The following is a 55,317-nucleotide window of genomic DNA, read 5'->3' as shown; positions in this document are numbered from 1 at the left end:
ATCGGGCCCGCATCGAGGCCGAGCGCGCGTGCGGCGAGGATCAGGTACGCGCCTTGCAGCGACGAATTGCGGAACGCGGTGGCCTCGATCAGCGCATCGTTGCCGGCGAACCAGCTGCGTGCGTCGGCGCGAGGGAACAGGCGCGGCAGGTGATCGAGGAACGCGAAATCCATCGCGACGATCACGGTGACGGGTGCGGCCATCGTCTTCGCGAGATTGCCTTTGGACAACGCGGGCTTCAGGCGCGCCTTCGCTTCGGGCGACTTGACGAACACGAAGCGCGCGGGGCTCGAGTTCGCCGACGTCGGGCCGAATTTCGTCAGGTCGATCAGCCGGTGCAGCAGCGCGTCGTCGACGGGTTTGTCCTGCCACGCGTTGTGCGTGCGCGCGGTGAGGAACAGTTGATCGAGGGCGGAATCGGAGAGCGTCGTCATGATGGGATCCGGAAAGAAAGCGGCCGGGTCGCGCCGGCAGGCATGGCGGAAGCAAGCGGCGCCTTGCGGCAGGGCGCCGCGACACGCCGCGATGATAGTGTGATGCGCGAACGCACAGTGCGGTGCGCGGCGGTTTCCTTGCATCGGCGAATGACAGAGCATGGCGGCGCGCGGCGCCGTTGGCTAGTATGCAGACATGCGCTGTTCGTCCCGCTCATCGCCCGTTTCCTCCCGACATGTCGACGTCCGATCTCTTCGCTGATACGCCCGCGCCAGACGTGGACTGGTACCCGGACTGGCTCGCGCAGCCCGACGCCGACCGCGCGCTGGCCGCGCTGATCGGCGAGGTCGCGTGGCGGCAGGACACGATCCGCACGCCGCGCGGACGCATTCCGTTGCCGAGGCTCACCGCGTGGCAGGGCGAGCCCGACGCCGTTTACGTGTATTCGGGGATCCGCAACGTGCCGGCGCCGTGGACGCCGGCCGTGCTCGACCTGAAGCACGCGGTCGAGGCGACGTGCGGCGCGCACTTCAACAGCGTGCTGCTCAATCGCTACCGCAACGGGCAGGACAGCCTGGGCTGGCACGCGGACAACGAGCCAGAGCTCGGCGATGCGCCGGTGATCGCGTCGGTGAGCCTCGGTGCGATGCGCGTGTTCGATCTTCGTCATCGCGCGACCGGCGTCACGCATGCATATCGCCTCGTGCATGGCAGCCTGCTGGTGATGCGCGGGCGCACGCAGGCCGAATGGCAGCATCGCGTGCCGAAGGCGCCGAGCGTGCAGGGCGAGCGCGTCAACCTGACATTCCGGCGCGTGATGCCCGCCGGTACGGGCCGGTAGCGGCAGGCTGTCACAGCGGTGCCCGGGTGGCCGGGCTATTCGCGCCCCGTTTTTGCGACCCACGAACGGCCGATGCAAGCAATCGGCCGCTCATGCGGCACGTTGCCGCATGAGCGTCGTGTCATGCGGCCTGAAGCGGCTCTGAGGCTCGTCCCATATGGGTTTCAGACATATTCGATCGACCGCCCGGTTCCGATAGATGAGTGAAACCTCTGATGGTGCGTCGCAACAATCATTGACTAGACTGTCGAATGGCTGAAACGCGTCGCATCCCGGCGCGATCTTTTCGACATGCCCCCGTGCGTTGCCGATGCAACGTGCAACGGGGCAGGAGCATAACGCGTGACCGTACTCGACCCTTCCTTCGAACCCTCGCTGCACGTCTTCGAACAAGACGGCGGATGGCAATGGGCGCTGACGGTGAAGCGGGCGACCGGCGTCGGTGTGAAAGTCGTCGCATTCAGCCGGGAAGGCTTTCGCGGCGAAGCCGAGGCGTACGCCGCCGGCCAGCTTGCCCGCGCCGAGTATGACGCCGCCGTGACGGCCTGACGCCGTCGCGTCGATCCCGCCCGAGGATCGCCTTCACCGCCCGCCTCCTGCCGTTTTTTTCCTGATCGGTTCCCGTATTCCTTCCACCGCGATACATACATCGCGCGATACCGCATGCGGTGCGCCGATGCACCGCCGCCCGCGATCGTCGTGCGCGCGTGGATCGGCGCGAACGGTGCCGTCACGCGCGTCGAATTCGCGTCGCTGGGCGATCCCGGCGCGGACGCGGCGCTGCGGCAACTGCTCACGGCCGGCGGCCCGCTGGCCGAGCCGCCGCCGCCCGACATGCTGCAGCCGTTGCGCGTGCGCCTGCGGCTCGCGCCGAATCCCGACGCGGCCGCCGCCGCACCGGCGTCGGCGGCGCGTGCGCCGTGACGCCCGGGCCGGCCGCCGTCGGCGGATATCGTAATAAGATATGAGGTTATTGCGTTGGCGGGACGACGATGCCTTTCTTCCTCAAAAGGACCTACCCATGCAACTGACCCAGTTAGGCGGCCATGTCGCCCAATCCGGCTTCGCCGAAAAGCAGAAACATGCGCAAGCGCTGATGTACGGCATGGCCGACATCAACGAGTATGTGTCCGGCGGCGTCTGCTACGACGCCGCGGCCTATGTCCGGTACCTGCTGCGCGGCGACGCGATGATCGCGCCCGATACGCTGCTCGACACGATCGGTCAGCACTGGAGGACGCGGTTCAACTTCGAGACCGGCGATCAGTGGGACGGGCGCGCCAGCATTCCGGCGGGAACCGCGGTCGGTTTCTCCCGCGGCGGCAATGTCTTTCATGCCGCGATCGCGGTCGGCGGCAGCCGGATCCGGGCCGTGAACGGCGGCCGTCTGGGCAGCGGCTGGATGTATGCGGTCGACCTTGCACGGGTGCTCGAGCAGGATGCGGCCGGCGGCTTTACGTTCGATCGCGCGAACCTCCGGGTCCACCTGTCGCGCCTGTAGGCGACGCGGCGTCGGATGCCGCGCCGTTTGTCGTCTTTCAGCCACCCGAGACGGGCAACGGCCGGGCGGCGGTCTTCCCGCCGTTCGGCGATTTCCGCATGGCGTCGCGCTGTCCATCGCTGCTATCCTCTCGACCGTGAATGACTCTGCATGGGGTCGCGGATGCGCATGCTGCGTCGCGGCGCAGCGCGCGGGTGCGAACCTGCGCGCGCGCTGGAGTAGCATGACTGAATATCCACGACGATCCATGGCCTGTTTCGTGACCGATTTCCTTCCGTCCATGTCCACATGGTCAAGACAACGATGAGCGACGCCCCCGATCCTGCCGCTGCCGGCGATGACGAATCGTCCGGCGGCGCTTCGTCCTATCTGGTGCCGGGGCTCGAGCGCGGACTGCGGATTCTCGCCGAATTCTCGGCGCGCGAGCCCGTGCTCGGCGCGCCCGAGCTGTCGAAGCGCATCGGCATTCCGCGCACGACCACGTTCCGCCTGCTGCAGACGCTCGAGGCGCTCGGGTTTCTCGAACGCGTGAACGGCGACCGCCATTTCCGGCTCGGCGTCGGCGTGCTGCGGCTCGGCTTCGAATACCTGAACTCGCTCGAGCTGACCGATCTCGGCGCGCCGGTGCTCGAACGGCTGCGCGATTCCACCGGCTTCTCGACGCACCTGCTGATCCGCGACCAGCGCGACGTCGTGTTCGTCGCGAAGGCGCAGAGCAATGCGTCGATGTTCGGTTCGGTGAAGGTGCACGTCGGTACGCGCCTGCCCGCGCATGCGACCGTGCACGGCCACGTGCTGATGGGCGACCTGACGCGCGACGCGCTGCGCCAGCTCTATCCGGAAAAGCGGCTCGAGCAGTTCACCGAGCGCACGCCGGGCACCGTCGACGAACTGTACGAACGCGTGCGGCAGTACGCGCGGCTCGGCTATGCGGTCAGCGAGGCGGCGTTCGAAAGCGGCATCTCGGCCGTGACCGCGCCCGTGCGCGATCATTCGGGTTCGATCGTCGCGGCGATCACCGCGACGGTGCCGCGTTCGGAGATCGGCGAGGCCGGCGAGAAGGAGCGGCTCGTCGAAGCCGTATGCGGTGCGGCGGTCGACCTGTCGCAGCGCCTGAACTATCGTCCGCTCGAAAGCGACCCGACGTTTGCGCACGCGCGCCACAAGGTCGCGATGTTCTGACTCGCGACGCGCCCGGCATCGCAAAAAGCAAGAGCGGCCCGCGGGCCGCTCTTGTCGTTTCAGGCGCCGAACGCGCGAAACCGCTCAGAACGAGTGGTGGATCCCGGTGAGCACGATCACCTGGTTCGCGGTGCTCGACACGCCGGCCGTGAAGAACGCGGCTTTCGCGCCGCCCGACCCGTGCTCGTACAACACGTTCGCATAGAGCTGCGTGCGCTTCGACAGCGCGTAGATGTCGCCGAGCTCGACCTGCGTCCAGCGGCGGCCGGCCAGCGTCGTGGTCGCCGCGCCGCCCGCGATCGTGTTGAACGCGCTGCTGCGGTAGTTCACGCCCGCGTCATAGCTCTGGAACGTATCCGAAAAGCCGTTCGACTGCATCTTCGTGCGCGTGTAGAGGCCGTGCACGAGGAAGTCGCCGAACTGGTACGACGCGCCCGCGCCGATGTTCTCGACCTTGTTCGCTATGTAGCCGTTCGCGGTGTTCTGCCCCTGGAATGACGCGATACCCGTCTGGCCGATCAGGATCGAGCGGTCGTGTTCGTTCGAGTAGACGGCCGACGCCTTGAACGGCCCGTTCGCATAGTTCAGCGCGACGCCGACCGACTTGCCGGTCGAGAAGTTCGTCGTGTTGCCGAGCGCCAGCGTCGCCGCGGCCGAGAAGCCCGCATAGGTCGGCGAGCGGTACTTCACAGAATTGTTGTACGGCACGTTGCCGGTCGCGGCGAGCCCGTCGATGTTGCCGGGGTGGAACGCGTACCAGCTCAGCGCCAGGTAGGCCGTGCTGAGCGGATCGAGATAGTCGAACGACAGCGGCGTCTGGCGGCCGAGCGTCAGCGTGCCGTAGCGGTCCGAACTCAGGCCGACGAACGCCGCGCGGTTCCAGATCGTGTTCGCGGTCGCGAACTGGCCGTTGTTCGTATAGAAGCCGTTTTCGAGCTGGAAGATCGCCGACAGGCCGTCGCCGAGGTCTTCCTTGCCTTTCAGGCCCCACCGATCGGGCTGCGTGTTGCCCTGGATCATCGCCCACTTCGCATGGCCGCCGACGTTGTTCACGTACGCGACGCCCGCATCCAGGCTGCCGTACAGCACCACGCTGCTCTGCGCCCACGCGCCCGACGCGGCGCCCATCCCGATGACTGCTGCTGCTACCGCATGCTTGACCATTTGATCTCCTGACTCTCCAACCTGATGAAAACGTGCCGTGGCGGCATACGCGGAGACGGCCGGCCGTCACGCGTGTTCCACCGCCGGATGGGCATTTCGTGTGTTCCATATAAGGAACGATGTGCCTCTGATGGAATGGAGTATAGGGGCGTCAAGCGCGTGATCAAAAATAAATTTTTCGGGACGGATGGGATCGAAAGCGCTGCGCCGCAGCGATGCGTGGAGCTTTCAAAAAGGGCATAACTCCCCGCCGCAAAACAAAAAATCACATTTGATAGGGTAGGCGGCGACGATCGCCGACCCAACGGTCAGTGTTTTCCCTAGGGCGTGCAGCTTTTTGTTTTACTCGTGGAAAGTCGCTCCTATAATCACCATCCATAAACTGATGTTCCTAATATGGAACAAACAAGAAGCAAACCGAGAGTCGATCAGAAGGAAGGGTGTGAGATGTCTGAACAATGGATTTGCGCCGGGCACGCCGGCGCGCTGTCGGAAGACACGCCGATCGAGTTCAAGCGGACCGACGGCGTCGAAATCGGGATCTATCGCGTCGGCGACGACGTGTATGCGCTCGAGAACGTGTGCCCGCATGCGTACGCGCTGCTGACGCAGGGGTTCGTCGACGAAGGCACGGTCGAATGCCCGCTGCACGAGGCCGTGTTCGACATCAGGACGGGCGAATGCCTGAAGGGTCCGGGCGGACGCGCGCTGAAGCAGTACGCGGTGCGCCTGGCCGGCGAGGAAATCCAGATCAAGGTGGAATGACATGAAAGAAGCGACCGTCAACTTCAATCCCTTCCTGAAGCCGTGGGTGGCGCCGCAGCCGAACAACGTCGCCGGCAAGGGGCAGATCGAGATCCCCGGTCAGGTCGAGAACCGGATCTGGCAGAACCGCAAGGCCGAGCCGACCCAGTACGAGAACGACCTCGGCGATGCGCTCGAACGCGTGTTCGAAGCCGGCGCGACCGAGCTGGACGACGTCGTCGCGGGCCTGAACCGCATCGGCTTCCGCGCACCGGACGGCACGCCGTGGACACCGGAGCGCTTCCGCGCCGAAATGGCCGCGCTCGCGGAATGACCGCGCCGAGCGCGCGATCCGCCGACCCGACGACAACCGCATCCGGAGCACACTGATGACGTCCCCCGCACAACACGCATCCCAACACGACCCGGTCCGTGACTATCTCGACCGCGGCATCAAGAACTACTGGTATCCCGTCGCGCCGAGCTGGCAGGTGTCGAACGCGCCCGTCGGCCTCACGCGCCTGTCCGAGCAGATCGTGCTGTGGCGCGATCACGAGGGCAAGGTTCACGCACTGGAAGATCGCTGCCCGCACCGCGGCGCGCGTCTGTCGCTCGGCTGGAACCTCGGCGGCAGCATTGCCTGCTGGTATCACGGCATCGAAGTCGACGGCGGCGGCACGGTCAATCGTGTGCCGGCCGTGTCGAACTGTCCGCTCGAAGGCATGAAGTGCGTGAAGTCCTATCCGGTCGAAGAGAAGGCCGGCGCGATCTTCCTGTGGTTCGGCGACGAAGCGCACGGCGAGCCGGCGCCGCTGAACCTGCCCGAGGAACTGGTCGCCGACGAGTACGGCCACTTCCTGTGCGTGTCGAACTGGAAGTGCAATTACCAGTACGCGATCGACAACGTGATGGACCCGATGCACGGCGCGTACCTGCATGCGACGTCGCACTCGATGGCCGAAGGCGACAAGCAGGCCGACATGCGCGTGCGCAAGACGGAAACTGGCCTGATGTTCGAGAAAATCGGCCAGCGCGACGTGAACTTCGACTGGGTCGAGCTCGGCGAAACCGGCTGCCTGTGGATGCGCCTCGCGATTCCGTACAAGCAGAAGTTCGGCCCGGGCGGCAACTTCGGGATCATCGGCTTCGCGACGCCGGTCGACGGCGACAACTGCCAGGTCTACTTCTGGCGCACGCGCAAGGTCAGCGGCTGGCAGCGCGACGTGTGGCGCTTCATGTACCGCAACCGCCTTGAAGGGCTGCACTGGGACGTGCTCGAGCAGGACCGCTACGTCCTCGAAAGCCTCGCGCCGCAGGCCCGCGATCACGAATACCTGTACCAGCACGACGTCGGCATCACGCGCGTGCGCCGGATGCTGCGCCAGCGTGCGCAGGAACACCTGTCCGCGCTCGACGCGCATCGCGCGGCGCAAGCCGCTTCGGAGCCCGCGAATGGCTGAGCTCGCACCGGTCGTGTCGCTCGCGCGGCGCCGCGTGCTCGTCACGGGCGGCGCGCGCGGCCTCGGCGCGGCGTTCGTGAAGGCGCTCGTCGCCGCGGGCGCGCAGGTCGCGTTCGGCGACGTGCTGGCCGACGAAGGCCGTGCGCTTGCCGCGCAACTGTCGGAAGCCGGCCACGTTGCGCATTTCTTCGCGCTCGACCTGGCCGACCCGGCGAGCGTCGACGCATTCGTCGCGCAGGGCGCGGCGGCGCTCGGCGGCATCGACGCGCTGATCAACAACGCGGCGATCACGAACTCGGGCGGCAAGCTGTCGACGGAGCTCGACGTCGCGACATGGGACGCCGTGATGAACGTGAACGTGCGCGGCGTGTGGCTCGTCAGCAATGCGGCGCTGCCGCACCTCGCGAAGTCGGGCCGCGGCGCGATCGTGAACCTCGCATCGGACACCGCGCTGTGGGGCGCGCCGAAGCTGCTCGCGTACGTCGCGAGCAAGGGCGCGGTGATCGCGATGACGCATGCGCAGGCGCGCGAATTCGGCGCGCACGGCGTGACGGTCAACGCGATCGCGCCGGGGCTGACCGAAGTCGAGGCGACCGCCTACGTGCCGGCCGAGCGTCACGCGTTCTACATGCAGGGCCGCGCGCTGACGCGCGCGCAGGTGCCCGACGACGTGACGGGCCCCGTGCTGTTCCTGCTGTCGGACGGCGCGCGCTTCGTGACGGGCCAACTGCTGCCGGTGAACGGCGGCTTCGTAATGAATTGATGTTTTCACTCTGAATGAAGGAGAGGACGATGGCGGACGCCGATCTCGAACGCAAGTCGTGGGACCAGCCGGAAGGCGCAAGCTTCAACGACTGGATGGAAGGGCGCGTGGCGCGCTATGCGACGCGGCGCTACGACTGGGACGCACTGAAGTTCCAGGCCGACTACGACCCGAAGTACCGCCGTGCGCAGATGCGCTATGTCGGCACCGGCGGCACGGGCGTCGCGAAGGACGTCAACACGGTGCCGGCCGGCAACTTCACGTTCTCGACGATGGTGATCCCGGCCGGCAACATCGGCCCGAGCCACATCCACATCGACGTGGAAGAAATCTTCTTCGTGCTGCGCGGCAAGATGAAGGTGATCTGCGAACGCGACGGCGAGACGTGGGAAGCGATCCTCGGCGAGCGCGACCTGATCTCGGTGCCGCCCGGCGTGTATCGCACGGAAATCAACATCGGCGAGGAAGACGCGCTGATGTGCGTGATGCTCGGTTCGCCGAAGCCCATCACGCCGACGTATCCGCCCGATTCGCCGCTCGCGAAGATCAAGCGTTGAGACGGAGCCGGTGAAGCAATGAGTGTCATCGACAAACGTGAACGCGACCGCACCGCGGCATTCGCAGCGCTGCTCGGGCAGTTTCCCGAGCAGCGCTGCGCGGCCGGCGCGGCGGGCACGATCGGCTATCGCGAGGCCGGCGCGCAGCATGCGGGCCGCGCGCTGCCCGTCGTGCTGCTGCACGGGATCGGCTCGGGTGCCGCATCGTGGGTGCGCCAGCTCGACACGCTCGGCGCATCGCGGCGCGTGCTCGCGTGGGATGCGCCCGGTTATGGCGCGTCGACGCCCGTGCACGGCGCGTCGCCGGCCGCCGCCGATTACGCGGCGTCGCTGAACGCGTGGCTCGAGGCACTCGGCATCGAACGCTGCGTGCTGGTCGGGCATTCGCTCGGCGCGATCGTCGCGGGCGGTCTCGCCCGCGTGATGCCCGCGCGGATCGCCGGCCTGCTGCTGGTGTCGCCTGCCGGTGGCTACGGCAGCGCCCCCGCCGAAACGCGCGAATCGCGCCGCGACGCGCGGCTCGCGATGCTCGCGGAACTCGGCCCGGCCGGGCTCGCCGAGCAGCGCAGCGGCAACATGCTGTCCGGTTTCGCGAGCGAGGATGCGCGTGCGTGGGTGCGCTGGAACATGGCGCGCATCGTGCCGGCCGGCTATGCGCAGGCCACGCATCTGCTCGCGAACGCCGATCTCGCGGCCGATCTCGCCGGTTTTCGCGGCCGCACGGCCGTGGCCGTCGGCGCGAACGACGCGATCACGCCGCCCGCCGCATGCGAGCGGATCGCCGCGGCCGCGCACGTCGGGCTGCAGGTGATTCCGCAAGCCGGTCATGCCGGGTACGTGGAAGCGCCGGCCGTTTATTCCGCACTGATCGACACGTTCTGCCGTCAGTGCGATACGCAGTGGGGGCTGGTATGAGCGAACCGCTGCAACAAGAACCCGAAAACGGGAAGGCCGAAGCCAGCTACGTGGTGCCGGGCCTCGAACGCGGGCTGCGGATTCTCGCCGAATTCTCGCCGCGCGAGCCCGTGCTCGGCGCGCCGGAGTTGTCGAAGCGGCTCGGCATTCCGCGCACGACGGTGTTCCGTCTGCTGCAGACGCTCGAATCGCTCGGCTTCCTCGAGCGTGCGGACAAGGATCGCAACTACAAGCTCGGCATCGCCGTGCTGCGGCTCGGCTTCGAATACCTGAGCTCGCTGGAGCTGACCGATCTCGGCCTGCCGGTGATCGAGAGCCTGCGGGACGCGACCGGCTTCACGACGCACATCGTGATCCGCGACGGCCGCGATGTCGTGTTCGTCGCGAAGGCGCAGAGCCAGTCGCCGGTGTTCAGCTCGATCCGCGTGAACGTCGGCACCCGCTTGCCCGCCTATGCGACGACTCACGGCCACGTGCTGATGGGCGACCTGTCGCTGAAGGAGCTGCGCTCGCTGTATCCGGAAGGCACGCTGAACCGGATGACGAGCGCGACGCCGGAGACGGTCGATGCGTTGTACGAAGTGATCCGCGAGGATGCGCTGCGCGGCTACGGCGTCAGCAATTCGTCGTTCGAGCGCGGCATCTCGGTGGTCACGGCGCCGGTGCGCAACGAGACGCAGAAGATCGTCGCGTGCATCACGGTGACGGTGCCGCGGCCGGAGATCGACGCGGCGCTGATCGCGGACGGGTTGATCGACAAGGTACAGCGCGCGGCGGCGGAACTGTCGCGGCGGCTCAATTACCGCTCGGATGACGAGCACACGTTTATGAAGGCATTAGGACTCCGATGATTCAGATCGATCTGACCGGGCAGGTTGCGGTGGTGACGGGCGGTTCGTCCGGCATCGGCCTCGCGACGGCCGAACGGTTCCTGCAGGCCGGTGCGTCGGTCGCGATTTGCGGCCGTGACAGCGACCGACTCGCACGCGCCGCGGCGATGCTCGGCGAAAAATATCCGGGCGCACAACTGCTCGCCGAGCGCTGCAACGTGCTCGACGAAGCCGACGTGGCTGCGTTCGCGCAAGCGGTGTCCGCACGCTTCGGCCGTGCCGACATGCTGGTGAACAACGCGGGCCAGGGCCGCGTGTCGACCTTCGCCGATACGACCGACGACGCGTGGCGCGAAGAGCTCGAACTGAAGTACTTCAGCATCATCCGCCCGACGCGCGCGTTCCTGCCGCTGCTGCGCGATGCGCAGGCACCGACGATCACCTGCGTGAACTCGCTGCTCGCGCTGCAGCCCGAGCCGCACATGGTCGCGACGTCGTCGGCGCGGGCGGGCGTGCTGAGCCTCGTGAAGTCGCTCGCGACCGAACTGGCGCCGCAGCGCATCCGCGTGAACTCGATCCTGATCGGCATCGTCGAGTCGGGCCAGTGGCGCCGCCGCTTCGAAGCGCAGGCGCAAGCCGGCGAAAGCTGGGAAGACTGGACGGGTGCGCTCGCGCGCAAGAAGAACATTCCGCTGAATCGCTTCGGCAAGCCCGACGAGGCCGCCTGGGCACTTTTTTATCTCGCAACGCATCTGTCGTCCTACACGGCGGGCAGCCATATCGACGTTTCTGGAGGCTTTGCACGCCATGTCTAAAAAAACCACGGTTGGCGAGCTGATTGCCGCCTTTCTCGAGCAGTGCGGCGTGAAAACCGCATTCGGTGTCATCTCGATCCACAACATGCCGATCCTCGACGCGATCAACTCGCGCGGCAACATCCGCTATGTCGGCGCGCGCGGCGAAGCGGGCGCGGTGAACATGGCCGACGGCCTGGCCCGCGTGTCGGGCGGCCTCGGCGTCGCATTCACGAGCACCGGCACGGCGGCGGGCAACGCGGCCGGCGCGATGGTCGAGGCGCTGACGGCCGGTACCGCGATGCTGCACATCACGGGGCAGATCGAGACGCCGTACCTCGACCAGGATCTCGCGTACATCCACGAGGCGCCCGATCAGCTGACGATGCTGGACGCGATCTCGAAGGCCGCGTTCCGCGTGCGCACGGTCGAGACCGTGCTGCCGACGATCCGCGAAGCCGTGCGCATCGCGCAGACCGCGCCGACGGGCCCCGTGTCGGTCGAGATTCCGATCGATATCCAGGCCGCCGAAATCGAATGGCCGGAAGACCTCGCGCCGGCGCACGTCGCGGTGAGCGAGCATGACGCCGCACGCGTTGCGAAGCTCGCCGATGCACTCGCGGCCAAGCGCCGCCCGCTGCTGTGGCTCGGCGGCGGCGCGCGCCACGCCCGCGACGAAGTCGAACGCCTCGTGAAGCTCGGTTTCGGCGTCGTGACGAGTGTGCAGGGCCGCGGCGTGCTGCCCGAGGATCATCCGGCGACGCTCGGCGCGTTCAACGTGCATGCGTCCGTCGAAGCGTTCTACAAGACCTGCGACGCACTCGTCGTGGTCGGCTCGCGCCTGCGCGGCAACGAGACGCTGAAGTACAAGCTCGCGCTGCCGCAGCCGCTGTTCCGCATCGATGCCGATGCGCTCGCGGACAACCGCGGCTACCGCAACGAGCTGTTCGTGCACGGCGATTCGAAGCGCGTGCTGGCCGAGCTGGCCGATCGCCTCGAAGGCCGCCTGTCGGTCGATCCGCAGTTCGCATCCGATCTCGCGGCGGCCCGCGAGCAGGCGGTCGCCGATGTGGCGAAGGGCCTCGGGCCGTACAAGCAGCTCGTCGATACGCTGCAAGGCGCGGTCGGCCGCGACTACAACTGGGTGCGCGACGTGACGATCTCGAACAGCACATGGGGAAACCGCCTGCTGAAGATCTTCGAACCGCGCGCCGGCGTGCATGCGCTCGGCGGCGGCATCGGCCAGGGCATTCAGATGGGCATCGGCGCGGCGCTGGCGGGCGCCGCCGCGAAGACGGTCTGCCTCGTCGGCGACGGCGGCCTGATGGTCAACGTCGGCGAGCTGGTGACGGCCGTGCAGGAGAACGCGAACGTGATGATCGTGTTGATGAACGACCAGTGCTACGGCGTGATTCGCAACATCCAGGATGCGCACTACGGCGGCCGCCGCTGCTTCGTGCAGTTGCACCAGCCAGATTTCGCGCAGTTCTGCGCGAGCTTCGGCCTCACGCACTACCGAATCACGTCGCTCGACCAGGCCGAAGCGATCGTGCGCGACGGGATGGCGAAGGAAGGGCCGGTGATGGTCGAAGTCGACATGCTGTCGGTCGGCTCGTTTGCGTCGCAGTTCGCGGGCCCGCCGGTGAAGAAGGAAGCGCCCACGGAGCGCCAGTATGCGTAACACGCACGCACCCGTCGACGTCGCGATGATCGGCTTCGGCGCGATCGGCGCGGCCGTGTACCACGCGGTCGAGCACGATGCGGCGCTGCGCATCGCGCACGTGATCGTGCCCGACCACCAGCGCGCCGCGGTGCAGGGCGTGCTGGGCGGCGCGGTGGAGGTCGTGTCGTCGGTCGACGCACTGGCCCGCCGCCCCGAGTTCGCGCTCGAATGCGCAGGCCACAGTGCGCTCGTCGATCACGTCGTGCCGCTCTTGAAGGCCGGCACCGACTGCGCGGTCGCATCGATCGGCGCGCTGTCCGATCTCGCGCTGCTCGACGTGCTGTCGCAGGCTGCCGACGAAGGCGACGCGACGCTGACGCTGCTGTCGGGCGCGATCGGCGGCATCGACGCGCTGGCATCCGCGAAGCAGGGCGGTCTCGACGAAGTGCTGTACGTCGGCCGCAAGCCGCCGCTCGGCTGGCTCGGCACGCCGGCCGAGGAACTGTGCGACCTGCGCACGATGGCCGAAGAGAAGGTGATCTTCGAAGGCACCGCGCGCGACGCCGCGCGGCTGTATCCGAAGAACGCGAACGTCGCGGCGACCGTCGCACTCGCGGGCCTCGGCCTCGATGCGACGCGCGTGCGCCTGATCGCCGATCCGGCCGTCGCGCGCAACGTGCACCGCTTCACCGCGCGCGGCGCATTCGGCGAGATGTCGCTGGAGATGAGCGGCAAGCCGCTGCCCGACAACCCGAAGACGTCCGCGCTGACGGCGTTCAGCGCGATTCGCGCGCTGCGCAACCGCGCGGCCCGCTGCGTGATCTGAGCGGCGCTTCGAGAGATTCGGACTATTGAACGTCTGCCCGCGCCACGGCGAGGGCGGGTGCGCAGAGACAGATTTGTGGGACTTGTGACATGACACCTTTCGATACGAGCCTGGTACCCGACGGCAACATCCTGATCGGCGGCGAGTGGCGGCGCGGCCGTGGCGCGCCTTACGCCAGCATCTATCCTGCCGACCAGTCGGTGAACATGGAAGTGTCGACGGCTAACGCGGAAGACGCGGCAGAAGCCGTCGAAGCCGCCGATGCCGCATGGCGCCGCGCCGACTGGGTCGGGCTGAAGCCACACCAGCGCGCGCAGGTGCTGTACCGCATCGCGGATCTGATCATGCAGCGCCACGAGGCGCTCGCGAACCTGCAGCGCCGCGACAACGGCAAGCCGATCGGCGAGACGCGCGTGCTGGTGGCCAGCGCCGCGAACACGTTCCGCTATTTCGCGGCCTGCCTCGAAACGCTCGACGAAGAACTGACGCCGTCGCGCGGCGACTACCTGACGATGAGCGTGTACGAGCCGATCGGCGTGATCGCCGCGATCACACCATGGAACTCGCCGATCGCATCCGACGCGCAGAAGCTCGCGCCGGCACTTGCCGGCGGCAACGCGGTGGTGCTCAAGCCGGCCGAAGTCACGCCGCTCGTGTCGCTCGCGCTCGCGCGCATCTGCGAGGAAGCCGGCGTGCCGAAGGGCGTGCTGAGCGTGCTGCCGGGCAAGGGCTCGGTGATCGGCGACGTGCTCGTGCGCCATCCGCTGGTGAAGAAGGTGTCGTTCACGGGCGGCACCGAAGTGGGCCGCGGCATCGCGCGCATCGCGGCCGAGAAGCTGATGCCCGTGTCGCTCGAACTCGGCGGCAAGTCGCCGACGATCGTGTGCGACGACGCCGATCTCGATCATGCGGTCAACGGCGTGCTGTACGGCATTTTCAGCTCGTCGGGCGAAGCGTGCATCGCGGGTTCGCGGCTGTTCGTGCAGCGCGCGGTGTACGACGAATTCATGAAGCGCCTGGTTGCGGGCGCCCGCAAGCTGCGCGTGGGCGACCCGACGCGGCCCGATACGCAGATGGGGCCGCTGATCACCGCGAAGCACCGCGAATCGGTGGAGCGCTACGTCGCGCTCGGCCTGGAAGAAGGCGGCCGCCTGCTGTGCGGCGGCGAGCGGCCGTCGGGCGACGGGCGCGAGCACGGCTTCTTCTACCAGCCGACGATACTCGAAGGCTTGCCGAACAGCGCGCGCATCTGCCAGGAGGAAATCTTCGGGCCTGTGCTCGTCGCGATGCCGTTCGACGACGAAGCGTCGCTGATCGCGCAGGCGAACGACAGCGTGTTCGGCCTTGCCGCCGGCATCTGGACGCGCGACTACAAGCGTGCGTGGCGCATCGCGCGCGCGCTCGAAACGGGCACCGTCTGGATCAATACGTACAAGCTGTTTTCGATCTCCACGCCGTTCTCCGGCTGGAAGGAGAGCGGGATGGGGCGCGAGAAGGGGCGCCTCGGCATCCGCGAGTACATGCAGCAGAAGAGCCTCTACTGGGGTTTGAACGACGCGCCGCTGCCGTGGGCGAACTGAGCGAAGGGGAATGACGCAATGAGCATTTTGGGAATCGAGCAGATCACGTACGGCGTCGACGATCTGGCGACCTGCCGGCGCTTTTTCGCCGACTGGGGGCTGAAGGAAGTCGCGCACGACGACACGCACGCGCGCTTCGAGACGATGAACGGCTGCACCGTGCTGGCCGTCAACGCCGACGATCCGGCGCTGCCGCCCGCGTTCGAAGCGGGCCCGACGCTGCGCGAAGTGACGTGGGGCGTCGCGACGCAGGGCGAACTCGACGTGCTGCGCACGAAGCTTGCCGGCCAACCGGGTTACTACGCGCAAGACGACGCGGTCGGCTGTATCGACCCGAACGGAATGGCGATCCGCGTCGAAGTCACGCGCAAGCGCGAACTCGACATCACCGGCTCGCCGTCGAACGTGTGGGGCCAGACGCTGCGCGTCGACCAGCCGAGCCCGATCTATGCACGCGCGGAGCCGGTCGAGGTCGGGCATGTCGTGTTCTTCACGAACTGCCTCGACGAACAGGTGAAGTTCTATCACGAACTGCTCGGCTTCGAGACGTCCGATCGCTACCCGGACCGCGGTGCGTTCATGCGCTGCGCGCCGCACGGCGGCCACCACGACCTGTTCCTGCTCGCATTGCCGAACGGAAAGCGTGGCCTGAACCACGTCGCGTTCACGGTGCGCGACATCCACGAAGTGTTCGGCGGCGGCATGCATATCGACCGCTGCGGCTGGGAAACGCAACTCGGCCCGGGCCGTCACCCGGTGTCGTCCGCGTACTTCTGGTACTTCCAGAATCCGGCCGGCGCGCTGATCGAGTACTACGCGGACGAGGACGTGCTGACGCCCGAATGGCAGCCGCGCGAATTCGAGCCGGGCCCGACCGTGTTCGCCGAATGGGCCGTCGACGGCGGCCTCGACGGCAACACGCGCCGGCAGAAAAACGCGAAGGCGCCGGAAGGCAAGTTCATGACGGAGCGCAAATCATGACCGAAGCGAATACGCCCGCGCAGCCCGCGCCCGGCACGGTCGTCGTGATCGGCGGCGGCCAGGCCGCCGGTTGGGTGCTGAAGACGTTGCGCGCGGAAGGTTACACGGGCCGCCTCGTGATGATCGCCGACGAGCCGCACCTGCCGTACGAGCGTCCGCCGTTGTCGAAGGCCGTGCTGGCCGGCGACGCCGATATCGAAACCGTACGCGTCGTGCGCCCGGACGAATTCGACGCGCTCGATATCGAAGCATGGCAGCCGGAACGCGCCACATCGATCGACCGCGCGCGCCGCGTGGTGACGACCGCCAGCGGCCGCGAGATCGAATACGACCGGCTCGTGATCGCGACCGGCGGCACGTCGCGCCGCCTGCCGGACGCAATCGTGAGGACGCCGAACCTGCACTACCTGCGCACGCTCGACGAAGCGGCCGCGCTCGGCGAGAAGCTGCGCGCGAGCCAACGCGTGCTCGTGATCGGCGGCGGCTGGATCGGCCTCGAAGTCGCGGCCACCGCGCGCAAGCTCGGCGTCGAGGCGGTCGTGGTCGAAGGCGCGCCGCGGCTGTGCGGGCGTTCGGTGCCGCAGATCGTGTCGGATTTCCTGCTCGACCTGCATCGCGCGAACGGCGTCGACGTGCGTGTCGGCGCGGCGCTCGCGTCGCTCGATGCGCAGCCTGGCGATGCATCGAAGGTGCGCGCGACGCTCGCCGACGGCACGACGATCGACGCCGATTTCGCGGTGGCCGGCATCGGCCTCGCGCTGAATGCGTCGCTCGCGAGCGATGCGGGGCTGGCCGTCGACGACGGCATCGTCGTCGACGAATTCGGCGCGACGAGCGACCCGGCGATCTTCGCGTGCGGCGACGTCGCGAATCATCACAACGGCTGGCTGAAGCGGCGCGTGCGGCTCGAATCGTGGGCCAACGCGCAGAACCAGGCGATCGCGGCCGCGAAGGCCGTGCTCGGCGTGCGCGCGCCGTACGCGGAGATTCCGTGGTTCTGGTCCGATCAGTACGACGTGAACCTGCAGATCCTCGGCGATCTGCCGGCCGATGCGCAGCTCGTCGTGCGCGGCGATCTCGCCGCGCGTCGCGCGACGCTGTTTTTCCTTGGCGACGGGCATGTGAGAGGTGTCATCGCCGTGAACAACGCACGTGAGCTGAAGCTCGCGCGCAAGTGGATGAACCAGGGCCGGGCAGTGGATACGGAAGCCCTGGCAGACACTACTAAAGCGCTTGCCTGACCGGCGAAAGACCAGGAGACACCCCGCATGAGCACTTTCGACAACGTCGTGGCCGGTCGCGCCACGATGGAAGCTGCCGCCTCCACGCCCGGCGCGATCATCGCGCGGCTCGAGCGGCTTCCCGGCAACGCGATGCAGATCCGCGCACGCGTGCTGATCGGCACCGCGACGTTCTTCGACGGCTTCGACGTGATCACGATCGCGGCGACGCTGCCGCTGCTGATTCACAAATGGGGGCTGTCGCCGACGCAGATCGGCATGCTGATTGCGTCCGGCGCAATCGGCCAGCTGATCGGCGCATTCCTGTTTCCCGCGCTGGCCGAGAAGCACGGCCGCGTGAAGGCGATTGCGTGGAGCTCGGCCGTGATCGGCATCACGAGCATCGCGTGCGGCTTCGCGCCGACCTTCGAGGTGTTCGTGCTACTGCGGATCCTGCAGGGGCTCGGGCTCGGCGGCGAGCTGCCGGTCGCCGCGACGTACATCAACGAGATCACGCGCGCGCATGGCCGCGGCCGTTTCGTGCTGCTGTACGAGATCGTGTTCCCGATCGGCCTGCTGGTGTCGATGGCGCTCGGTGCGTGGCTCGTGCCGCGGTTCGGCTGGGAAATCATGTACTTCGTCGGCGGGCTGCCGCTGATCCTGTCGCTCGTGCTCACGCGCCTCGTGCCGGAATCGCCGCGCTGGCTCGCGTCGCGCGGGCGGCTCGCGGAAGCCGGGCGCGCGGTCGGCGTGTTCGAAGCGTCGGTGCGCGGCGCGCTGCCGCCCGTCACGCACGTGGCCGCGTTCGACGAGATGGTGCGCCAGCATCCGAAGCGCAGGATGAGCGACCTGTTCAGCGCCGCGTATCGCAAGCGCACGCTCGCGGTGGCGACGTTGTGGGCGACCTGCGGGTTCATCCAGTACGGGCTGTCGACGTGGCTGCCGACGATCTACAAGAACTTCTATCACGCGCCGCTGCAACTCGCGCTGAACCTCGCGGTGATCGGTTCGGTGATGGGCGTGCTCGGGTCGCTGGCGTCGGCGCTGCTCGTCGACAAGCTCGGCCGCAAGCCGGTGATCGTGTGGTCGTTCGTGCTGTGCGCGCTATCGCTGGCGCTTGCGGGCATCTATCACGCATCGTCGGTGTATGTCGTCGCGGTCTTCTGCTCGCTGTCGCTCGGGTTGATGGCGTCGGGGTTCATTACCGCGTACGTCTATACGCCCGAACAGTATCCGACGAGCATCCGCGCGTCGGGCTGCGGGCTCGGCAGCGCGTGGCTGAAGATCGCGTCGTTCGTCGCGCCGATGGTCGTGCCGCACGCGATCATCGGCGGGAACCTTGCACCCGCGTTCTACCTGATCGGCATCGTGCCGCTGATCGCGGCGGTGACCGTGCACTTCGTCGGGATCGAGACGAAGGGGAAGGTGCTGGAGGCGCTCGAAGCGTAAGCGCGGCCGGCGGTAACGGACGATGTGTGAATGCCCGGACGATGTCCGGGCTTTTTTGTTTGAGGCGATCCAATTGCGTTGCGCGGCGTGCCTGGCCGATGCACTGCCGCCACTGCGAAAGAATGCCGCATTGCCGGTGTGCATCGGTGCACTAGAGTCGAACGGTAGCGAACGAAACGACACCGGGAGGGCAACGCGCGATGGCCAGGAAATTTCCGCTGCACCCCGTGCATCCGGAGAGGATCTGCTGGGGATGCGACAACTACTGCGCGGCGCACGCGATGCGTTGCGGCAACGGTTCCAGCCGCACGCAGCACCCGAGCGAACTGCTCGGCGACGACTGGTATCGATACGGCGACTGGGGCATCGAATGCGCGGATACCGAAAACGAACGCACGACCGAAGCCGGAGGGCAGTGACAGCGACAAGTTGCCTCACCGGCGAGCGTCCCGTTTCTTGATCTGCATCACGGTGGCGAAACGCGTGCCGAAACATCATGAAAAAGATGCATAAGAAACGCATCTTGAGGCGGGCGGGATGCCCGGCGGCAAGGAACCCGCGTTCCGCCGCCGTTCGCGCCGACCCGCGCCCCCATGATCGAGAAAGGAGAGCACCGTGTTTTGCTATCAATGCGAACAGACCGACCGGACCGGCGCGCGGCCCGGCTGCGCATCGGCGAAAGGCAACTGCGGCAAGGATGCAACGACGGCCGACCTGCAGGACCTGCTGGTCCATGCGGTGAAGGGCATTGCGCAATACGGCGCGGTCGCGCGCGCACTGGGCGCCCCCGATCGCGACGCCGACCGGTTCGTGCTGTACGCGATGTTCACGACGCTGACCAACGTGAACTTCCATGCGGCGCGCTTCGTCGCGTTGCTGCGTGACGCGGCGCAGACGCGCGACCGCGTGAAGGCCGCATGCGAAGCGAAGGCGCGGGCCATGGGAGCGGTCATCCCCGTGCTGCACGGGCCCGCGATGTGGCAGCCGGCGGGCGATCTCGCCGGCCTGCTGGAACAGGCCGCCGCCGTCGGCATCGACGCGGGGCTCGACAAGGTGGGCGCGGATATCGTCGGCCTGCGTGCGCTGGTCCTGTACGGGCTGAAGGGCGTATGCGCCTACGCGCATCATGCGCGGGTGCTCGGCTACGAGCGCGACGACATCTACGAGGGCGTCGAAGCGGCGCTCGCGTTTCTCGCGCGCGACCCCGACGACGTCGACGCGCTGCTCGCGCAGGCGCTCGAACTCGGCCGGCTGAACCTGACGGTGATGGAACTGCTCGACAGCGCGAATACCGGCCGTTTCGGCGCGCAGCAGCCGACCGCCGTGCGCGTGTCGCCGGTGGCGGGCAAGGCGATCCTCGTGTCGGGCCACGATCTCGGCGATCTGCACGCGCTGCTCGAACAGACGGCCGGCACGGGCATCCACGTGTACACGCACGGCGAAATGCTGCCGGCCCACGCGTACCCGGCGCTCAACGCATTTCCTCATCTCGTCGGCAACTATGGCGGTGCGTGGCAGGACCAGCAGAGCGACTTCGCGCATTTCCCCGGGCCGATCCTGATGACGTCCAACTGCATCATCGAGCCGATGCCGCAATATCGGCAGCGGATCTTCACGACGGGGCCGGTCGGCTGGCCGGGCGTGCGCCATCTCGAACATCACGATTTCTCGACGCTGATCCGCGCTGCGCAGGCGCTGCCCGGTTTCCCGGCCACGGCGCCGGAGCAGACGATCACGGTCGGGTTCGGCCGCCATGCGGTGCTCGGCGTCGCGGACAAGGTCATCGACGCGGTCAAGGCCGGACAGATCCGCCACTTCTTCCTGATCGGCGGCTGCGACGGCGCGGCGCCGGGCCGTAACTACTACACGGAGTTCGCGGAGCAGGCGCCCGACGATACGGTCGTGATGACGCTCGGCTGCAACAAGTACCGGTTCAACCGGCATGCGTTCGGCGATATCGGCGGCATTCCGCGCCTGCTCGACGTCGGGCAGTGCAACGACAGCTATTCGGCGATCCGGATCGCGACGGCGCTTGCCGATGCGTTCGATTGCGGCGTGAACGATTTGCCGCTGTCGCTCGTGATCTCGTGGTTCGAGCAGAAGGCGGCGGCCGTGCTGCTGACGCTGCTCGCGCTCGGCCTGCGCAACATCCGCCTCGGACCGACGCTGCCGGCGTTCGTCACGCCAGGCGTGCTCGCGGTGCTGGTCGAGCAATTCGGCATCCAGCCGATCGGCGACGCCGGCGCGGACCTTGCCGCTTCGCTGGCGCGCAAGGCCGCTTGAGCGGGATCGTTCGATGACCTATCGAATCGAGATCACGACGCGCGACAGCGAGCAGTTCGGCTTCGGATGCGACGCCGAACAGGATCTGCTCACCGCAGCGGCGGACGCCGGCATCACGCTGCCGTCGCAATGCCGGCGCGGAAGCTGCGGCGCGTGCCAGGCGACCGTCGTCGACGGCGCGTACGAGATGCAGGCCGACAGCGCAGGCGTGCTGCCGGCCGGCCAGCAGGGTGCGGTCCTGCTGTGCCGGACCACGCCGCGCGGCGATCTGCGGGTCGCCGCGCCGTACGACCGGACCAAGGTGCTGCTGCAGCCAGTGCCCGTGCGCACCGCCCGGATCGCGACGCTCGATACGATCGCGGCCGACACGATGCGCGTCGAGTTGCAAGTCGAACCCGACGACGCGTTCGGCTCGGCCGTCGAGTTCGAGCCCGGCCAGTTCGCCGAGCTGGAGGTGCCGGGCAGCGGCTTGCGCCGGCCGTATTCGCTCGCGAACACGAGCAATTGGGACGGCCGCCTCGAGTTCCTGATCCGGCTGCGGCCGGACGGCTGGTTCTCGACGTATCTGCGCGAGCGCGCACGGCCGGGCGATCCGCTGACCGTGCGCGTTCCGATGGGCGGCTTCGGGCTGTTCGCGGACAGCCTGCGGCCGCGCTGGTTCGTCGCGGGCGGCACGGGGCTCGCGCCGATCCTGTCGATGCTGCGGCGCATGGCCGAGTATCAGGAGATGGCCGATGCGCGGCTGTTCTTCGGCGTCAATCAGGAAACCGAACTGTTCATGCTCGACGAGCTTGCGCGATTGCAGGCCGACCTGCCGCAGTTGCAGGTCGATCTCTGCGTATGGCGGCCCGGCGGGGAGTGGGCCGGGTTGCGAGGCACGCCGGTCGACGCGTTGCGTGCGGCGCTTGCACAGGCCGGTGCGCTGCCGGATATCTACGTGTGCGGGCCGCCGCCGCTCGTGCAGGGTGTGCGGGACGTGGCCGTTGCGGCAGGCGTGCCGGATGCGCAGTTTGCGAGCGAGCGTTTTACCGGGTGATGCCCGAGGGTGGTGCCTGCGCGTTGCCGCGACGCGAGGGCGGTTTTGCCGAGCGTGCGTGACTTGCCGGATTCACGGGCCGAACGTACTCTTTGTCGACACCACGATCCACCAGCGGGTTATCGACCATGCAAGCCCATCCTCTGCGTCTGTCCCCCGGCGACGATCTGCGCGCGTCCATCGAGGAAGCGTTGCGTTCGCACGGTGCGCACGCGGCATTCGTGATCCAGGGCATCGGCAGCCTGAGCGTCGCGCAGTTGCGCTTTGCCGGCGCCGACCTGCCGACCGAACTGCGTGGCGACCTCGAAATCCTGACGCTGGCCGGTTCGGTATCGCCGGACGGCGCGCACCTGCACATGTCCGTTTCCGATGCGGGCGGCCGCGTGTCGGGCGGCCATGTGGCGAGCGGCTGCGTGGTGCGCACGACTGCCGAAATCCTGCTCGCGCTGCTTCCCGGGCATCGTTTCTCTCGCGAACCCGATGCGGATACCGGTTTCAACGAGCTGGTGATCTGTCGCGAGCCGGGCGGCAATGCCGGGTGAACGTCGCCGGAGCCGAATAAAAAAATGGCGCCGCGGGCATGCAGCCTGCGGCGCCATTGCGTGTCGCTGCGACGGGAAAGACCCGCCGCAGCCCGACAGCGTGCTTACATCTGCACGGTGTCGGCCACTTCCTTGAAGTCTTCGATCTGGTCGAAGTTCATGTACTTGTAGATCTTGTCGCCGTTGGCGCTGAGCACGCCCATGTCGGCCATGTACTCGTCCTTGGTCGGGATCTTGCCCAGGCGCGAGCAGATTGCCGCCAGTTCCGCCGAGCCGAGGTACACGTTCGTGTTCTTGCCCAGGCGGTTCGGGAAGTTGCGGGTCGACGTCGACATGACCGTCGCGCCTTCGCGCACCTGTGCCTGGTTACCCATGCACAGCGAGCAGCCCGGCATTTCGGTACGCGCACCGGCCGTGCCGAACACGCCGTAGTGACCTTCTTCCGTCAGTTGCTTCTGGTCCATCTTGGTCGGCGGGGCGACCCACAGCTTGACCGGGATGTCGCGCTTGCCTTCGAGCAGCTTCGACGCCGCACGGAAGTGGCCGATGTTGGTCATGCACGAGCCGATGAACACTTCGTCGATCTTCGCGCCGGCGACGTCGGACAGCGTCTTCACGTCGTCCGGGTCGTTCGGGCAGGCGACGATCGGCTCATGGATATCGGCGAGATCGATCTCGATGACGGCCGCGTAGTCGGCGTCGGCATCCGGCGACAGCAGTTGCGGGTCGGCCAGCCACTGCTCCATTGCCGCGATACGGCGCTGCAGGCTGCGCGGATCCTGGTAGCCCTGCGCGATCATCCACTTCAGCAGCGTGACGTTGCTGTTCAGGTATTCGATGATCGGTTCCTTGTTCAGGTGGACCGTGCAACCGGCGGCCGAACGCTCGGCGGACGCATCCGACAGTTCGAACGCTTGCTCGACCTTCAGGTCGGGCAGGCCTTCGATTTCGAGAATGCGGCCCGAGAAGATGTTCTTCTTGCCTTGCTTGGCGACCGTCAGCATGCCTTGCTTGATCGCGTACAGCGGAATCGCGTTGACGAGGTCGCGCAGCGTGACGCCCGGCTGCATCTTGCCCTTGAAGCGGACCAGCACCGATTCCGGCATGTCCAGCGGCATCGTGCCGGTGGCGGCCGCGAAGGCCACCAGACCCGAGCCTGCCGGGAAGCTGATGCCGATCGGGAAGCGCGTGTGCGAATCGCCGCCGGTGCCGACGGTGTCGGGCAGCAGCATGCGGTTCAGCCACGAGTGGATCACGCCGTCGCCCGGGCGCAGCGCGATACCGCCGCGCGTGCTGATGAAGTTCGGCAGCGTCTGGTGCGTCTTCACGTCGACCGGCTTCGGATAAGCGGCGGTGTGGCAGAACGACTGCATCACGAGATCGGCCGAGAAGCCGAGGCATGCGAGATCCTTCAGTTCGTCGCGGGTCATCGGGCCCGTGGTGTCCTGCGAGCCGACCGAGGTCATCTTCGGTTCGCAGTACGTGCCCGGGCGGACACCCTGACCTTCCGGCAAACCGCATGCACGGCCGACCATCTTCTGCGCGAGCGAGAAGCCCTTGCCGCTGTCGGCCGGCTGGTGCGGCAGGCGGAACAGCGTCGACGGCGCGAGGCCCAGCGCTTCGCGTGCCTTCGCGGTCAGGCCGCGGCCGATGATCAGCGGAATGCGGCCGCCGGCGCGCACTTCGTCGAACAGCACGTCGGACTTGACCTGGAATTCGGCGATCACTTCGCCGTTCTTCAGCGCCTTGCCGTCATACGGGCGCAGTTCGACCACGTCGCCCATTTCCATCTGCGACACGTCGAGTTCGATCGGCAGCGCGCCTGCATCTTCCATCGTGTTGTAGAAGATCGGGGCGATCTTGCCGCCGAGGCACACGCCGCCGAAGCGCTTGTTCGGAACGAACGGGATGTCTTCGCCGGTGAACCACAGCACCGAGTTGGTGGCCGACTTGCGCGAGGAGCCGGTGCCGACCACGTCGCCCACGTATGCGACCAGGTGACCCTTTTCCTTCAGCGACTCGATGAACTTGACCGGGCCGCGCTTGCCGTCTTCTTCCGGCGTGATGCCCGGGCGCGCGTTCTTCAGCATCGCCAGCGCGTGCATCGGGATGTCCGGGCGGGTGGTGGCGTCGGGCGCCGGCGACAGGTCGTCGGTGTTGGTTTCGCCCGTTACCTTGAAGACGGTGATGGTCAGGCTTTGCGGCACTTCCGGACGGCTGGTGAACCATTCGGCGTCGGCCCAGCTTTGCAGCACGGCCTTCGCGTGCGCGTTGCCCTTGTCGGCGAGTTCCTTCACGTCATGGAACTGGTCGAACATCAGCAGGGTTTTCTTCAGCGCGTCGGCGGCCACGGCCGCGACTGCGTCGTCGGACAGCAGTTCGATCAGCGGCTGGATGTTGTAGCCGCCCAGCATCGTGCCGAGCAGTTCGGTGGCGCGTTCGCGCGAGATCAGCGCGCAGGCGGTCTCGCCCTTGGCCACGGCGGCCAGGAAGCCGGCCTTCACGCGGGCGGCTTCGTCGACGCCGGCCGGCACGCGGTAGGTGATCAGTTCGAGCAGCGTCTGCTCTTCGCCTGCGGGCGGGTTCGTCAGCAGTTCCACCAGTTCGGCGGTTTGCTGAGCCGTCAGCGGCAGGGGAGGAATACCGAGCGCGGCGCGGGCGGCCACGTGAGCACGAAAGTTTTCAAGCATGGGGAGACCTGCTGATATGGCGTTTGAGGGGAAGGCCGTTCCGGCACTCCGGGGCTGTTCCAGGCACTGCTTTGAGCGGGATTCTAATCTCAATGAACTGTAACGTCAAATGTCTTATGTCTTATATAAGAGTTGACGGGCAAGATGCGGGGGAGCGTGGCGGCGCGGGGGAGACGGCGTTTCCGTGCGTGCTCCGGAGGGTGGGCTGGGAGCCTTTGCGGGCGAGGTATTTCGTGTGGTTCTTGCGGTAGTCGGCAGGAGGGGAGGCGATTTGCGGCGGGCTGCTCGGCTGCGGTTGGGGGCGTCCGCTGGCGGTAGATTGGCCCTGTCGGGGCTGGCTTTCGTGATGTGGAACAGAGGCGGGCCGTGCGAAGCCGCGCCGGACGACTACATGCCCCAGCCAGAGAAGCCCTTGCGCTCGATTCGGGTTTCAGGTGCGGCACATATCTGCACAAGCACGCAAGAAGCTGTACACGCCAACGCCACGATGACGCAGTAGCGGCACGTGTCCTAGCCCCGCTTTGCCCGATACGCGTCGAGATTCTTCCGTGCCTGCGCGCGGATCGCGCGTTGCACGAACGGCGTCCAGCCGAGCAGGGCGCCCTTCAGCCCAAGCGCCTGACGCGCCCAGCGCCACAGGTCGAAACTGTCGCGATGCTCGGCGATGAGCCCGTCGCGGAACCGGAAACGCGCGTCGATCCGGTTGACCACCGTGCGGCCGGTCGCGCCGAACCGGTAGTGCGCGACCCACTGCGCGCGCCCGGCCTGTTCGTCCGCGTCGACCTCGCCGAACGTCAACGAAAATTCCTGCGCACGCGCCACCAGCATGCGCCACATGTCGCGCGCGAGCTCGCCGCGCAGCTCGCCGAACGCGGGATCGCTGAAGACGATGTCGTCGGCATAGCAGGCGAGCATCGCGTCGATGTCGCGCTGCTGGAAGGCCGTGTAAAAACGCTGGATCAAATCGGTGTTGGGATGACTCATCTTTTGATTGACTGTTGTTGTAGATGAAGCGGCGTCTCGACGCGATGGCCCGATAGCGGGCTAGCTACTGTATCGGAAATCGAACAGGCGCTGCGCAACGTGAGCGACAGCACCGCGCGCGATGCCGGCTCCGATACGCCGCTGTGTCCGGTTCCGCCGTCGGTGCAAGGCGACGATCGCAGCGAGTACATGAGCTATGGGCCCGGCCACTACGCGTACGAGATTGTCGGCGACATGCCGGTTCATGTGGGCGGCACGTGCTACATCGGCAGGCTGGTCGACTGGTTCGGCGCTTACGGCAAGGATGGCCTGATGGCCCAGATGTCGGTGCGTCTTCCTCGCGACGACACGGGCCACGAGCAGACGTTCAGCGTGAACGGCGTCCGGAGCGTGACATCCGTCGCGACATCGATCGAGAAAATGACGGCAAACAGCGGGAATTGACTCGAACGAGCCCGGAACGTCACCGGATTCGCGTCAACGGTTCGCCATCGCGACGTCCCGATTGCCTCGCCCCGTTACCAGGCAACCCGACATGAACGCCTCGCTCTGGCTGCCGGCGGCCGCCTCGCCGAAGCCGCGGCCGAGCGCGTCGGCCTTCACCTGCGCGGCGCCCTGTTCGCATGCAAGCGGGCTGGCGTCGCGGCCCTGCGCATGCAGGATCGCGCGATCGGCAATGAGATACGCCAGCAGCGCGAAAACAGCGATATGTACGGCTCGTCTCATGGTTCGTCTCCTCGTCGCTCAAGCGTAACGCGGACACGTTCGACGAAGCACTTGGTGGTTCCCCCGGTAAACGTCTGCTGAATCGGTGGCGGGGCGGCGTGATCCCGTCACGTTTTTCGTGGTTTCGCGTGCAAAAGGAACGGGCTTTCAGGCTGGCGGCCGGAGACGAGGATAGGCACGCAGCGCGGCGATCGCGCGACGGATTTCGGCACGACAGACGCGTGATTCGCGCGAGTTTGACGAATGTCAGGGTACGGGCGGGAGGGGACGGTTGTGCCGCCGCTCAAAGCGATAGCATGAATGCATGATTTGACGGAACGCGATGACGGATGAATGCGTCGGTTCCGGCAAGCAGGCGCGTGTTGAACATCGCTGTCGAAATAGTGAGGAATCCAAATGCTTAACGTCTCTTCCGTGCTGATCAGTCTCGCTCCGATGTGGGCAATCCTGCTGGTTGCGTCTTCGGCGGCCGCCTATTTCGTGTTCTGGCGCAAGGTCATCAAATAAGCGCTGTGTGACGGGCAGTACACGTGCGGCGCGCAACGCGCACACGTACTGCGCCGCTCATTGGTCCGTCGCCGGTGCAAGCCTGTGGCCTGTCATGAGACTGTCGCCGCACGTCATCGCTGTCATTGCACCGCAGTCACCGGCACATTCGAAATCCGCACCAGCCGGCCCATCACGCTGCGGCGAAACACCGACATCAGTGCATGAAGCGGGTCGTGCCTCGGCGCGACGACCACGATCTCGTCGCATCCGGTCTCGGCTGCCACGGCCGCGATCGTATCGGCCACTGGCCCGACCTTCTTCACGACGCTGTACTTGACGCCGGCGTCCTGCAGAATCCGCTCCGCCATGGCCAGATCGTCGGACGCGAACTTTTCCTCGATCGAGCGCAGCCGCGACAGCGGATGATAGGCCTCGAGCCGCGTCGATTCGAGCGGCGCCTGAACGTTGATCAGCACGATCTCCGACGCGCACCGCTCGCGATACAGGAATGTCGCGTGGCGAACCGCCTGCAGCGAGCGGGGCGAGTGACCGACCGGAACCAGCAGCTTGAGCATGAACGATGTCCAGGGAACGAGATGCTTCCAGCGTAGCGCGCCGCCGGAACGAACCATCTAAAGAGATCGGGCGGTCGCGTAAAAATGTCGTTAACGCGCGCCGTCTCGTGTCGCGCCTATTAGAAATATAAGAAATTTTAGTTTATGCGCATAAACGATTTCATCGATCGGGCCGGCGCGGGCGGCCCGGCACGCGTCGCGCCGATTCAGTCGGATCCGCAATGAATCGCGACGGAAAATATCGAAGGTCGCCGAATCGGCGTCGCGTAGAGTAGAGCGTCGGCCGCGGCGCGGCCCCTCCCGGCCGGTTCGGGGGCGACCGCCGCCGCCACGCGGCCTGCCATTCCATTCCGATTTCAGGAGACTCGCATGCCGCACGGCGCCCCGCAGCTTCTCGCTCCCGCCTCCATCCCCGTCGACCCGATCGTGCGCCTGTCGGCCGGCGAGCTCGCGTCGGCGATCCGCGGCAAGGCGGTCTCGTGCGTCGAGACGATGCGCGCGTATCTCGACCACGTCGAGCGCGTGAACGGCGCGGTCAATGCGATCGTCGCGCTGCGTGAGCGCGATGCGCTGCTCGCCGAAGCCGCGGAAAAGGATGCCGCGCTGGCGCGTGGCGAGTACCAGGGCTGGATGCACGGGATGCCGCAGGCGCCGAAGGATCTGGCGATGACGAAGGGGCTGCGGACCACCTACGGCTCGCCGATCTTCCGCGAGAACGTGCCGCAGGCCGATTCCGTCGGCGTCGCGCGGATGCGCGCGGCCGGCGCGATCTTCATCGGCAAGACCAATACGCCGGAGTTCGGGCTCGGTTCGCACACGTTCAACGAGGTTTATGGTGCGACGCGCAATCCGTACGACCTGACGAAGAGTGCGGGCGGCAGCAGCGGCGGCACGGCGGCGGCGCTCGCGTCGCGGATGCTGCCGGTGGCGGACGGCAGCGATTTCGGCGGCTCGCTGCGCAATCCGGCCGCGTTCTGCAACATCTACGGCTTCCGCCCGTCGCAGGGGCGCGTACCGCGCTGGCCGGCCGTCGACGTGTTCGTGCAGCAGCTCGGCATCGAAGGGCCGATGGGCCGCACGGTCGGCGACGTTGCGCAGCTGCTCGCGATCCAGGCCGGCTACGACCGCAACGATCCGCTGTCGCGCGCGGAAGATCCGGCCGTGTTCGCGCAGCCGCTCGACGCGGACCTGCGCGGCAAGCGCATCGCGTGGGTCGGCGACTGGAACGGTTATCTCGCGACCGAGGCCGGCGTGCTCGCGCAGTGCGAACAGGGGCTGGCAACGCTGCGCGAGATCGGCTGCGACGTCGATGCCGCGCTGCCGGCATTCGCGCCCGAGCGGATCTGGCGCCTGTGGCTCGTGCATCGGCACCTGCTGTCCGGCGGCGGGCTGCTCGCGCACTATCGCGATCCGGCGCGCCGCGCGCTGCTGAAGCCCGAGGCGATCTACGAGGTAGAAGGGCTGCTCGCGATGCAGGGCGCGGCCGTGTTCGATGCGAGCGTCGAGCGCACCGCGTGGCACCAGGCCGTGCTGAGCTTCTTCGATCGCTACGACTTCATCGCGGCGCCGACCGCGCAGGTGTTTCCGTTCGATGTCGACCAGCGCTGGCCGAAGGAAATCGCGGGCCGCGCGATGGATACCTATCACCGCTGGATGGAAACGGTCGTGCCGTGGACGCTGGCCGGCTGCCCGGTGATCAACGTGCCGGTCGGCTTCAACGACGCGGGGCTGCCGATGGGGATGCAGCTGATCGGGCGCCCGCGCGCCGATCTCGCGGTGCTGCAGCTCGCGCGCGGCTACGAGCAGGCGGCCGACTGGGTCGGCCGGCGGCTGCCGGCGTGGATGGCTGCGTAACGTTTCCCGGCCGCGATACGTTTTGCGGTACCACCCGCAAAGCCCGAAACCCGCCGTCATTCATGCAACCGGAGAACGAATTCCGGCACAGGCGTGATTTCGCGCATCAACCGCGGACGAATCCACTCGACCGTGTCCGTCGGTCGCGGAATTGCAAGCGGCCGCACACCGTGATTTCGTTTCGATGTGTTTCAGTCGTTGCGGCGGCGCGCGACGCGCTTCGACAATATCGGCCTCAATCATTCCGGCACGAGGGAAACACATGAAGCACATTCGCGCGACGGGCAGGCATCTGGCCTCGGCAGGCATCGCATTCGGCATCCTGGTGAGCGGCGCCGCGCACGCGCAGCTCGACCTGCAGTCGCTCGGCGCGTCGCTGCTCGGCGGTGGCCAGCAGCAGGCTGCGCCCGCACAAGGCGGCCTCGCGCAGTTGCTGCAGGCCTACGTCGGTGCGAATCAGCAAGTGCTGTCCGGCCAGTCGTCGCTCGCGTCGGCGATGGGGCTGACCGGCGCGGCCGGGCAGGCGCAGCAGGCCGCGAGCCAGTTGACAGGCGGCGATGCGCTGACGCCGGCCGCGCTGTCGCAGATGGGCGGCGCGCAGCAGTCGGTGTCGCAGGCGCTCGGCCAGGCTTTCGCGAGCGGCGGCGCGTCGCACGGCCCGATCGACAAGCAGGCGTTCAGCAACGGCCTCGCGTCGCTCGGCCAGGGGCTCACGCAGTACTCGCAACTGCAGTCGGGGCTCGGCAATCTCGGTTCGACGAGCGCCGCGTCGCTGCTGCAGTCAGGCCTGAATCCGCAGAACATGCAGGCAGCGTCGTATATCGCGCAAAGCGCGCCGGGCCAGTTGCAGTCGCTCGCGGCGACGCTCAGCCAGGCCGTGCAGTTTGCGACGAGCCAGGGCATTTCGGTGCCGTCGGTCGCGTCGTCGGCGCTGAAGCTGCTGCCGTAACGTTGCGCGGGGCTGCGTGCGGTGCCGGCATCGCGCGCGATGACGGACAATCGCCCCGCACAACATGGGGATTTCGCGCGATGCTATCGTGGCGTGTCCTTTTTATCGGTGCAGGTTCATGACTGACTCGTTCGACCTCTCGCGCTATTTCTCCCGCATCGGCTACGACGGCCCGGCCGAGCCGACGCTCGACGTGCTGCGCCGGCTGCATCTGCTGCACCCGCAGGCGATTCCGTTCGAAAACCTCAATCCGCTGACCGGCGCGCGCGTCGCGCTCGACCTGCCCGCGATCGTCGACAAGGTGATCGGGCGCCGCCGCGGCGGCTACTGCTTCGAACTCAACAAGCTGTTCTACACCGCGCTCACGACGATCGGTTTTCGCGTGACGCCGCTGATCGCGCGCGTGCGCTGGATGCGGCCGCCCGAGATCGTCACCGCGCAGACGCACATGCTGCTGCGCATCGATCTCGACGATGCGGTCTGGCTCGCGGACATCGGCTTCGGCAGCGCGACGCTGACCGCGCCGCTGCGCTTCGTGCCGGGCGAGCGGCAACTGACGCCGCATGGCGCGTTTCGCGTGATCGACGCGCCGGTCGACGGCGAATTCGACATGCAGTTCGAGATCCCCGACGGCTGGCAGACCACTTACCGTTTCTCGCTGAAGCCGGCCGAGTGGATCGATTACGACGCCGCGAACTGGTTTACGTCGACGTATCCGGAATCGATCTTCGTGAACGACCTGATCGCGTGCCGCGTGCTGCCGGACGGCCGCGCGGCGCTACTCAACACCGCGCTGACGCTGCGCGACGCGGCGGGGGCCGGGCGCACCGTCACGTTCGACGACGCGGCCGCGTGGGGCGCATGCCTGCGCGACACGATCGGCATCGATACGGCAGGGTTCGATCTCGACGCGCTGTTTGCGCGGCTGGCGGCGCGCGCCGCAGCCGTATCGCCGCGGGAAGCCGGGCCGTCCACCCGGAAGGCGTGATATTTCATCCGGACGAATTGACGCCGTCTACCCGACTACCCGCAACCAGCACGAGTGACGCCGACATGACCGATACCGAACCCCGCGAAGACGCCCCCGACAGCACCGCCGCGCGCGTCGCGCTGTGGCGCGCGCTGCACGTCGAACTCGACGCGCCGCCGCACGTGCTCGCCGACGAAGTCGGGCTTCGACTGCTCGCGCCGGCGCCGGGCTGGCAGCAGCGCGGCGACATGGACCCGCAGTTCACGCGGCCGTTTCGTGCGTCGATCGTCGCGCGGGCGCGCTTCATCGAGGATCTCGTGGCCGAGCAGGCCGCGCTCGGTGTGAGCCAGTACGTGATTCTCGGCGCTGGCCTCGACAGTTTCGTGCAGCGCCGGCCCGAGATGGCGTCGCGCGTGACCGTCTTCGAAGTCGACCCGCCGGCGCCGCAGGCATGGAAGCAGCGCCGCCTGACCGAACTCGGCTTCGGCGTGCCCGACTGGCTGCGCTTCGTGCCGGTCGATTTCGAGGCGAAGCAGTCGTGGCGCGATGCGCTCGTCGGCGCGGGCTTCGATGCCGGCAAGCCGGCGGTCGTGGTGTCCACCGGCGTCAGCATGTACCTGACGCGCGAAGCGAACGCGGCCGCGCTGCGCGAAGTCGCGTCGCTCGCGCCGGGCTCGACGCTCGCGATGACGTTCCTGCTGCCGCTGGAGAACGCGGATTCGGACGTGCGCCCGGGGCTGGAAATGGCTGCAAAGGGTGCGCGCGCGAGCGGCACGCCGTTCATCAGCTTCTTCATGCCGGCTCAGATCCAGGCGCTCGCGCTGGAGGCCGGCTTCGCGACAGCCGCGCACGTATCGGCCGCGGAGCTGGCGCGCCGTTATTTCGCCGATCGCACGGACGGCCTGCGGCCGCCGAACAACGCGGAAGAGTTGCTGGTCGCGACGGTCTGATCCTGCCCGAACCGTTACGCGCGTTCGAGCACGGCCATCTCCCGCACGATCACGAGCAGCACCGCGAGGCTGGCGCCGCCCGACGCGCGCAGGTCCGCGAGCAGGTGCTCGTAGCGCGCGAGCGCGGCGTCGCGGCGCTCGCGCCACGCGCCGACGATCGTCTCCGGCGTGGTCGAATCCGCCGATTCGGCGAGCGCGCTCGTCGCGAGCGTGCGCTTCAGCCGCGCGACTTCCGCGAGCGCGGCCGCGCGCGCGAGCATGTCCCAGTGCGTCGGCGTCGGCAGCGTCGCCGCGCGTTCGCCGATCCATCCGTAATTGAGCAGCGTGCCGAGCGAGAAATAGACGCCCGCGACGAGTTCGAGGCTGCGGTTGCAGGTCGCGGCCACTTCGGCGATGTCGAGCAGCGCGGCCGAGATGTCGCCGCTCGCGACACGCACAGCGAGCGCGCTGTCGACGCCGGCTTCAACGAGCACGCGCTGCCGCTCGGACAGCGCTTCGAGTGCGTCGGCCGGCAGCAGCGACGGCAGTTGCGGCGCGAGCCGCTGCGCCGCGTCGCGGCAGCGCGCGATCAGCTCGGCAACGCCGCCGTCGGCCACCGCGCCGGACTGCAGATGACGCAGGAACCACAGCGCCGCGCGCTCCAGCAGCCGCGCGACGTCGACGAACATGCGCGCCTGCACGTCGTCGGCGACGCGGTTGTCGAGCGCGTCGATGTCGCGCCACACCGCATCGAGGTCGAACACGTCGCGCGCCATGATGCACGCACGCACGATGTCGCCGGGCTTCGCGTCGGTTTCCTCCATCAGCCGATGCACGAACGCGCAGCCGACGCGATTGACGAGCGCATTGGTCAGGTGTGTCGCGAGAATCTCGCGGCGCAGCGGATGGCGATGCATCGGCTCGCTGAAGCGTTGCTGCAGCGGCGTCGGGAAGTAGTCGACGAGCATCGCGGCGACGAGCGGGTCCTCGGGCACGTCGGATTCGAGCAGCGCGTCGTAGAGCCACATCTTGCTGTACGCGAGCAGCACCGCGCGCTCCGGCGACGTGAGGCCGAGCTTCGCGGCTTGCCGTTCGGCGACTTCGTCGTCGGTCGGCAGGAATTCGATCACGCGGTTCAGGCGGCCCGCGCGTTCGAGCCAGCGCATCAGGCGCGCCTCGGCGTCGAGCTGCTCGACGCCGTAGCGGCCCGCGATCGACAGCGCCTGCGTCTGGTAGTAGTTGTCGCGCAGCACGAGCAGCCCGACTTCGTCGGTCATCTCCGCGAGCAGCGCGTTGCGCTGCTTCCCGGTCATCTCGCCGTCGGAGACGACGAGCCCGAGCAGGATCTTGATGTTGACTTCGTGATCCGAACAATCGACGCCGGCCGAGTTGTCGATCGCATCGGTGTTGATGCGGCCGCCGCGCTGCGCGAACTCGATGCGGCCGAACTGCGTGCAGCCGAGGTTGCCGCCTTCGCCGACCACCTTGCAGCGCAGGTCCGCGCCGTTCACGCGCACCGCGTCGTTCGCGCGGTCGCCGACCTGCAGGTGGGTTTCGCGCGCGGCCTTCACGTAGGTGCCGATGCCGCCGTTGTACAGCAGATCGACCGGCGCCTGCAGGATCGCGCGGATCAGCTCGGTCGGCGGCAGCGCGTGCGCGTCGATGCCGAGCGCGGCCTGCACGGCCGGCGACAGCGGGATCGTCTTCGCGGTGCGCGGATAGACGCCGCCGCCCGCCGAAATCGCGGCCGGGTCGTAGTCGGCCCAGCTCGACCGTTCGAGCGCGAACATGCGCTGGCGCTCCGCGAAGCTGACCGCCGGATCGGGGTTCGGGTCGAGGAATACGTGCCGGTGATCGAACGCGGCGACGAGCCGGATATGCGGCGACAGCAGCATGCCGTTGCCGAACACGTCGCCCGACATGTCGCCGACGCCGACTACCGTGAAGTCGGTCGTCTGCGTATCGATGCCCATCTCGCGGAAGTGCCGCTTCACCGATTCCCACGCGCCGCGTGCGGTGATCGCCATCTTCTTGTGGTCGTAGCCGACCGAGCCGCCGGACGCGAACGCATCGTCGAGCCAGAAGCCGTATTCGTGCGAGATCGCGTTCGCGTAGTCGGAGAAGGTGGCCGTGCCCTTGTCGGCGGCGACGACCAGATACGGATCGTCGGGGTCGTGGCGCACGACGTCGGGCGGTGGCACGATCGCGTTGCCGACCAGGTTGTCGGTCAGGTCGAGCAGGCCGCGCAGGAACGTCTGGTAGCACGCGATGCCTTCGCGCATCCACGCTTCGCGATCGCTCTGCGGCGGCGGGTTCTTCACGACGAAGCCGCCTTTCGAGCCGACCGGCACGATCACGACGTTCTTCACCATCTGCGCCTTCATCAGCCCGAGCACCTCGGTACGGAAATCCTCGCGGCGATCCGACCAGCGCAGGCCACCGCGCGCGACGCGCCCGCCGCGCAGGTGCACGCCCTCGACGCGCGGCGAATACACCCAGATCTCGAACATCGGCTTCGGTTCGGGCAGGCCCGGCACTTTTGCCGGATTGAACTTGAACGACAGGTAGGGTTTCGATTCGCCGTTCGCGTCGAGCAGGAAGTAGTTGGTGCGCTCGGTCGCGTTGATCACGCCGAGGAACTGGCGCAGGATGCGGTCCTCGTCGAGGTTGGGCACCTGGTCGAGTGCACCTTCGATCGCCTTCAGCAGCCGTTCGGCCTGCACGTCGCGCGTGTCGCCGGTGAGCGGGTCGAAGCGCAGCAGGAACAGCTCGACGAACTGGCGCGCGATCGCCGGATTGCCGGTCAGCGCGCGTTCGATATACGCGTCGCTGAACGTCGAGCCGACCTGCCGCAGGTATTTCGCATACGCGCGCAGGATCGTCACTTCGCGCGCGCTCAGGTGCGCGCGCAGCACGAGGCGGTTGAAATCGTCGTTCTCGATCCGGCCGCTCCAGATCCGGTCGAACGCATCCTCGAACAGGCCTTTCACGCGCTCGATGTCGAACTCGGTATCGTCGGCGAGTTCGAGCCCGAAGTCGTGCACCCATGCGTGCGCGGCGTCCGGCGTCTGGATCCGGTACGGCCGCTCCTCGTCGACGCGCACGCCGAGATGCTCGAGCATCGGCAGGCTGCGCGACAGCGCGATCGGGTCGCCCGTGCGATAGACCTTGAAGCGGAACGCGCGCGGCCCGGCCTCGATCGGCCGGTACAGGTTCATCGCGAGCTGGCCCGAATCCTTCACGCGCTCGATCAGCTCGATGTCGCGCACGGCCGTGCGCGCCGGATAGTCGTCGCGATAGCCGGCCGGGAACGAGTCTGCATAGCGTTGCAGCAGGCGGTTGCCTTGCTCTTCGCCGAATGCGTCGAGCAGCGCGTCGGCGAGATCGTCCTGCCAGCGGCGCGCCACCTGCACGAGCCGCGTCTCGAGCTCGCGCGTATCGACGTCGGGCATCGTGCCCGGCTCCGCGTGCACGACGAAATGAATGCGCGCGATCGCCGATTCCGACAGCAGCGGCGTGAATTCGACGTTCACGCCGTTGTACGCGTCGACGAGCAGCTTCGCGATGCGCCGGCGCAGGTCGGTGTTGTACTTGTCGCGCGGCACGAACACGAGACACGACACGAAGCGGTCGAACCGGTCGCGGCGCACGAACAGGCGCGTGCGCTGATGTTCCTGCAGCCGCAGGATGCCGAGCGCGATGTCGTAGAGCTGGTCTTCGTCGGCCTGGAACAGCTCGTCGCGCGGATAGGTTTCGAGCACCGTCACGAGCGTCTTGCCGAGATGCCCCTTCGGCAGGAAGCCCGCGCGCCGCACGATGTTCGCGCATTTGCGGCGCACGATCGGGATCTCGGCGCTTGACACCATGTAAGCGGTCGACGTGTAGAGCCCGATGAAGCGGCGCTCGCCGGTGATCTTGCCGTCGGCGCCGACGAGCTTCACGCCCACGTAGTCGAGATAGCCGGGCCGGTGCACGGTCGCGCGCGAATTCGCCTTGGTCAGGAAGATCGGCCAGGAGCCGGTGATGATGTCGGCGGCGGCCTTCGGCAGCGGCGTCACGTCTGACGCGCCCGACGTGCGCAGCGATTCGCGCAGGATGCCGAGGCCCGTGCCCTCGATGCCGCGCAGGCCGAAGCCGGTGCCGTCCGACACCAGCGCGTAGTCGCGGTGGCCGAGGAACGTGAAGTGATCGGCGGCCATCCATTCGAGGAACGCGCGTGCCTCGATGTCTTCCGCGGTCGATTCGCGCGTCTTCATCTCCTTGATCGTCGCGCGCGCGATGTCGACGATCTTCGGCCAGTCCTCGACCGATGCGCGCACGTCGCCGAGCACGCGCGCGATGTCCTCGCGCAGCGTGTCGAGCAGCGCGGCGTCGCCGCAGCGATCGACTTCGAAATGGATGAACGACGCGAGTTGCGACTGGCCGTCGCCGGGTGTTGCGCCGCCCGCGTCGACGCGCTCGATGCCGCCGTTGGCGCCGCGCCAGAGGCGGAACACGGGATGCAGCGCCGAATGCAGCGCGAGCCCGAGGCGGTTGACGGCCATCGTCACCGAGTCGACGAGGAACGGCATGTCGTCGTTGACGATCTCGATCACCGTGTGGTCGGAATGCCAGCCGTGCTGTTCGAGGATCGGGTTGTATACGCGCAGCCGTTCGCTGCCGGGCACGTATTTCTGGGCGGTCTGCCAGTGCGCCATCGCGGCGCCGTACAGGTCGGCGATGCTGCGGTCCTGGAGATCGTCGGCGTCGACGAAATCGTAGTAATGATGCAGGAAAGGTTCGACGATCCGGAACGTGGCTTCGGGCAGGCGCTCGCGCGCGAATTCGACGACGTCGGAGAGCAGGTGTGCGACGACTTCCTCGTTCTTCGCTTCCATGGCGGTCTCCCGGGTGGCCATTGGCTGCTGCGTCTGTCCGGCATTATGCGCCGATTGCGTGACAAAGCGATGTGCGGGCGCACAACGGGAGGGGCGGGAGGAGGCCGCGGGCAGCGCCCGTTGCAGGGCGCTGCAGAGGCGGGTCAGGTCAGTTCCGGCGGCTTCAGGTCGGGATGCCTTGCGTACAGCGGATTCATGAAGTCGGCCAGCATCGTGGTCAGCACTTGCGACACGAATTCGCGGTAGGCGACGAATTCGGAATCCGGGCACGCTGCCTTCACTGCCAGAAGAGAGCGATCCAGATCGGCCCCCATTTGCAAGATCATGTCGTTCAGGGTGTTTGCGATTTGCTTGTCTGTGATCATGCGCTTTCCTTTTTAACATCCCGCCAACGCGTTGCAACTGTTGACGCAGTTCCAGAATTTGAATCCGAAGTTGCCGGTTGGCAAAGTCATTGCAGAACACTTCGCGCGGCACATCTCCCTCCATTGCGCGCAGGACGTGTTTCGGGGCTGCGGCGTCAAACCGGGAGCGGTGTCGATGGCCGAAGGAGCGACGAAAATAAAGTTCATCGATTCTCGTTTCGTCGGATAGATGACGGCGAGATCTTCCGAAAAGAGCAACGCTGTATCAAACTCGTGATTGAACTTGGTTGCACAGGCTGTCGTTGCCGGAGAGAGCGTCAGATGCGCCCCACCTTCCGAACCATCTGATTTTATCTTCCCGGTTAGTCTGCATTTGCCGATATCGATCGATGCATCCGCAAGGTTTTTGTCAATGCGAAGCTGGACAGGAATATCGGAGATTGTTGTCTGCCAGCTTCCCGGGCGGATGGCGCCTCGAGCCTTATTGTTGGATCGATAGGGTTTCGCGACGAAACTAGTGGTGTCGCCATTGGTGCTCAGCATGACGCCAATTGATCGACTGCTTGTCTCCTGAACTCCGATCGTAATGTTGGACGAAGTCGAAGTCCACGGGGCATAGTCAGTGCCGGTTGATCCGTCTCGCCGATCATAGATGACGTATCCGGAAATATTCTTTTTGTTTCCGTATACGACTAGAAAGCGGTCGGCGGAAATCTTGATGATTTTGTAAGCCGTTCCATTCTCGTTCGCCTCCCATGTCTCGTGAAGAGTGGCGGCGTGCTGATCCGACGTCGTGTCGGACGATGTGGAGACGGGACTGCCTACGCCGGGATTCGCGAAGGAAATCAACGAAAACAGCAGAGCGGCGGAGTAGCCTTTGAGCGTCCTGATTTTCATGGTGTTTACCTGAAGTGATGAGTTGAGTGTCGGCGTAGACATACTTGCCGGATTTCATCGCTGGCGGTGACACCGATGGACGGTGGTTGGCTGGCTATTATGCCGAATGCGGATATGCATATTTTGATTCGTTATGCGAATCTATTTTTTTGAAAAGGAACGAAATGATTGCTGGGTGTTGTCGTACTCACGAAAGCTAGTTGCAATGAGGCTGAATGTCAACGGCAATATATTGGGATAGCCGATTGACGTGAGGTTTTCGAGGCGGAGGCGAGGGGCGGTAGCGGAGCAACGGAGACAACGCGCTTCCGTGGTCCGGAGGCACGCTGGCCTTTTGTGGGGCGTTCGTCAGCGCTCGTCGCTCCACAGCTTCCCGGCCGTCGCCCAGTTCTCCTTCTTCACGTCGGTCAGGATGATGTCGACCGAGCCCGGCGCGCAGCCGAGCGTCTCGCATGTGACGCGCGTGATTGCTTCGACGAATTCGCGCTTCTGGTCGACGGTGCGGCCTTCGAACAGCTGGATATTGAAAGTCGGCATGACAGGTGCTCCGGTTGAGTTTGAACGATTCGACGGTATGAGGGGGGGCGGCGTCAGTCGCGATATGACGAATCGATCCGGTCGAGCCGGCGCAGCAGCGCCGGCCATTCCAGTTCGCCTTCGATCGCGCCGCCGTCGCGCAGTTGTTCGGCGGTGCGATCGGCGACGGCCGGGTCGGGCAGCACGAGCGGCCCGCCGCCTGCCTGTGCGCGGATCTGGATATCGCACGCCTTGATCAGCGTATCCATCAGCACATAGGCTTCGCCAACGGTGCGGCCGACCGTCAGCGTGCCGTGATTGCGCAGCAGCATCGCGGATTTCGCGCCGAGGCTTGAAGTAAGCCGCGCGCCTTCGGCCGGCGAGAACGCGAGCGCCTCGTAGTCGTGGTACGCGAGGTCGCCATGAAAGCGCAGTGCGTGCTGCGATGCGGGCAACAGCCCGTCGCGCTGGATCGACACGGCAATGCCGGCCGTATTGTGCAGATGCATCACGCACACCGCGTCGGCGCGCGCGGCATGCACGGCCGCATGCAGCGCGAAGCCCGTCACGTTGACCGCGTGTTCGCTGTCGCCGATCCGGTTGCCGGCCAGGTCGATCTTCACGAGGTTCGATGCGCGGACCTCGTCGAACGCGAGGCCGAACGGGTTGATCAGGAAATGGCCGGGCTCGCCGGGCACGGTCGCGGAAAGGTGCGTGTAGATCAGGTCGTCCCAGCCGTTCAGCGCGACGAGCCGATACGCGGCGGCGAGATCGACGCGCAGCCGGCGTTCGGCGTCCGAGATCGGGGCGCCGGGTTTCACGGCATCAGGACGGTGTGCGAATGACGACATCGTGTTCTCCGAGGGTGAAGCGGCGCGCGACGGCCACCGTGACCCACGACGCGAGCACGAACGGGGCCGTGAACGCGGGGATGCCCGCGCATGTCGCGAGCCACTGGATCAGTGCGGCGAGGGCGGCCGCCGCGAATGCCGCGCGCGGGCCGCGCGGCGCCAACGCGAGCGCGGCGAGCGCGCCGTTGAAGCCGAGCAGGCCGTCGGCGAACGACATGCCGTTCGCGCCGAGCGCGAGCAGCAGCGCGGCCGACACGATGGCGCCGCCGAGCGCGAACGCGGCCGCGCGGCGCGACGCGGCGGCGATGCCTGCGACGATCAGTGCGCCGGCCCACGCGCCTTGCGCGAAGGTGGTCTGCGCGATACCCGAGAGCAGCGCGTCGGCGATGGAAGACAACGTCAGTGTTGCGCCAGCCGTTGCGCCGCTCGCATGCGGCGGCGCAACAAACGACATCCACAGCGCGGTAACGGCGAGGCACGGGCTCGAATACGGACACTGGCGCCAGCGGGCCAGCGGCGCGCGCATCGCGCGTTGCACGAGCGCCGAGCCGATTGCGACCAGCGGCACCAGCGCGAGCGCGGCGAGCGGATGGGGCGCGAACAGCACGGCGATCAGCGCGGCGAGCGCGCCGTTGAAGCCGTGCCGCCCCAGTTCGACGTCGCGCCGCTCGGCGCCCGTCAGCACGGCGGTCATGCTCGCGGCGGCCGAGCCGACCAGCGCTGCGCACGCGAGCCGCACGTCGGTCAGCGCCAGCGCGGCGAGCAGCAGCGCGCCGGTGAATGCATTCGCCTGCAGCACGATCTGCCCGATGCCGCGCAGCAGGATGCGCAGGTCGATCGACGGCGAGGCGGAGCGGGCGGTAGGCATGGTGGCGGCGGGACAGGACGAGCCGCGAGCATAGGACACAATTCCATGCACCGGAATAGGGAATCCTGGATAGTCAGGATTTGTGGTTGATGCTCGGAATTGGGGCGTGCCAGCCGGCCTGCGTTAACGTTTTTGGGCGATTTGTCGGTTTCGGTAGCGAATTTGGGCAATCGCTAGCCTTTCCGCGCAAGTACGCGTTTGTTGACGTCTTCGTTCGGGAATTTGTGCGACGATCCCCCGTATTGAGTAAACCGGGAGGCGGAACGATGCGCGAAGTGCGTTGGGCGTCGCTCGAAGGCGACGGGGTCGAACATCTGACGTTCGACCGGAGCGGCGGCGGGATCGTCGTCGAAAGCGCGGTGGTCGGCCAGCGGTACGGTCGCGCATACGGGCTCGCGTATCGCGTCGAGTGCGATTCGCACTGGCGCGTGACGTATGCGGTGCTCAAGGTGATGGGCGGCGGCACGCTCGAACTGCGCGGCGACGGCGCAGGCCACTGGCACGACGGCGCGGGCCGAGCGCTGCACGAGCTCGACGGCTGCATCGACATCGACATCGCGGCGACGCCGTTCACGAATTCGCTGCCGATCGGCCGCCTCGGGCTCGCGCGCGGCGAGCGGCGGCCGATCGACGTCGCGTACATCTCGACGCCGGACCTGAAGGTCACGCCGGTCAAGCAGGCCTACGCGTGCATCGAGCCGGGCCGGCGCTACCGCTACGAAGGCATCTTCCGGAATTTCACGGCCGAGATGGACATCGACGACGACGGGCTCGTCGTCGACTACGAGACGCTGTTTAGGCGCCTGCCGGCGCCGGCGGGGCGCTGAACCGCGGCATTCGTGACCGCCGGCCGCTCCTGCGCGGACGCGAAGCGGTCGATCCGCGACGCGATCATGTCCGGGTGACGCAGCACGATCCAGTGCGTGCCGTCGATTTCCTCGCGCACGTGGTCGCCGAGCCAGCGATCGAGGTCGACCGACATCTCGGGCGTCACGTAGCGGTCGCGCACGGGCACCAGGATCTGCACCGGCGCCTGCGCATACCGTTCGCGCGGCTTGCGTGCCCGTGCGAGGAAGTTCGCACGGTAAAGCTGCAGGCCGTTCAGCGCGTTCTTCAGTTGCACGGGATCGCGCTCGGCGCGCACGCGTTCGGTGAGCTGCAGCCAGCGCGGCCACAGCGCCGCGCCGCCGAGCCGCCACACCAGCGACGGCACGAGCGGCAGGTGGAAGAACGCGATGTACCACGATTTCAGGCTCTGCTTGAGCCGCAGCTTCGCGCGGAACACGTGATCGAGGCACGGGCCCGAGATCGACGTATACGACGCGATTCGGCCGCGGAACGCGGGGTCGGTCACGGCCTCCCAGCACTGGATCGAGCCCCAGTCGTGGCCGACGAGATGGAAAGGCCGGCCGCCGCAGGTCGCGTCGGCCACCGCCTTCAGGTCGTCGGCGAGCCGCGCGAGCGTGTAGTCGGCACGGCGGCGCGGCGCATCGGACGCGCCGGCGCCGCGCACGTCGTACGCGATCACGCGGTAGCGCTTCGCAAGCCGTGCGCGGATCGGCGCCCACACGGCCGCCGAATCGGGGTAGCCGTGCACGAGGATCAGCGGCGGCGCGCGACGCGATCCGCTTACGTAGACGGCGAGTTTCACGTCGCCGGACTGGACGGTCAGCATCTCGTGCGCGCGCGCCATCGCGTCATGCCTGCGCAACCGGATGCAGCGGCACGCGGCGCGGGGCGGCCTGCGCCGCGTAGCGCGCGTTGGTCGCGTCGATGTTCTCGAGCAGCGTGTCGAGCCCCTGCAGGTACTGGTGGTTGTCGTGGTCCCACGGGTGGAAGCCCGGGCGGAAGTAGTCGAGCCATTCGCGCGCGATGCTCGGGAACACGCCGTGCTTCGGGCCGTACAGGTACTTCACGAGGCGCCACATGCCGCCGAACTTGCCGTGTTCGCGACGGTGCGCGCGCATCAGGCGCACGTGGAAGTCGAACACGATCGTCCAGAAGAACACGGTCGTCGTCAGCATCGTGCCCGTGCGCAGCAGGTAGCTGCCGAGGCCCGGCTTCATCACGGTGGTCCATACGTCGTACGACACAGCCTTGTGCTCGGTTTCCTCCATCGCATGCCACATCCACATCTGCTGGTAGCCTTCGACCGAGCCGTCGATGCGGTGCTCGTGTCCCGACAGCAGCTGGTTCGCGAGGATCGCCGTGTAGTGCTCGAGCGCGATCGTGATCGCGAGCTGCATCGAATGCGGCAGTACCTTCTTGAACCAGCCGAGGATCGTCCACAGGCGCTTGTCGAGCTTGTGCGCGGGCAGGCCCGACGCCTGCAGCAGGTCGTTGTATTCGATGTGCTCGCGCGTGTGCATCGCTTCCTGACCGATGAAGCCGAGCACCTGCTTCTTCAGCTCGGGATCCTCGATCCGGTCGCGGTAGTTGCGCACCGAATCCATGAAGAAGCGTTCGCCGGCCGGGAACAGCAGCGACAGCGCGTTCATGAAGTGCGTGACCGGTACGCCCTGCACGTGCCAATCCTTCGCGCGTTCGGGCGGCAGCGCGAAACGGATGTCGCGCCGCACGGGCATCATGTTCGGGGTCGTCATGATTGTTCTCCTCCCTGATTACCTGCGTTGTTGTAGGTTGCGTGCAGCGGTGCGGGCGCCGGCGTGCCGCGGGCGGCGTCGCGGCGGGCTCTCGCGGCCTCGCGGCGCGTCGCGAGCACGACGAGCGCCTGGTACGCGGACGGCAGGATGCGCGCCATCCAGTCGCCGGCCTTCGCATCGCGGCCGATCAGCACACGGCGCTTGTTGCGGCGCACGCCGGCGAGGATCGTGCGCGCGGCGTCGTCGGCGGTCGTGATGAAGAACTTCTCGAACGTGTCCCTGCCTTGCTGCTCGCTCGCGACCATGAAGCCGACCATGTTCTTCGACACGCGGCTGGCCTGCGCGATGTTCGTGCGGATGCCGCCCGGATGCACGCAGGTCGCCGACACGCCGCACTTCATCATGTCGAGCTCCTGGCGCAGCGATTCGGTGAAGCCGCGCACCGCGAACTTGGTTGCGTTGTAGCCGCTCATCCCAGGTTGCGCGAAGATCCCGAACAGGCTCGACGTGTTGATCACGTGGCCGTCGCCCGATGCCTTCAGGTGCGGCAGGAACGCTTTCGTGCCGTGCACGACGCCCCAGAAGTTGATGTTCACGATCCACTCGAGATCGCTGTAGTCCATCCCTTCGATCGTGCTCGACAGCGCGACGCCCGCGTTGTTGAAGATCAGGTTGACCTTGCCGTGTTCCTTCGCGGTGTCGTCGGCCCACGCGAACATCGCGTCGCGCTCGCCGACGTCGAGCACGCGCGTCGATACGCGCACGTTCGGCGCGATCGCGCGGACGATCCGTTCGGTTTCCGCGAGGCCGACGCCGTTCTTGTCGGCGAGCGACACATGGCAGCCGGCCTGCGCGAGCTGGATCGCGAGCGAGCGGCCCATGCCCGAGCCGGCACCCGTGATCGCGGCGACCTTGTTGGCGAAATCTCTCATGTCGTTGGTTCCTTGTCTGGCTCAGGCCGCTTCGGCGGATGCGGAAGCGGAAGCGGCGGGCGCGGCGACGGGCCGCGCGATCGTGTCGTGCGGTGCGCGATACGCGTGGTAATCGGCGATCGAGAAGTGCGCGGTTGCCTGGCGGAAGCGCCACGTGAAGCCCGGCCACAGCGTCGTGTTCTTGCCCGTGCGCGGATCGAGATACCAGCTCTTGCAGCCGCCCGTCGACCAGATCGCCTTCTTCAGCTTGCCCTGCAGGTCGCTGTTGAACTGCGCCTCGACGAGCGGGCGCACCTCGATCGCATCGGCGCGCTCGCGGCGCATCGCCTGCAGCGCGCCGAGGATGTATTCGATCTGCGACTCGATCATGAACACCATCGAGTTGTGGCCGAGGCCCGTGTTCGGGCCGACGATCATGAAGAAGTTCGGGTAGCCGGGCAGCGTCGAGCCGAGATACGCGTGCGCGCCGTCGCGCCATGCGTCGACGATGTCGAGGCCGCCGCGGCCGACGATCGCGCCGCGCGGATACGGATCGGCGACCTGGAAGCCGGTGCCGTAGATCAGGCAGTCGACTTCATGGCGGCGGCCGTCGGTCGTCACGACCGCGTCGGCTTCGATATGGTCGATGCCGGTCGTGATCACGTCGACGTTCTTGCGCGACAGCGCCGGGTAGTAGTCGTTCGAGATCAGCACGCGCTTGCAGCCGAGCGTGTAGTTCGGCGTGACGGTCTTGCGCAGCTCCGGATCGGGAATCTGCTTGCGGATATGGCGCAGCGCGAGCTTCTGCACGTTCTTCATCAGCGACGGATGGATCGCGAAGCCGAGCACGCGCGATTCGAGCATCCAGTAGATGCCGCTGCGCACCACTTTCTGCGTGAACGGCAGCGTGCGGAACAGCCATTTCTCGAACCCGGTCAGGTTGCGGTCGGGCTTCGGCATGATCCACGGCGGCGTGCGCTGGAACAGCGCGAGTTCCTTCACGCGCGGCGCGATCTGCGGCACGAACTGGATCGCGCTCGCGCCGGTGCCGATCACCGCGACGCGCTTGCCTTCGAGCGCGTAATCGTGATCCCACTGCTGCGAATGGAACGCGCGGCCCTTGAAATTCTCGACGCCGGGAATCGCCGGCAGCGCGGCGCGCGACAGGCCACCCATCCCCGACACCAGCACGCGCGCGGACAGCCGCTTGCCGTTCGCGAACGTGAGGCGCCAGCGCTGCGCGGCCTCGTCGTATTCGGCGCGCTGCAGCTCGTGGTTCAGGCGCAGGTGCGGGCCGATCCCGAAGCGCTGCACGCAGTCTTCCAGATACGCGCGGATTTCCGGCTGCGGCGCGAACATGCGCGTCCAGCGCGGGTTCGGCGCGAACGAGAACGAATAGACGTGCGATTGCACGTCGCATGCACACCCGGGGTAATGATTGTCGCGCCACGTGCCGCCGACCGACGCGGCCTTCTCGAGGACGACGAAGTCGGTCACGCCTGTTTGCCGCAGGCGGATCGCCATCCCGAGACCGGCGAAGCCGGTGCCGATGATGGCGATGTCGATGGATTCGTCCAGGCCGTCGTGGCCGGGCGGACCGAAAGGCAACGTGCGAGCATTCATCCGGGTGTCTCCGATTTGGCTCATTTTTTAATGTTACATTGGTTGATGTAACGATAGAGGGTGAGCCCGGAAATCGCAAGAGGCTAGAAGCCGCGCTCTAAGGGCCGGAAACCAGGCGGGAAAAGGCTGAGCGGGGTTTGGAACAGCGCACTTTCCGCAATGCGGGATACGCGGAAAGGCTCGTCGACACGGGCGGAGCGGGGCGGAGACGAGACCGCCGGCGTGCGGCGGTCTGTTTGAAACGGAATCAGGGGCGGATCGATCCGGCGGCCGTCTCATGGAAAACCCCGGCCACGATCGTGACCTGCGCGAGCGCGTAGAGGCCCCAGATCAGGTAATCGATGCCCGGAAAACCGCCGAGGAACCGGCCGACGCCGATCAGCGTATCGGAGCCGACGAAGATCAGGCTGCCGACGGCCACCAGCGCGCCATGCGTGCGGGCGGCGAGCGCGAAGCTCGCCATCGCGCACAGCACGAGCATGTAGACGGCGACCGGCGCCAGCAGCTCGCCGAGGTGCGGCAGGAAGGCGAGGTAGAACGCCGGCGCGGCGATCCACAGCCCGACCAGCGCGACGATGCGCCAGCCGTGCGGCCGCGCGCGCCAGCGCATGAAGATCGCGCAATAGCACAGATGCGTGAGCAGGAACGCGCCGAGGCCGAGGACGAACGACAGCGGCCAATCGGGCAGCGCGAGCAGCACGTCGCCGAGCACGGCCGTCGCGAGCGCCGCGCACAGCCACGCGCGTTCGCGCGGCGCGCCGCAGGTGCTGCCCGCCGCGAGCAGCAGGATGCCCATCGCGGCTTTTGCGGCCGCCTGGCCGGGATAGGGCGCGGCGGCGAGCGACAACCCGTACAGCAGCGCGGCGGCGATGGCGAGCGGCCAGAGCCGGCGGTAGGTGGCGGGAAGCGTGGCGATCAAGGCGGGTGTCTCCGGTTTGTTGTTGTCTGCGGTGGACGGCGCGCCGTCGAGGGCGCGGCTGCGGCCATTATCCGGAAGAAAGGACGGGCGAAAACCGGCGAATCCTTCTAGGACGCAGTCGGGATGGCACGTGCAGGTGTGTGCCCGCCGCCGCCGCGATCCGGTGCTGCCGGGTGACGATGCGCGGGCGTTGCCGCCGGATTTTTTCAACGCGTTGCCCCTGCTGAACCGGGGCAACGGCTCCAGTTCGGCTTGCTATGATCGCCGCGGTATTGCCGTTGTCGTTGTCCCGCACGGCCGCGCGACTGGATGCGCAAGCCGTGCGTGCCCGATGAATCCACGCCGTGCCCGGCCCGCGCGCCCATGCAACGCGAGGCCGAGCCGGCCCCCACGAAAACAGGTTCGACCATGACCGAACTTCTCCACGGCGACGGTGCGATCCGTCGCACGACGCCGTACGGCTCCTCGATCGAAAACACCTATGCGGGCGTGCTGTCGTTCATGCGCCGCAACTATTCGCGCGTGCTCGACGGCGTCGACGTCGCGATTTCCGGCGTGCCGCTCGACCTCGCGACGACCTATCGCTCGGGCGCGCGGCTCGGGCCGGCCGCGATCCGCGCGGCGAGCGTGCAGCTCGCGGAGCTCAATCCGTATCCGTGGGGCTTCGATCCGTTCGACGATCTCGCGGCCGTCGACTACGGCGACTGCTGGTTCGATGCGCACAACCCGCTGTCGATCAAGCCCGCGATCGTCGAGCATGCGCGCACGATCCTGCGCTCGGGCGCGAAGATGCTGACGCTCGGCGGCGACCACTACATCACGTATCCGCTGCTGGTCGCGCACGCGGAGCGCTACGGCAAGCCGCTGTCGCTGATCCATTTCGACGCGCACTGCGATACGTGGGCCGACGACGATCCGGACAGCCTCAATCACGGCACGATGTTCTACAAGGCCGTGAAGGAAGGGCTGATCGATCCCGCGACGTCGGTGCAGGTCGGCATCCGCACGTGGAACGACGATTTTCTCGGGATCGAGCGGCTCGATGCCGCGTGGGTGCACGATCATGGTTCGCGCGCGACGGTCGAGCGGATCGTCGACATTGTCGGCGCGCGGCCCGCGTACCTGACGTTCGATATCGACTGCCTCGATCCGGCGTTCGCGCCCGGCACGGGCACGCCGGTCGCGGGCGGGCTGTCGTCCGCGCAGGCGCTGGCGATCGTGCGTGGGCTCGGGGCGGTGAATCTGGTTGGGGCGGATGTTGTCGAGGTGGCGCCTGCTTACGATCATGCGGATATCACGGCGATCGCGGCCGCGCACGTTGCGTGCGATTTGCTGTGTCTGTGGCGGCAGAAGAAGGTGGCGGGCGCGTTGAAGTAGGGCGGCGCGCACGAACACGCAATGCGAAAGGCCGACGGGCAGGGTGCCCGCCGGCTTTTTTCATGCGCTACGCGTGACTTCGCCGGATCGATGGCCGTGTGCTGATTGCCCGCCGTGGGGCACGCAAAAAAGGCGCTTCGCGGATTTCCGTGGATGGCGCTTTCCGACCTGACGCGGCCATCGACGTTCCTGTTCGATGCAGCATGACATTTGCACAGCCGCGACTCATCACGCTATTTCTTCTTCGACACAATCGCCGCCAACTTTGTCCAATGCATTCAGCAGCCCTGTTCGCAGCGTGATCAACGCGAGACTCTTCGCGTCGAGTTCGGCGAGTTTTGCTTGCAGGCACGCGACCTTTTGGTCAACGCCGAACGTCGGACTTTCCCATACATGGACAACGTCGCCAATTTCCGCCAGCGTGAAGCCCAACGCCTTCGCGTGGACGATCAGCCGTATCCGCTGTAACGAAAGTTCGGAATAGCGCTTGTAAGTGTTCGTCGCGTTCGGTTGTGTTGCTTTGTCCAGCAGACCCATGCGCTCGTAGTAACGGACGGTGTCGCGCGATACACCTGCCCGCTTGCATAGCTCGCCGATGCGCATGCTGCCTCCAATCAATGTCGTGGAGCGTCATTTACGCTTGACCGTTGCCTATAGTCAACGGTTTAGAGTGCAACTCCCGTTCCACTCCATCAGCAAGCCATGAGTCAATCTTTCGATTTTCGCGGAAAAACAGCACTCGTCACCGGTGCATCGTCGGGTATCGGGCGCGCGTTTGCCTATGCGTTGGCCGAACGCGGTGCGAGACTCCTGCTGGTCGCACGCTCTCGCGACAAGCTGCGCGATCTGGCCGCAGAACTGCGGCGCGACCATGCGTGCGACGCCGATTTTCTGACGGTCGACCTGAGCGCGGCCGACGCCGTCGACACGATCGATCGTCATCTGAAGGAGACCGGCACGTTCGTCGATGTGCTGATCAACAATGCGGGCTTCGCAGCATACGGGCGCTTTGAAACGATTCCGTTGACGCGCCAGCGCGATGAAGTTCTGGTGAACTGCGTCGCCGCGCTCGAGCTGACTCATCTTCTGCTGCCGGGGATGCAAGCGCGATCCGGTGGCGCAGTCATCAACGTCGCGTCAACCGCGGCATTCCAGCCCGATCCGTATATGGCCGTCTACGGCGCGACGAAGGCCTTTCTCCTGTCATTTTCGGAAGCTGTTTGGGCTGAGAACCGGCATCGGGGCATCCGGGTCGTCGCGCTATGTCCTGGCGCGACGCAAACGGCCTTTTTCGACGTTGTTGGCGCGAAGGAGGCTGCTGTCGGCGTGCCGATGCCGGTCGCGAACGTGGTGCGGGATGCGTTGTGGGCGCTCGATCGCAACCTGAGCTATCGGGTTGTGGGGGCGCGAAATCGACTGCTTGCGAACTTGCAGAGACTACTGAGCCGTCATATGTCGGCTCGGCTCGTTGAAAAAATCCTTCGGCCAAGAGAAGATCCGGATTTCGCGGCAACAGATCTGAAGGCTTAGGGCTGCGCCGTTTCCAGATGGTAGTCTCTCGACGTTGCGATCCGCAGATCGTCTTCGGCGGATACCCGACTAACCTCGTTGCCCACTTCGCCGAGGAAACGCTCATGGATCGTCCGCAGGCAGTTCCAACGCAGCAGGTATTCAATGAACGCGTGATAGTCACCGAGTGGCGATTTGCACCTGGCGCCGAGACCGGCTGGCATGTTCACGGGCATGACTATGTCGTGGTGCCGCAAACGGACGGCGAACTTCTCCTCGAGACAGCGCAAGGCAACCGGGAGTCGCAACTTCGCGCGGGGCAAAGTTACGCCGGGTTGAAGGGAGTGGAACATAACGTCGTCAACGCGACCGACCGCGAGGTGGTATTCATCGAGGTGGAGATTCGCCAAGGCAGCTCTTGAGAGGAAGCACAGACGAACGGCCGCTTCGAAGCGGCCAAGCCGACTGAGAGCTTCTGGCCCACACCTGTCCATCTGAGTTACTGGAAAAACTGCTGGTGCATCTTCGTGAATGCAGCAGATGTCGGTTGGGTTAGTAACCACTCCGGAACCAGCTGACCGCATTCAACACTGTTCGAAGACGATGAGTCCACAACGTAGTCGTAGTGTCGGTTAGCATGAATCAGTGAAATTGAGACTCGGCCAGTCCGATCTTGCGGTCACCGCGGGTCTGTTCGCGCTCGATCAGAACTTCGAGCGCACAAAAAACATTCTTCGCGCGTTCATCCAACGTTTCATAGGCGTACGTTGAGGAATTTCTCGGCAAACTCAGCGGGCTCCAGCATTTTTGCCTCGGAATAGTTTTGTCAGTCGAAAACGGGGCTGTGCTACGGCAGATCGGTGAACACGCTTCGCGACGGTGAGCTGAAATCAGCGCATACTGCTTGTGTACTCGAGCTTTCTGTCGAGCACTAATACCACTGGAGTAGTGTGATGGCAAAAGGTCAGTTGCGCAGCAATCGCGAAGCAAAGAAACCGAAGCAGCCGAAGAAGCCGCCGCCCGTTTTGTCGCCTTCCAAATCGGTCCAGCCCAGCGTGCGGTTTAGTCCTGCGGAAGGGCAAAAAAAGCGCTGAGGATGAAGTTGCCCAGGCAAATCGTCGGCATCGCATCGATGCCCGACAACGTTGTCGCAAGTTCACCCGTCGAGGCTTCAACGAAGCCTCGCTTGCCACAACGCAGGCGTGGCTCTTCATGCGCATACCGTTACGCTTGCCAATGTCCTTTGTTGCGTGCATAGCCGACGTTTGAAGGTCCGGGCGGCGGCGTCAACGATTGTCCTCTTCTGGCCGAACGCCAACAGTTCGCCCGACATTCCCCGAAAATTCGGGAAGAACCAAAAAAGGCCGACGGGCAGGGTGCCAGTCGGCCTTTCTCGTATAAGTGCGCGCTGAGCCGCGCCGTGCGTTACTTCGCCGCGAGCGCGCTCGCCACGCGTTTATCGCTCCACGCATTGTCCGCAACGCTCAGCTTCTGCGGAATCAGCTTCGCTGCATAAAACGCATCGGCGACACCCTGCTGAACCGCGACGATCTTCTCGTCGACCGGCACCGCACCGAACGGCACACGCTTGATCCACGTCTCGACGAGCGGCAGCGGCAACCCGACCTTCGGCGCGATCAGCGCGGCGGTCTCGGCCGGATGCCCGTTGACCCACAGGCCCGTCTCGCGCGCCTGCTTCAGGATTGCGCCGACCACGTCGGCATGCTGTTCCGCGAAATCGCGCGTCGCCTCGTAGAAGTTGTTCGCGGGCGTGAGGCCCGTGTAGTCGGACAGCGTGCGGATCTTCAGCGAATTCTGCGCAGCCGCGTAATACGGATCCCAGACGGCCCACGCATCGACGTTGCCGCTTTCGAACGCGGCGCGCGCGTCGGCGGGCGGCAGGTACACGGGGCGGATCTCGTCGTAGCGCACGCCGGCCTTCTTCAGCGCTTCCAGCAGCAGGTAGTTCGCGCTCGAGCCTTTCTGCAGCGCGACCTTCTTGCCGCGCAGCTCGGCGAGCGAGCGGATCGGCGAATCGGCCTTCACGAACACGGCTTCGTTGTGCGGCGACGGCGGTTCCGCGCCGACGTACACGAAGCGCACGCCCGCTGCCTGCGCGAACACGGGCGGCGGCGCGCCCGTGTAGCCGAAGTCGATGCTGTTCGCGTTCAGCGCTTCGAGCAGTTGCGGGCCGGCCGGGAATTCGAACCACTGAACGTTGTAGCCGAGCGGCTTGAGCCGCGCTTCGAGCGAGCCCTGTGCCTTGATGATCGACAGCAGGCCGGCCTTTTGATAGCCGATGCGCACGACCTTGTCGGCGCCGCCCTGCGCGAAGGCCGACGCGGCGGACAGCGCGACGAGCGTGACGGCGGCGGTGCGGGTGATCCAGCGGGTGAAACGAATCATCGAACGGACTCCATGCGAAACGTCTTCGGGAGAGCGGCCGGTGCCGCTCGGTTGGAAGAATCGTCGCATGGGCGGTTGCGCCCGCAAACGAAGCATTGCCGATAAGAATATGACGGCGGCGGCCCTATGCTTTGTCGTCGTCGCCTTGCGTATCGGGCGTACCGGACTGGCGCGCGGCTTCGTCGCTGAGCTTCTTGTCGAGGATCGTCGCGACGCGGCCGCCGAGATACGCGCCCGCCGCGGTTTCGAGCGCGCGGTTCGTCTCGCCTTCGACGAACACGGCCGCGAGCGGGCGCAGGCGCCAGATCGCGTCGACCAGTTCGGGCACGTCGGTGGCCGGCGGAAGCGTGTCGGCGTCGTAGCGGTCGAGCCGCTTCACGACGAGATCGACGAGCAGCCGCGCGATCGCGTCGAAGTGCGGCCGCGCGAGGCTGATCACGTCGAGCAGTTCGCGCGGCGGGATCCCTTCCTTCGTCATCGCGGCAGCCGCCTCGAGCAGCGCGGGGCTCTTCGCGACGAACGACAGGCCGTGCCGTTCGAGCAGGCCGAGCTCGGTCACGCGCGAAAGCTGCGTGGTCGCCTGCGGGCCGAACATCTGCGCGAGCGCGGCGAGCGAATAGGTTTTCGGCAGTTCATGCGACCAGCGGCCGCCGATCGCGTTTTCGAGGCCGAGGATCGAGCGCAGGTCGTGGCCTTCGTCGATCGCCTTGATCAGGTCCTGGATGTTCGACAGCGTGTAGCCGCGCGCGAGCAGGTGGTTGATCAGCTTCAGGCGCGCGACGTGCGTGTCGTCGTAGATGCCGACGCGCCCGCGCTTCTCGGGCGGCGCGAGCAAACCGCGATCCTGGTACGCGCGGACGTTGCGCACGGTCGTGTCGGACACGCGCGCCAGTTCGTCGACCGTGTACTCGTTGCGGGAATCCGCCGCAGCCTCGTCGGGGGGGGAATGAGTCTGTTTTGACATGCGGCCATTCTAGCGCGACGCGGCAGGCTCGGGCGAGGCGGGGAGCGTGCGTGCGCCGTCGCCGAGCGGGCGCTGCAGCAGCGCCGTGTCGATCCAGCGGCCGTGCTTGAAGCCGACGGCCTTCAGCGTGCCGGCCGGCTCGAAGCCGAACGCGCGATGCAGCGACGTCGAGCCGCCGGTGCCGCCGTCGGCGATCACCGCGATCATCTGCCGCCACGGACCGGCCTCGCAGCGCGCGATCAGCGCCGCGAGCAGTGCGCGGCCGATCCCGCGCCCGCGCTGCACATCGTCGATGTAGATCGAATCCTCGATCGTGAAGCGGTATGCGCTGCGCGTGCGGTACGGCGTCGCGTACGCGTAGCCGGCCACGCGGCCGTCGCATTCGGCGACGAGATACGGCAGCCCGTGGCCCAGCACCGCTTCGCGGCGCGCGCGCAGCTCGGCGGCGTCGGGCGGCGTTTCCTCGAACGACGCGACGCCGTGGCGGACGTGGTGCGCATAGATCGCGTGGATGGCGGCGAGATCGGCTTCGGTCGAATCGCGGACGATGCAGACGGCAGGCGTATCAGACATGGTGATGGGGCGACAGGGCGGGGATGCGGGCAAACCACTACTATGCGGGCGATCGCGTGGCGCGTAAAGCGGCGGCCGCGTGCCCGGCGTCGCCGCGTTCAGTTCGGCGCTCGCTTCTTCTGAGTGTCGCGCGGCAACTCGTCGAAGCGGGCGAAGTAGTACGCGGAAAAGCGGCCGAGGTGCCCGAAACCGAACGTCAGCGCCGTATCGGTGATGCTGGCCACCGGGTCGGTCAGCAACTGCACGCGCGCGGCGTCCAGCCGGATGTTGCGCAGCAGCTCCATCGGGGTCGCGCCGTGGTAGCGCCGGCACAGCACGTTCAGCGTCCGCAGGCTGACGCCGGCCGCCCTGGCGAGATCTTCGAGCGAGATCGGCGCGCAGAGCCGCGCGTGGATGAATTCGTGCAGCGCATCCATCTGCCGGATGCCGCCGCGCGATCCAGCTTGCGCCGGCGCGCCGAGCGCTGGCGGCGCCGCGCCGGCATGCGCGGCGGCGGGCGACGGCGGGCAATGCACGAGCAGGAACAGCGCGAGGCTTCGTTCGAAGTGGTCGCGCCATTCGGCCCGGATGCCGCCGTCGTCGGCGACGGCGAGCACGTTGAGCAGCGACTGCGCGATCAGATCCCATTGCGACGCAAGCGCCGTCGGCAACAGGAATCCCGGCGCGAGGCCGGGCGCCGCGTCGTCGGGCCGGCGGCCGCAGACCGCGCGCATCAGCGAATCGGGCACCTTGACGATCAGTTGCCGGGTGCCGGACCGCCAGCGAAGGCGGACGCGCGACGTCGGCGCCAGCACGGCGGTGCGCCCTTCGGACACGCCCATCACGTGCCCGTCGCACTCGATTTCGGCGCCGCCCGCAAGCGACGTGTGGACGAGCGAAAAGCCGTCGAACGGGCGCGGGGCGACCTCGACTTCGGCGCCGTACTGCAGCGCGTAGACGCTCAGATGATTCAGTTGCCCCTTGAACAGCGCTGCGTCCGGCACACCCTGCTTCCAGCGCAGCGCATGCTCGGCCAGTTCGAGCGAGACCTGCTCGTGCGCGTCCGCGCGCAATCCGGATCGGAACACGCAATTCCGATACAGCGCGGACAGCACTTCCGCATTCGGGGTGAGGGGCATGGGGCGTC

Annotated in this window: 54 protein-coding genes and 1 pseudogene (1 of these 55 cut by a window edge); 33 read left to right on the top strand and 22 right to left on the bottom strand. The window is 66.7% G+C overall.

What is annotated here, in order from left to right; genetic code table 11:
- On the bottom strand, positions 1 to 434 hold the 5' portion of the coding sequence (locus MRS60_RS21640) for a malonic semialdehyde reductase (RefSeq protein WP_131949446.1). 154 nt of this gene lie to the left of the window's left edge; the window shows 434 of its 588 coding nt (coding positions 1-434); the start codon lies at positions 432 to 434; its stop codon lies beyond the left edge, outside the window.
- A gap of 236 nt (positions 435 to 670) precedes the next feature.
- Between MRS60_RS21640 and MRS60_RS21635 the strand changes: the two genes are divergently transcribed.
- The 5 genes and pseudogenes from MRS60_RS21635 (at position 671) to MRS60_RS21615 (ending at position 3,959) form a co-directional block, all read left to right on the top strand.
- Positions 671 to 1,276 carry an alpha-ketoglutarate-dependent dioxygenase AlkB family protein gene (locus MRS60_RS21635; protein WP_051983664.1) on the top strand — a complete coding sequence of 202 codons (606 nt, stop codon included), beginning with the start codon at positions 671 to 673 and terminating at the stop codon, positions 1,274 to 1,276.
- Between the two features lie 342 nt (positions 1,277 to 1,618).
- On the top strand, positions 1,619 to 1,825 hold the full coding sequence (locus MRS60_RS21630) for a hypothetical protein (protein WP_034180396.1): 207 nt from the start codon (positions 1,619 to 1,621) through the stop codon (positions 1,823 to 1,825).
- Between the two features lie 123 nt (positions 1,826 to 1,948).
- Positions 1,949 to 2,200, top strand: a pseudogene (locus MRS60_RS21625) (YbaB/EbfC family DNA-binding protein); the annotation flags it as partial.
- A gap of 97 nt (positions 2,201 to 2,297) precedes the next feature.
- Positions 2,298 to 2,777, top strand: a complete 480-nt coding sequence (gene tecA, locus MRS60_RS21620; RefSeq protein ID WP_105392094.1) for a type 6 secretion system effector deamidase TecA — start codon at positions 2,298 to 2,300, stop codon at positions 2,775 to 2,777.
- Between the two features lie 288 nt (positions 2,778 to 3,065).
- Positions 3,066 to 3,959: an IclR family transcriptional regulator gene (locus MRS60_RS21615; protein ID WP_034180374.1), complete on the top strand. Its 894-nt coding sequence runs from the start codon at positions 3,066 to 3,068 to the stop codon at positions 3,957 to 3,959.
- A gap of 84 nt (positions 3,960 to 4,043) precedes the next feature.
- On the opposite strand, the gene MRS60_RS21610 is transcribed toward MRS60_RS21615, so the two are convergent.
- Complete coding sequence (locus tag MRS60_RS21610) at positions 4,044 to 5,123, bottom strand: porin (RefSeq protein ID WP_131949447.1); 1,080 nt, start codon at positions 5,121 to 5,123, stop codon at positions 4,044 to 4,046.
- Positions 5,124 to 5,570: 447 nt separating this feature from the next.
- On the opposite strand from MRS60_RS21610, the gene MRS60_RS21605 reads away from it, so the two are divergent.
- The 18 genes from MRS60_RS21605 to MRS60_RS21520 all read left to right on the top strand — a co-directional run bounded on the left by MRS60_RS21605 (position 5,571) and on the right by MRS60_RS21520 (position 22,766).
- On the top strand, positions 5,571 to 5,888 hold the full coding sequence (locus MRS60_RS21605; RefSeq protein ID WP_027789384.1) for a non-heme iron oxygenase ferredoxin subunit: 318 nt from the start codon (positions 5,571 to 5,573) through the stop codon (positions 5,886 to 5,888).
- A 1-nt stretch (position 5,889) separates the two neighbouring features.
- Positions 5,890 to 6,201 carry a recombinase-like helix-turn-helix domain-containing protein gene (locus tag MRS60_RS21600; RefSeq protein ID WP_034180372.1) on the top strand — a complete coding sequence of 104 codons (312 nt, stop codon included), beginning with the start codon at positions 5,890 to 5,892 and terminating at the stop codon, positions 6,199 to 6,201.
- 55 nt (positions 6,202 to 6,256) lie between these two features.
- On the top strand, positions 6,257 to 7,327 hold the full coding sequence (locus tag MRS60_RS21595; RefSeq protein WP_034180371.1) for an aromatic ring-hydroxylating oxygenase subunit alpha: 1,071 nt from the start codon (positions 6,257 to 6,259) through the stop codon (positions 7,325 to 7,327).
- Entirely contained in the window at positions 7,320 to 8,090 is a 771-nt protein-coding gene (locus MRS60_RS21590; RefSeq protein ID WP_217587734.1) for an SDR family oxidoreductase, read from the top strand. The genes MRS60_RS21595 and MRS60_RS21590 overlap by 8 nt, the downstream gene beginning before the upstream one ends.
- Before the next feature lie 29 nt (positions 8,091 to 8,119).
- A complete protein-coding gene (locus tag MRS60_RS21585) occupies positions 8,120 to 8,647 on the top strand; it encodes a cupin domain-containing protein (RefSeq protein ID WP_034180369.1) in 528 nt (175 codons plus the stop codon).
- Between the two features lie 18 nt (positions 8,648 to 8,665).
- Positions 8,666 to 9,562: an alpha/beta fold hydrolase gene (locus tag MRS60_RS21580; RefSeq protein WP_175747500.1), complete on the top strand. Its 897-nt coding sequence runs from the start codon at positions 8,666 to 8,668 to the stop codon at positions 9,560 to 9,562.
- On the top strand, positions 9,559 to 10,413 hold the full coding sequence (locus MRS60_RS21575) for an IclR family transcriptional regulator (RefSeq protein ID WP_131949451.1): 855 nt from the start codon (positions 9,559 to 9,561) through the stop codon (positions 10,411 to 10,413). The genes MRS60_RS21580 and MRS60_RS21575 overlap by 4 nt, the downstream gene beginning before the upstream one ends.
- Positions 10,410 to 11,207 (top strand): SDR family oxidoreductase, encoded by a 798-nt coding sequence (locus tag MRS60_RS21570; RefSeq protein ID WP_243566641.1) that lies wholly within the window; start codon positions 10,410 to 10,412, stop codon positions 11,205 to 11,207. The genes MRS60_RS21575 and MRS60_RS21570 overlap by 4 nt, the downstream gene beginning before the upstream one ends.
- Positions 11,200 to 12,867 (top strand): thiamine pyrophosphate-binding protein, encoded by a 1,668-nt coding sequence (locus MRS60_RS21565; RefSeq protein ID WP_131949453.1) that lies wholly within the window; start codon positions 11,200 to 11,202, stop codon positions 12,865 to 12,867. The genes MRS60_RS21570 and MRS60_RS21565 overlap by 8 nt, the downstream gene beginning before the upstream one ends.
- Positions 12,860 to 13,675: an aspartate dehydrogenase gene (locus MRS60_RS21560; protein WP_034180364.1), complete on the top strand. Its 816-nt coding sequence runs from the start codon at positions 12,860 to 12,862 to the stop codon at positions 13,673 to 13,675. The genes MRS60_RS21565 and MRS60_RS21560 overlap by 8 nt, the downstream gene beginning before the upstream one ends.
- A gap of 89 nt (positions 13,676 to 13,764) precedes the next feature.
- Positions 13,765 to 15,255, top strand: coding sequence for an aldehyde dehydrogenase (locus tag MRS60_RS21555; protein WP_131949454.1), 1,491 nt, complete (start codon positions 13,765 to 13,767; stop codon positions 15,253 to 15,255).
- A gap of 18 nt (positions 15,256 to 15,273) precedes the next feature.
- Positions 15,274 to 16,236, top strand: a complete 963-nt coding sequence (locus tag MRS60_RS21550; RefSeq protein WP_131949455.1) for a VOC family protein — start codon at positions 15,274 to 15,276, stop codon at positions 16,234 to 16,236.
- Complete coding sequence (locus MRS60_RS21545) at positions 16,233 to 17,477, top strand: NAD(P)/FAD-dependent oxidoreductase (RefSeq protein ID WP_217587731.1); 1,245 nt, start codon at positions 16,233 to 16,235, stop codon at positions 17,475 to 17,477. The genes MRS60_RS21550 and MRS60_RS21545 overlap by 4 nt, the downstream gene beginning before the upstream one ends.
- Before the next feature lie 27 nt (positions 17,478 to 17,504).
- Positions 17,505 to 18,905, top strand: a complete 1,401-nt coding sequence (locus MRS60_RS21540) for an MFS transporter (protein WP_243566640.1) — start codon at positions 17,505 to 17,507, stop codon at positions 18,903 to 18,905.
- A gap of 200 nt (positions 18,906 to 19,105) precedes the next feature.
- A complete protein-coding gene (locus MRS60_RS21535; protein WP_034180359.1) occupies positions 19,106 to 19,324 on the top strand; it encodes a DUF3079 domain-containing protein in 219 nt (72 codons plus the stop codon).
- A gap of 196 nt (positions 19,325 to 19,520) precedes the next feature.
- Positions 19,521 to 21,188: a hydroxylamine reductase gene (gene hcp, locus MRS60_RS21530; protein ID WP_034180358.1), complete on the top strand. Its 1,668-nt coding sequence runs from the start codon at positions 19,521 to 19,523 to the stop codon at positions 21,186 to 21,188.
- Between the two features lie 13 nt (positions 21,189 to 21,201).
- Positions 21,202 to 22,224: an FAD-binding oxidoreductase gene (locus MRS60_RS21525; protein ID WP_243566639.1), complete on the top strand. Its 1,023-nt coding sequence runs from the start codon at positions 21,202 to 21,204 to the stop codon at positions 22,222 to 22,224.
- A 128-nt stretch (positions 22,225 to 22,352) separates the two neighbouring features.
- Entirely contained in the window at positions 22,353 to 22,766 is a 414-nt protein-coding gene (locus tag MRS60_RS21520) for a PPC domain-containing DNA-binding protein (protein ID WP_243566638.1), read from the top strand.
- A gap of 104 nt (positions 22,767 to 22,870) precedes the next feature.
- Here the strand turns inward: MRS60_RS21520 and acnB are convergent, their stop codons facing one another.
- Both acnB and MRS60_RS21510 read right to left on the bottom strand, forming a co-directional pair.
- Entirely contained in the window at positions 22,871 to 25,456 is a 2,586-nt protein-coding gene (gene acnB, locus MRS60_RS21515; RefSeq protein ID WP_243566637.1) for a bifunctional aconitate hydratase 2/2-methylisocitrate dehydratase, read from the bottom strand.
- Positions 25,457 to 25,966: 510 nt separating this feature from the next.
- Positions 25,967 to 26,440 carry a nuclear transport factor 2 family protein gene (locus MRS60_RS21510; RefSeq protein WP_243566636.1) on the bottom strand — a complete coding sequence of 158 codons (474 nt, stop codon included), beginning with the start codon at positions 26,438 to 26,440 and terminating at the stop codon, positions 25,967 to 25,969.
- Between the two features lie 99 nt (positions 26,441 to 26,539).
- On the opposite strand from MRS60_RS21510, the gene MRS60_RS21505 reads away from it, so the two are divergent.
- Positions 26,540 to 26,884: a hypothetical protein gene (locus MRS60_RS21505; protein WP_034180353.1), complete on the top strand. Its 345-nt coding sequence runs from the start codon at positions 26,540 to 26,542 to the stop codon at positions 26,882 to 26,884.
- A 33-nt stretch (positions 26,885 to 26,917) separates the two neighbouring features.
- On the opposite strand, the gene MRS60_RS21500 is transcribed toward MRS60_RS21505, so the two are convergent.
- Positions 26,918 to 27,166, bottom strand: coding sequence for a hypothetical protein (locus tag MRS60_RS21500; RefSeq protein WP_034180352.1), 249 nt, complete (start codon positions 27,164 to 27,166; stop codon positions 26,918 to 26,920).
- 629 nt (positions 27,167 to 27,795) lie between these two features.
- Positions 27,796 to 28,230: a universal stress protein gene (locus MRS60_RS21495; RefSeq protein ID WP_034180351.1), complete on the bottom strand. Its 435-nt coding sequence runs from the start codon at positions 28,228 to 28,230 to the stop codon at positions 27,796 to 27,798.
- A gap of 369 nt (positions 28,231 to 28,599) precedes the next feature.
- Here MRS60_RS21495 and MRS60_RS21490 point away from each other — a divergent pair, with 369 nt between their 5' ends.
- From MRS60_RS21490 to MRS60_RS21475, 4 genes are all read left to right on the top strand, one after another.
- Positions 28,600 to 30,084, top strand: a complete 1,485-nt coding sequence (locus MRS60_RS21490) for an amidase (protein WP_131949460.1) — start codon at positions 28,600 to 28,602, stop codon at positions 30,082 to 30,084.
- A gap of 262 nt (positions 30,085 to 30,346) precedes the next feature.
- Positions 30,347 to 31,033, top strand: a complete 687-nt coding sequence (locus tag MRS60_RS21485; protein WP_034180349.1) for a hypothetical protein — start codon at positions 30,347 to 30,349, stop codon at positions 31,031 to 31,033.
- Positions 31,034 to 31,151: 118 nt separating this feature from the next.
- The gene (locus tag MRS60_RS21480) at positions 31,152 to 32,021 is read left to right on the top strand and encodes an arylamine N-acetyltransferase family protein (protein WP_051983658.1); all 870 of its coding nucleotides are present in this window, start codon (positions 31,152 to 31,154) and stop codon (positions 32,019 to 32,021) included.
- Positions 32,022 to 32,086: 65 nt separating this feature from the next.
- Positions 32,087 to 32,953 (top strand): class I SAM-dependent methyltransferase, encoded by an 867-nt coding sequence (locus MRS60_RS21475; RefSeq protein WP_243566635.1) that lies wholly within the window; start codon positions 32,087 to 32,089, stop codon positions 32,951 to 32,953.
- A 14-nt stretch (positions 32,954 to 32,967) separates the two neighbouring features.
- On the opposite strand, the gene MRS60_RS21470 is transcribed toward MRS60_RS21475, so the two are convergent.
- The 6 genes from MRS60_RS21470 to MRS60_RS21445 form a co-directional block, all read right to left on the bottom strand.
- The gene (locus tag MRS60_RS21470; protein WP_243566634.1) at positions 32,968 to 37,809 is read right to left on the bottom strand and encodes an NAD-glutamate dehydrogenase; all 4,842 of its coding nucleotides are present in this window, start codon (positions 37,807 to 37,809) and stop codon (positions 32,968 to 32,970) included.
- 143 nt (positions 37,810 to 37,952) lie between these two features.
- Positions 37,953 to 38,174, bottom strand: a complete 222-nt coding sequence (locus MRS60_RS21465; protein WP_243566633.1) for a hypothetical protein — start codon at positions 38,172 to 38,174, stop codon at positions 37,953 to 37,955.
- 12 nt (positions 38,175 to 38,186) lie between these two features.
- Complete coding sequence (locus MRS60_RS21460; RefSeq protein ID WP_243566632.1) at positions 38,187 to 39,071, bottom strand: hypothetical protein; 885 nt, start codon at positions 39,069 to 39,071, stop codon at positions 38,187 to 38,189.
- A gap of 348 nt (positions 39,072 to 39,419) precedes the next feature.
- Positions 39,420 to 39,608 carry a 4-oxalocrotonate tautomerase gene (locus tag MRS60_RS21455; protein WP_011354745.1) on the bottom strand — a complete coding sequence of 63 codons (189 nt, stop codon included), beginning with the start codon at positions 39,606 to 39,608 and terminating at the stop codon, positions 39,420 to 39,422.
- A 53-nt stretch (positions 39,609 to 39,661) separates the two neighbouring features.
- Positions 39,662 to 40,438, bottom strand: a complete 777-nt coding sequence (locus MRS60_RS21450; protein WP_243566631.1) for a class II aldolase/adducin family protein — start codon at positions 40,436 to 40,438, stop codon at positions 39,662 to 39,664.
- Positions 40,413 to 41,306, bottom strand: a complete 894-nt coding sequence (locus tag MRS60_RS21445) for an urea transporter (protein ID WP_105392473.1) — start codon at positions 41,304 to 41,306, stop codon at positions 40,413 to 40,415. Before MRS60_RS21445 ends, MRS60_RS21450 begins: the two co-directional genes overlap by 26 nt.
- Positions 41,307 to 41,572: 266 nt before the next feature.
- Here MRS60_RS21445 and MRS60_RS21440 point away from each other — a divergent pair, with 266 nt between their 5' ends.
- Positions 41,573 to 42,133, top strand: coding sequence for a putative glycolipid-binding domain-containing protein (locus MRS60_RS21440; protein ID WP_105392474.1), 561 nt, complete (start codon positions 41,573 to 41,575; stop codon positions 42,131 to 42,133).
- On the opposite strand, the gene MRS60_RS21435 is transcribed toward MRS60_RS21440, so the two are convergent.
- From MRS60_RS21435 to MRS60_RS21415, 5 genes are all read right to left on the bottom strand, one after another.
- On the bottom strand, positions 42,088 to 42,999 hold the full coding sequence (locus MRS60_RS21435; RefSeq protein ID WP_243566630.1) for an alpha/beta fold hydrolase: 912 nt from the start codon (positions 42,997 to 42,999) through the stop codon (positions 42,088 to 42,090). The genes MRS60_RS21440 and MRS60_RS21435 overlap by 46 nt on opposite strands.
- 4 nt (positions 43,000 to 43,003) lie before the next feature.
- A complete protein-coding gene (locus tag MRS60_RS21430) occupies positions 43,004 to 43,909 on the bottom strand; it encodes a metal-dependent hydrolase (protein WP_034180340.1) in 906 nt (301 codons plus the stop codon).
- Complete coding sequence (locus tag MRS60_RS21425) at positions 43,906 to 44,841, bottom strand: SDR family NAD(P)-dependent oxidoreductase (protein WP_034180339.1); 936 nt, start codon at positions 44,839 to 44,841, stop codon at positions 43,906 to 43,908. Before MRS60_RS21425 ends, MRS60_RS21430 begins: the two co-directional genes overlap by 4 nt.
- Positions 44,842 to 44,862: 21 nt before the next feature.
- On the bottom strand, positions 44,863 to 46,443 hold the full coding sequence (locus MRS60_RS21420) for a flavin-containing monooxygenase (protein WP_243566629.1): 1,581 nt from the start codon (positions 46,441 to 46,443) through the stop codon (positions 44,863 to 44,865).
- Positions 46,444 to 46,690: 247 nt separating this feature from the next.
- On the bottom strand, positions 46,691 to 47,362 hold the full coding sequence (locus MRS60_RS21415; protein WP_105392479.1) for a lysoplasmalogenase: 672 nt from the start codon (positions 47,360 to 47,362) through the stop codon (positions 46,691 to 46,693).
- Between the two features lie 408 nt (positions 47,363 to 47,770).
- Between MRS60_RS21415 and speB the strand changes: the two genes are divergently transcribed.
- The gene (speB, locus tag MRS60_RS21410; RefSeq protein WP_243566628.1) at positions 47,771 to 48,739 is read left to right on the top strand and encodes an agmatinase; all 969 of its coding nucleotides are present in this window, start codon (positions 47,771 to 47,773) and stop codon (positions 48,737 to 48,739) included.
- A 228-nt stretch (positions 48,740 to 48,967) separates the two neighbouring features.
- On the opposite strand, the gene MRS60_RS21405 is transcribed toward speB, so the two are convergent.
- The gene (locus tag MRS60_RS21405) at positions 48,968 to 49,342 is read right to left on the bottom strand and encodes a heavy metal-responsive transcriptional regulator (protein ID WP_243566627.1); all 375 of its coding nucleotides are present in this window, start codon (positions 49,340 to 49,342) and stop codon (positions 48,968 to 48,970) included.
- Positions 49,343 to 49,441: 99 nt separating this feature from the next.
- Between MRS60_RS21405 and MRS60_RS21400 the strand changes: the two genes are divergently transcribed.
- The 3 genes from MRS60_RS21400 (at position 49,442) to MRS60_RS21390 (ending at position 51,342) form a co-directional block, all read left to right on the top strand.
- Positions 49,442 to 50,269 (top strand): SDR family NAD(P)-dependent oxidoreductase, encoded by an 828-nt coding sequence (locus MRS60_RS21400; protein WP_243566626.1) that lies wholly within the window; start codon positions 49,442 to 49,444, stop codon positions 50,267 to 50,269.
- 104 nt (positions 50,270 to 50,373) lie between these two features.
- Positions 50,374 to 50,670 carry a cupin domain-containing protein gene (locus MRS60_RS21395; protein ID WP_081938434.1) on the top strand — a complete coding sequence of 99 codons (297 nt, stop codon included), beginning with the start codon at positions 50,374 to 50,376 and terminating at the stop codon, positions 50,668 to 50,670.
- 531 nt (positions 50,671 to 51,201) lie between these two features.
- Entirely contained in the window at positions 51,202 to 51,342 is a 141-nt protein-coding gene (locus MRS60_RS21390; RefSeq protein ID WP_165948173.1) for a hypothetical protein, read from the top strand.
- 331 nt (positions 51,343 to 51,673) lie between these two features.
- Here MRS60_RS21390 and MRS60_RS21385 read toward each other — a convergent pair whose 3' ends face one another.
- From MRS60_RS21385 to MRS60_RS21370, 4 genes are all read right to left on the bottom strand, one after another.
- The gene (locus tag MRS60_RS21385; RefSeq protein WP_034180332.1) at positions 51,674 to 52,654 is read right to left on the bottom strand and encodes a sulfonate ABC transporter substrate-binding protein; all 981 of its coding nucleotides are present in this window, start codon (positions 52,652 to 52,654) and stop codon (positions 51,674 to 51,676) included.
- A gap of 124 nt (positions 52,655 to 52,778) precedes the next feature.
- The gene (locus MRS60_RS21380; RefSeq protein WP_034180331.1) at positions 52,779 to 53,618 is read right to left on the bottom strand and encodes a MerR family transcriptional regulator; all 840 of its coding nucleotides are present in this window, start codon (positions 53,616 to 53,618) and stop codon (positions 52,779 to 52,781) included.
- 9 nt (positions 53,619 to 53,627) lie between these two features.
- A complete protein-coding gene (locus MRS60_RS21375) occupies positions 53,628 to 54,191 on the bottom strand; it encodes a GNAT family N-acetyltransferase (protein ID WP_243566625.1) in 564 nt (187 codons plus the stop codon).
- A 98-nt stretch (positions 54,192 to 54,289) separates the two neighbouring features.
- On the bottom strand, positions 54,290 to 55,309 hold the full coding sequence (locus MRS60_RS21370) for an AraC family transcriptional regulator (protein ID WP_243566624.1): 1,020 nt from the start codon (positions 55,307 to 55,309) through the stop codon (positions 54,290 to 54,292).
- Positions 55,310 to 55,317 lie beyond the last annotated feature (8 nt).

This window comes from Burkholderia pyrrocinia (assembly GCF_022809715.1).
Taxonomy (GTDB): Bacteria; Pseudomonadota; Gammaproteobacteria; order Burkholderiales; family Burkholderiaceae; genus Burkholderia; species Burkholderia pyrrocinia_C.
This window is presented reverse-complemented; position numbering and strand designations above follow the sequence as displayed.

What these genes read in the sequence shown, in the direction of transcription:
- tecA (WP_105392094.1), top strand. Translation starts at nt 2,298, where the DNA reads ATGCAACTGACCCAGTTAGGCGGCCATGTCGCCCAATCCGGCTTCGCC.
- MRS60_RS21370 (WP_243566624.1), bottom strand. Translation starts at nt 55,309, where the DNA reads ATGCCCCTCACCCCGAATGCGGAAGTGCTGTCCGCGCTGTATCGGAAT.
- MRS60_RS21575 (WP_131949451.1), top strand. Translation starts at nt 9,559, where the DNA reads ATGAGCGAACCGCTGCAACAAGAACCCGAAAACGGGAAGGCCGAAGCC.
- speB (WP_243566628.1), top strand. Translation starts at nt 47,771, where the DNA reads ATGACCGAACTTCTCCACGGCGACGGTGCGATCCGTCGCACGACGCCG.
- MRS60_RS21480 (WP_051983658.1), top strand. Translation starts at nt 31,152, where the DNA reads ATGACTGACTCGTTCGACCTCTCGCGCTATTTCTCCCGCATCGGCTAC.
- MRS60_RS21400 (WP_243566626.1), top strand. Translation starts at nt 49,442, where the DNA reads ATGAGTCAATCTTTCGATTTTCGCGGAAAAACAGCACTCGTCACCGGT.
- MRS60_RS21420 (WP_243566629.1), bottom strand. Translation starts at nt 46,443, where the DNA reads ATGAATGCTCGCACGTTGCCTTTCGGTCCGCCCGGCCACGACGGCCTG.
- MRS60_RS21525 (WP_243566639.1), top strand. Translation starts at nt 21,202, where the DNA reads ATGACCTATCGAATCGAGATCACGACGCGCGACAGCGAGCAGTTCGGC.
- MRS60_RS21535 (WP_034180359.1), top strand. Translation starts at nt 19,106, where the DNA reads ATGGCCAGGAAATTTCCGCTGCACCCCGTGCATCCGGAGAGGATCTGC.
- MRS60_RS21560 (WP_034180364.1), top strand. Translation starts at nt 12,860, where the DNA reads ATGCGTAACACGCACGCACCCGTCGACGTCGCGATGATCGGCTTCGGC.
- MRS60_RS21565 (WP_131949453.1), top strand. Translation starts at nt 11,200, where the DNA reads ATGTCTAAAAAAACCACGGTTGGCGAGCTGATTGCCGCCTTTCTCGAG.
- MRS60_RS21580 (WP_175747500.1), top strand. Translation starts at nt 8,666, where the DNA reads ATGAGTGTCATCGACAAACGTGAACGCGACCGCACCGCGGCATTCGCA.
- MRS60_RS21605 (WP_027789384.1), top strand. Translation starts at nt 5,571, where the DNA reads ATGTCTGAACAATGGATTTGCGCCGGGCACGCCGGCGCGCTGTCGGAA.
- MRS60_RS21450 (WP_243566631.1), bottom strand. Translation starts at nt 40,438, where the DNA reads ATGTCGTCATTCGCACACCGTCCTGATGCCGTGAAACCCGGCGCCCCG.
- MRS60_RS21405 (WP_243566627.1), bottom strand. Translation starts at nt 49,342, where the DNA reads ATGCGCATCGGCGAGCTATGCAAGCGGGCAGGTGTATCGCGCGACACC.
- MRS60_RS21600 (WP_034180372.1), top strand. Translation starts at nt 5,890, where the DNA reads ATGAAAGAAGCGACCGTCAACTTCAATCCCTTCCTGAAGCCGTGGGTG.
- MRS60_RS21550 (WP_131949455.1), top strand. Translation starts at nt 15,274, where the DNA reads ATGAGCATTTTGGGAATCGAGCAGATCACGTACGGCGTCGACGATCTG.
- MRS60_RS21375 (WP_243566625.1), bottom strand. Translation starts at nt 54,191, where the DNA reads ATGTCTGATACGCCTGCCGTCTGCATCGTCCGCGATTCGACCGAAGCC.
- MRS60_RS21520 (WP_243566638.1), top strand. Translation starts at nt 22,353, where the DNA reads ATGCAAGCCCATCCTCTGCGTCTGTCCCCCGGCGACGATCTGCGCGCG.
- MRS60_RS21555 (WP_131949454.1), top strand. Translation starts at nt 13,765, where the DNA reads ATGACACCTTTCGATACGAGCCTGGTACCCGACGGCAACATCCTGATC.
- MRS60_RS21595 (WP_034180371.1), top strand. Translation starts at nt 6,257, where the DNA reads ATGACGTCCCCCGCACAACACGCATCCCAACACGACCCGGTCCGTGAC.
- MRS60_RS21610 (WP_131949447.1), bottom strand. Translation starts at nt 5,123, where the DNA reads ATGGTCAAGCATGCGGTAGCAGCAGCAGTCATCGGGATGGGCGCCGCG.
- MRS60_RS21380 (WP_034180331.1), bottom strand. Translation starts at nt 53,618, where the DNA reads ATGTCAAAACAGACTCATTCCCCCCCCGACGAGGCTGCGGCGGATTCC.
- MRS60_RS21510 (WP_243566636.1), bottom strand. Translation starts at nt 26,440, where the DNA reads ATGAGTCATCCCAACACCGATTTGATCCAGCGTTTTTACACGGCCTTC.
- MRS60_RS21470 (WP_243566634.1), bottom strand. Translation starts at nt 37,809, where the DNA reads ATGGAAGCGAAGAACGAGGAAGTCGTCGCACACCTGCTCTCCGACGTC.
- MRS60_RS21440 (WP_105392474.1), top strand. Translation starts at nt 41,573, where the DNA reads ATGCGCGAAGTGCGTTGGGCGTCGCTCGAAGGCGACGGGGTCGAACAT.
- MRS60_RS21460 (WP_243566632.1), bottom strand. Translation starts at nt 39,071, where the DNA reads ATGAAAATCAGGACGCTCAAAGGCTACTCCGCCGCTCTGCTGTTTTCG.
- MRS60_RS21475 (WP_243566635.1), top strand. Translation starts at nt 32,087, where the DNA reads ATGACCGATACCGAACCCCGCGAAGACGCCCCCGACAGCACCGCCGCG.
- MRS60_RS21490 (WP_131949460.1), top strand. Translation starts at nt 28,600, where the DNA reads ATGCCGCACGGCGCCCCGCAGCTTCTCGCTCCCGCCTCCATCCCCGTC.
- MRS60_RS21455 (WP_011354745.1), bottom strand. Translation starts at nt 39,608, where the DNA reads ATGCCGACTTTCAATATCCAGCTGTTCGAAGGCCGCACCGTCGACCAG.
- MRS60_RS21485 (WP_034180349.1), top strand. Translation starts at nt 30,347, where the DNA reads ATGAAGCACATTCGCGCGACGGGCAGGCATCTGGCCTCGGCAGGCATC.
- acnB (WP_243566637.1), bottom strand. Translation starts at nt 25,456, where the DNA reads ATGCTTGAAAACTTTCGTGCTCACGTGGCCGCCCGCGCCGCGCTCGGT.
- MRS60_RS21615 (WP_034180374.1), top strand. Translation starts at nt 3,066, where the DNA reads ATGGTCAAGACAACGATGAGCGACGCCCCCGATCCTGCCGCTGCCGGC.
- MRS60_RS21435 (WP_243566630.1), bottom strand. Translation starts at nt 42,999, where the DNA reads ATGGCGCGCGCGCACGAGATGCTGACCGTCCAGTCCGGCGACGTGAAA.
- MRS60_RS21585 (WP_034180369.1), top strand. Translation starts at nt 8,120, where the DNA reads ATGGCGGACGCCGATCTCGAACGCAAGTCGTGGGACCAGCCGGAAGGC.
- MRS60_RS21425 (WP_034180339.1), bottom strand. Translation starts at nt 44,841, where the DNA reads ATGAGAGATTTCGCCAACAAGGTCGCCGCGATCACGGGTGCCGGCTCG.
- MRS60_RS21545 (WP_217587731.1), top strand. Translation starts at nt 16,233, where the DNA reads ATGACCGAAGCGAATACGCCCGCGCAGCCCGCGCCCGGCACGGTCGTC.
- MRS60_RS21465 (WP_243566633.1), bottom strand. Translation starts at nt 38,174, where the DNA reads ATGATCACAGACAAGCAAATCGCAAACACCCTGAACGACATGATCTTG.
- MRS60_RS21635 (WP_051983664.1), top strand. Translation starts at nt 671, where the DNA reads ATGTCGACGTCCGATCTCTTCGCTGATACGCCCGCGCCAGACGTGGAC.
- MRS60_RS21395 (WP_081938434.1), top strand. Translation starts at nt 50,374, where the DNA reads ATGGATCGTCCGCAGGCAGTTCCAACGCAGCAGGTATTCAATGAACGC.
- MRS60_RS21385 (WP_034180332.1), bottom strand. Translation starts at nt 52,654, where the DNA reads ATGATTCGTTTCACCCGCTGGATCACCCGCACCGCCGCCGTCACGCTC.
- MRS60_RS21570 (WP_243566641.1), top strand. Translation starts at nt 10,410, where the DNA reads ATGATTCAGATCGATCTGACCGGGCAGGTTGCGGTGGTGACGGGCGGT.
- MRS60_RS21445 (WP_105392473.1), bottom strand. Translation starts at nt 41,306, where the DNA reads ATGCCTACCGCCCGCTCCGCCTCGCCGTCGATCGACCTGCGCATCCTG.
- MRS60_RS21540 (WP_243566640.1), top strand. Translation starts at nt 17,505, where the DNA reads ATGAGCACTTTCGACAACGTCGTGGCCGGTCGCGCCACGATGGAAGCT.
- MRS60_RS21390 (WP_165948173.1), top strand. Translation starts at nt 51,202, where the DNA reads ATGGCAAAAGGTCAGTTGCGCAGCAATCGCGAAGCAAAGAAACCGAAG.
- MRS60_RS21495 (WP_034180351.1), bottom strand. Translation starts at nt 28,230, where the DNA reads ATGCTCAAGCTGCTGGTTCCGGTCGGTCACTCGCCCCGCTCGCTGCAG.
- MRS60_RS21430 (WP_034180340.1), bottom strand. Translation starts at nt 43,909, where the DNA reads ATGACGACCCCGAACATGATGCCCGTGCGGCGCGACATCCGTTTCGCG.
- MRS60_RS21500 (WP_034180352.1), bottom strand. Translation starts at nt 27,166, where the DNA reads ATGAGACGAGCCGTACATATCGCTGTTTTCGCGCTGCTGGCGTATCTC.
- MRS60_RS21590 (WP_217587734.1), top strand. Translation starts at nt 7,320, where the DNA reads ATGGCTGAGCTCGCACCGGTCGTGTCGCTCGCGCGGCGCCGCGTGCTC.